The sequence below is a fragment of the Amycolatopsis sp. TNS106 genome (genome assembly GCF_019330265.1).
Taxonomy (GTDB): domain Bacteria; phylum Actinomycetota; class Actinomycetes; order Mycobacteriales; family Pseudonocardiaceae; genus Amycolatopsis; species Amycolatopsis lurida.
Genome location: NZ_CP024972.1, coordinates 7,352,826 through 7,408,597, shown reverse-complemented (window position 1 = coordinate 7,408,597; position 55,772 = coordinate 7,352,826). Strand labels below are relative to the sequence as shown.

The following is a 55,772-nucleotide window of genomic DNA, read 5'->3' as shown; positions in this document are numbered from 1 at the left end:
GCACAAACTGCTGACCGACGCGCTGTCGAGGCACGGCCATTCGGTCGGCATGACCGTTCGGGACGGAATCATCGTCGTCGATGTGCTGTTCCAAGGGCGAACCCAGGACATTCCGACGCTGGTGGCCGCTTTGGCAGTGGAGAACGAGCAGCGCGCGAACCTGCTTTCGGCCAAGGAACGCGAAATCCTGGAGAACCACCTCATCAACGAAGTGGCGGGCACGCTGCAGGAATTGATCGGCAACGCCGAGGATCAGGTTCGGTCCATCAACACCGACCTGGAGGCCCGGCCGACATCGACCGGAATGCGTCTGCGGTTGCAGTGGCGTACTTCGCGAACGGCGCCTGGCGGGCTCGACCGGGTGCGAGACCGGTTGTTACGGCAGACCGCCGACGCCTGGAGTGCGGAAGACCGGACCGCCGTCGGCGGTTTCCTGCAGGAGCAGATCAACCGCGAGCATGCCGAAGACGCCGCGGGCGGCTGGGTCGAACAACTGACTCGCGCACTGGATTACCGGTCTTGGCACGAATTCGCGATCCAGCGCTACCAGGACGGCCAGTGGCGGTCGGCGACCGGACCGGCCTCGGGCGGCGAACGGGTTCTCGCCGCGTCGGTTCCGCTCTTCGCCGCGGCCTCCTCGTTCTACTCGTCTTCGGCGAATCCCCACACCCCGCGGCTGGTCGCGCTCGACGAAGCGTTCGCCGGGGTCGACGACGACTCACGAGCCAAGTGCCTCGGTCTGCTCGCCGCGTTCGACCTCGACGTCGTGATGACCAGCGAACGCGAATGGGGTTGCTATCCGCAGGTGCCCGGTCTGGCCATCGCCCAGCTCGCCCGGCGCGACGGTATCGACGCCGTGCTGGTGACCCCTTGGCGGTGGGACGGCCGCGAGCGTGTCCAGCTGCAACGGCCGCTCCCCCGCGTCCCGACTGCCTGATGGCCGATCTTGATCGCCTTCGCAGGCTCTTGGGCGGTGAGGAGACCGCGTGGCTGCTCGATCGCCTACGCCGTCGAATGATCGCTGACAGGCCGTTGAGCGGAGTCGTCACTCTCGGCTCGGCGACGCACGACCAGCGCAGGGCAATCGAGCGATTGCTCGGCCGCCGTGCCGGTACCGGCACTTCGCTGAGCGTTTCCCTCGACGAAGTCGACGCGGTGCTCCGTCGCAGCGGCGCGGCCCCGGGTGGGCTGGCCGACGCAGCCCGGCTACTGATCGGGGCCGTGCCATCCCGTGCGGCTGAGGCCACGGCCTGGTCGGCGGCTTTCAGCCCCCTGGACGAACTGGTCGCACGACGTCCCTTGCTGGCGACGTGGCGGGCGTGGTTGGACTCCACCGGGCTGATCCGGAGGCTGGCCGCCGATCCGGAAAGTGCTTCGGCGTTGGTCACCGCGGCTGTCCGCGTCCTCGCCGAGTTGCCCTCGAAGGGCATCGCGCTTGGCAGGCTCGCGGCGGAAACCACTGGCGACGCACATGGCCTGGACGACGGGCGTCCCTTGGCGACCGTCGTGCTTTCGGCGGCGAGGGTCCTTCGTGGCAGTCCACCGGCCGGAGACGGCACAGCGGGTGAACGCCGGACTTCCTGGGCGGCGGTCGGCGTACATCGTGACGAGCTGTCCTCGTCCGTGCTGTGCCTCGGCTTGCCCGGTGGCGTGGACACGGTGACCGGCCGCATGCTGGCGCTGGCGAAGGAGTCCGGCGAACCGTTTGTCCTGACGCTACGCCAGCTGACCACCGCGCGGCTCGGCGTCGGAGCCGGGATGGTGTCGGTGTGCGAGAACCCGATCGTCCTGGCGTCGGCGGCCGACGAGCTGGGTCACGGCTGCCCTCCTCTCGTCTGCGTGAACGGCCAGCCCTCGGCCGCGGTTTGGCGTTTGCTCGATCTCCTCTTGGCGGACGGTGCCTCATTCCGATACCACGGCGACTTCGACTGGGGTGGTATCCGGATCGGAAACACCCTGCGCGACCGGATCCCGTGGATGCCCTGGCGTTTCGATGCTTCGGCGTATTCCACTACGACCGCGGCAGGCGGTCCGCTGCCGGGAAGGCCGGCGGACGCGGCCTGGGATCCGAACCTGAGGCCGGCGCTGGAGCGACGGGGAGTGCGCATCGAGGAGGAACTCGTACTTCCCGCCTTGTTGGAGGATCTCCGCTAGGCCTCATGGAAGTCATCGAGGCGATGGGCTTCGGCTGAAGATTCCGTAGCGGCCAGCCAATGCGGATAGGTGACATAGACCAGTTCCGTGTCGTCATCGGCCACGTACACCACCTCGGTCCCCGACCGCAGGTAGATCACCTCGCCGGCCCGAGCCGTCACCGAACCCGAAGGTCCCTCGACGGTGAAAACGCCCGAAGTGATGACGAGAGCTTCGTCGTAGGTCATCTTCCACGGGTTCTTCTCTCCTTTCCCGTAGCGGGCGAAGCCGACGGACATCGCCGCGCCGCTGTCCTGCGCGAGGACGTCGGCCAGGAAGATCCGTTGGTCGAGCCGCTGGAACCAGGTCGAAGCGTCATCGCTCGTGAAGTGTTCGACGGACATCCGCATCTCCTAAGTGGAAGTTCTTCCATTTAGTTAACTGGAGAAAGTTCCACTTGTCCACCGACTAAGCTCGCGGGGTGCTTCCCATCGCAGGAGCCGGCACTCCAGAGCGGGCGGACGCGGCTCGCAACCGGCAGAAGATCGTCCACGCGGCGGCCAAGCTCGTCGCCGCCAAAGGGATCGCCGGACTCGCGTTGGACGAGGTCGCGGCGGAGGCGGGCGTCGGGATCGGGACCGTGTATCGGCGATTCCCGGACAAGGGCGCGTTGGCGCAGGCGTTGCTCGACGAGAACGAGCGCGAGTTCCAGAAGGCGTTCATCAGCGGGCCGCCGCCTCTCGGACCCGGAGCGCCGGCAGCCCAAAGACTGAAGGCGTTCATGGAAGCGTACGTCGACAGGCTCGAGACTCATGGCGAGCTGCTCATGGTCGCGGAGACCGAGACGCCGATGGCGCGGTTCGAGACCGGCGCGTACCGGCTGCACCACAGTCACCTGGTCGCGCTGATCAGCGAGATCGAACCAAAGACGGACGCGCATTTCCGGGCCGACGCGCTGCTCGCGCCTCTGGCGGCGGCACAGTACGTCCATCAGCGAAGAAGCGGCATGACGACAGAACGCATCAAGCACGGCCTGAGGAATCTGTGATCGATACACCGGACAGCTGGGCATGCCCACTGATTCCGAAGAACAAGGGCCCGGTATCTACTATTTCCGCAATTACATGACATACGCACGAAGCTTGATCAACATGAAATACTCCCCGAATGGGGAACAAGCTTCCTGAACCACAGGGACAGCAGCGCGAGGTCGTCTATCTGCGAGGCAAAGGACACTGCGTCGCACTGGGAGTGGCCGGTAGCGGAAAGACGGTCATGGCCGTTCGGCGGGCTCGTTACCTGGCAACCGTACCCGGACTGGGCGGACCAACCTTGCTCATCACGTTCAACGGAGCACTGGTCACATACCTGAAGAGTCTGGTGGACGAAGAATCCGGCGTCACCGTCGAGCAGTATCACGTGTTCGCGCGTCGCGTCCTTCGCGAGTTTTTCGAGAAGAACCCGCGGATCTGCGACGCCGCTACCAGAGAAAACTTGATAGCGCACGCGTTGAAGGATGTTCGACTCAGCGCGAGCGAACGCTCTGCGGCATTCAGGAAGCCTGTGCAGTTCTTCGCGGACGAGTTCGATTGGCTCGACGGCAACGGCATCGATGACTTCAGCGACTACTTGAGCGGTGAGCTCGAACGGGTCGGACGCGGATCGAACCTCCTCAAGGCAGATCGGCTGGTCGTCTCTAAGGTCTACCGTCGTTATCAAGAGCTCCTCGCCAAGAAAGGCTTCGATCTTGACTGGTCGGGCCTGGCAAGTGAACTCTTGCGCACCTTGAACAGCGAGGTGGCCGCCCACGGCTATCGGCATGTCGTGGTGGACGAAGGGCAGGACTTCACCCCGGAGATGATCCGATCGCTGGCCGCATTGATACCCGAAGACGGCTCCCTGACCTTCTTCGGCGACTATGCACAACAGATCTACGGCAGTCGGATGTCGTGGAAATCTCTTGGGCTCAAAGTCACCGGTGGGAGGCTGGTGCGGTTCGATCGCAACTACCGCAACACGCGCCAGATAGCACAGCTCGCGAAGGCCATATCCGATTATCCGAGATTCGGCGACGGGATCGAGCTGGTGAAGCCGACCGCCCCCGTCCGCACTGGCGAACCTCCAGTTCTGGACGAAGCCAAGTCGGAGTCCGACCTGATCAGGATGGCGGCGCGCTACGCCACACACCTCTGCTTCGACCGGAACACCCAGACGAAGGACCAGCGCGTGGCAGTACTCTCCAGGGATGACGCGCTGACCGAGCGAATCGCCAGGCTGGTGGACCGGCAGCGAACGATCAGGCTGCACAAGGGCATGACGAAATGGGACCAGTCTCCAGGCGTCTACTACGGTCCATACAGAGAGGCGCGGGGGCTGGAGTTCGACACCGTCGTACTCCCTCTCCGTGCTGAGGACGAGCTGCCGCCGGAGGCGACCATCGACGCCTTCGGGCTGGAAGAAGCCAAAGTGAGGCAAGCCCGTGAACTATACGTCGCCGTGACGCGGGCACGTATCGACGTCATCCTCATCCATCACGGCCGGTTGGCAAGCGTGCTTCCCGTTGCCGAGTCCGGCATCTATGAACTGATGAGCTCATGAACGACGTCCTGAACGAAGCCAGCCAGCGAGGCATCACCAGGTTGTGTCACTTCACCAAGGCGGTGAGTCTGGCGCACATCCTCGCGAGTGGAACCTTGCGAGATGCCGAGTATCTGCGAGAGTGCGCCGACGGATACCGCCCTACCGACGAACGCAGGCTGGACGGACACCTCGGTCACATCTCCTTCAGCATCGAATACCCGAATGCCTGGTACTTCAGGGAAGCGCGCAAGCGAGACGAGCAGTTCACCGAGTGGGCAGTACTGACGGTAGATCCGGTGCTGCTGGCCACACCGGGTACCAGGTTCTGTCCACACAACGCCGCAAGACACTCCGGCAGCGGTATCCAGGACGGCCTCGGCGGCTTCAAGGCGATGTTCGCCGAGCGTGTCGGGCAACGTGTACGCGAACCTCATCACCCGGCTTGGTGGCCGACGGACGATCAAGCGGAAGTATTGGTTCCAGGTCCCATCCCCATCGCCGCTGTCCGGAGTGTGATCCTCCAGAGCGATGAACAGGCGGCGCTGGAGAGCTTTCGGCTCCGCGAACTCGGGTTGCGGGAGTACCCGCCGTTCGTCATCGCACCTGGCCTCTTTGAGACGGACAAGCTGTCGACCCAGATCAGAAGGGGTTCAAGGCCGTTCGAACTCGCACACGGAGATCTCTACGGGACCTAGCCGCAGCACGCCGTCGTCCAGCGGCACGCACCGCTTCCCGCCGCGACCCCGCAAAGCACGGAAAGTGCCCGGAGGGTAGACGACGTCCATCCAAGCGCAGGGATTCGCGGGCCGGTGGACCTCGAAGCGCACCGGGCCGTCGCCCGAGTCCAAAGCCACCACCGAACCCCGCGGCAGAGCATCGACGTCGAAACCCGAGAGCACGATGTTCCGCCGGGCCAGCAGCGGATCACCAGGCACGGACGCAGAGAAGAGCGTGACCGCGGCCGAGCGATGCGCGGGATGGTTGAAGTAGCGATCCCCGATCAGCCCCAGTCCCGCGCGCACCTCGACATGGTCGCGCGAGACCGGGGACGGATCAGGGCGCGGCCCCGAGGAGGGACGGCCCTCGTACGCATGCACCGAAGAGACGTGCAGCGCGACGATCAGCGCTCGCCGAGCTGCCATTCCGGCCGCACGTAGTGGCAGGTGTAGCCGTTCGGGATGCGCTCCAGGTAGTCCTGGTGCTCCGGTTCGGCCTCCCAGAAGTCACCGGCCTGGGTCACCTCGGTGACCACCTTGCCCGGCCACTTGCCGGAGGCGTCGACGTCCGCGATCGTCTGCTCGGCGACCTGCTTCTGCTTGTCGTCGGTGTAGAAGATCGCCGACCGGTAGCTCGTGCCGATGTCGTTGCCCTGGCGGTTGCGGGTCGTCGGGTCGTGGATCTGGAAGAAGAACTCCAGGATCTGCCGGTACGAGAGCTGCGCCGGGTCGAAGACGATCTCGATGCCTTCGGCGTGCGAGCCGTGGTTGCGGTAGGTCGCGTTCGGCACGTCGCCACCGGTGTAGCCGACCCTGGTGGAGACGACCCCGGGGTGCCGGCGGAACAGGTCCTGCATACCCCAGAAGCAGCCGCCCGCGAGAACAGCCTTTTCCGTCACTGTAGATCTCCTTCGGTCGTTGACACCCAGTACAACGTGCCGCACCGCCCCTGTCATCCCCGTCCAAGTGTGACGGAACGCTTACGTCCACCGTGCGTCTCACGGTAGGTGAAAACCCTGCTCGCGGTCCTCGCCCTCCTCCTGGCCGGCTGCGCGACGACCGCGCCGAGCCCGACGCCGGAAGACGCCTTCCGGTTCGGCGGGATCTCCATGCCCGCCAGCGGCAAGGTGCTGGAGACGCAGTACGACCGCGGCATCGACTCGCGATACGTCGTCGTCCTCACCCTGCCGGTGGAGGACGTGCCCAAGCTGCTCGAAGCGTCGAACTTCGCGCCCGGTGATCTGGAGGACGACCGGGTCATCGACGGCCGTCACGTGTACCGCAAGGTCACCGTCGAGGGGGTCACGGTGCGCCTTGAGATGTTCACGACGTGAGCACTCTGCGTGAAAAAGATGGGCCGTTCGAACTCGCCTGGGTGACCCCCTAACGTGTAGCTCCACGCACCAGCCGCCGGAGGACGCATGGATCCGATCCGTGTTCCGCCCGAGATGTTCCGTTTCACCGACGGCAGCAGATCCGGGCTCCCCTTGGCGATCCTGCACGCCTTCGGCGAGGCGAACGAGCGGCTGGAGACGGCGCTCGGGATCGACGACGTCCGCACGAGGCTGCGCGAGGTCGGCTGGCTGGAGACGCTGGCGGACGAAGACCTCGTCAAAGCGCTGGACCAGCTGCGCGACCAGGGCCACCTCGACGTCGTCCAGAGTCACGCGGGCGACTACCGGACGGCGTCGGAGTACGAGCGCCGCAATCTCCAGTACTCGCTGAGCAGGCAGGGCGAAGCGGCGTACGCGGGGGTGGTCCGCGCGAACGAGGTGCTCAACGCCTCCGGGGCGCTCCAGACGGCGACGCTCGAGGCGCTGGGTGAGCGGCTCGGCGAGCTCGCGAAGCAGCTCGAAGACGGCACGGACAGGCGTGTGTTCGGCACACTCACCGAGGTCGAGAGCCACCTCGAAGCGTTCCGCGACAACACCAAGCGCTTCAACGGCGACCTCCAGCGCCTCCTGCACGCCGAAGCCGACCTCGCGACGTTCCACGAGGTCAAGGCGGCCACGGTCACGTATCTGCAGGAGTTCCTGAACGACCTGGAGCATCACACGCACACGATCGCCACCCGGATCAAGGAGATCGACGACCACGGCATCGAGCGCGTGCACCGGCGGGCGCTCAACGGGGCGACCCTTCGCACGCCGGATCAGCGCTGGCTCGACGTCCGCAAGGCGCGCTGGGACGGCCTTCGCGCGTGGTTCCTGCCCGAAGACGGGGCGACGCCGCGGGTCGAAGACCTCCATCGTCTCGCGCGGCGGGCGATCATCACGCTTCTCCAGGTCCTGGACCGGATCACCGAATCGCGGCGGCGCGCGAGCAGCGCGGTCGCGGATTTCCGCGAGCTGGCGCGGTGGTTCACCGTCGTCCCGGCGCAGGAGGACCTGCACCGCCTGTGGTCCACGATGTTCGGGCTGAGCTCCGCGCGGCACGCGCATCTCGCCCACGCGGATCCGGAAGTGGTCAGCACGACGGCGTCGTGGCTCGACGCGCCGCCGGTCGAGGTGTCGGAACTGCTTCGCTCCGCGGGCCGCACCGAGCGGTTCACCAGGACCGGGCGGGTTCGTGATGTCAGCGCGATCAGAGCAGCACGGGTCCAGCAGGCGATCGCGGAGCGCGCCGAACTCGAAGCGGCGTGGAACATGCTCGACACCGGCGGCGTCGTGCGGCTTTCGGCATTCGAGAAGCTGGACCACAGCGTTTTCGAGCGGCTGCTCGACCTGCTGGGGCAGGCGCTGGGCAGCAGCCCCGGCACGGGCGGCACCCGGCGGAGCACGACCTCCGACGGCCAGATCGAGATCGTCCTTCGGCCGCCGCAGAACGGCGCGGTCGCGCGCCTGACCACCACGAGCGGTGTCTTCCGGGGCCCCGACTACGAAATCGAGATCAGTACGGCCGGAGGCGGTGCGTGAGCCTCACCAACCAACTGGTCATCGCGGAACGCGAAGAGGTCGCGCGCGGGATCCGGGCCCTGCTGGCCACCCCGCTGATCGGCGAACGCGGCTCCCCCGAGACCTTCGACCTCATCCGCCGCCGCCGCGAGCCCATCCGGCAGTGGTTCGACTACTACTGCGGCTGGACGCTCACCGTCGAACCGCGGCTCGGCTACGCGCGGCTGGTCAAGGTCCGCGCGGCCACCGATCCCACGCGTCCGGCGAGGCGGCTGCGCTCCGGGCGCGCCGCGTTCGACCGCCGCCGCTACGTACTGCTGTGCGTGGTGGCCGCCGAACTGCTGACCGTGCCGGTGACCACCATCGGCCTGCTCGCCGGCCGCGTCACGCAGGCGAGCGCAGCCGACGATCTCGTCACCACCTTCGACGTCGCCACCAGGGCGGAGCGTCTCGCGTTCGTGGACGTCCTCCGGCTGCTGGAGTCCTACGGCGTCCTCGAAGCCGCCGACGGGGATCCGGAGTCCTTTGTGGACGATCCGGCGGCGAAGGTGCTGTTCCGGGTCGACGCGACCCTGTTGCTGCGGCTGCTGGCCGCGCCGGTCGGGCCGTCGCAGCTGGCCGTGCCCGCCGACGACGTCGCGCTGCGGTTCGAGGAACTGCTGGAGGCGGTGTCGCACGAGCAGCGCTACGGCCTCTCATCGGGCCGCCACGAGGACACGCCTAGCGCGTCGGACGTCCAGCGGAACCTGTGGCTCCGGCACACGGTCTTCCGCCGTCTGGTCGACGACCCGGTGCTGTACTTCGCCGAGCTGACCGCGGAAGAGCGCGCGTACCTCGGCACGCCGACCGGGCGCCAGTTGCTGCGGCGGGCCGCGGAGCAGGGCGGTTTCGTCCTCGAAGAACGCGCGGAGGGGGTGCTGCTCGTCGACGTCGACGGGCTGGCCACCGACGAGCGGTTCCCGGACGACGGCAGCAACGCCAAGGTCGCCGCGCTCCTGCTGCTCGACGCGCTGGACGAGCCGAGGACCACCGATTACCTGCAGAAGGCCACCGCCAAACTGCTGAAACGCTTCCCGCGCTGGGCCAAGACGTACCGGGGCAAGGACGGTGTGCGGCGGCTGACCGTCGACGCGCTCGCCGTGCTGACCGGCTTCGGCCTGATCCGCACCGAAGCCGAACTCGTCCGGCCGCTCCCGGCCGCCGCGAGGTACACCGACCGCACCGAGGAGGCGCCGTGACCGTGACGAGGTGGATTCCCTCCCGTGCGGGCATTCTCAACATCTGGCGCTACTACGACGAGATCTTCGAGTTCCACGACGGTCGCCTGCTGTTGCGCGGGCCCAACGGGAGCGGGAAGTCGAAGGCGCTGGAGCTGCTGCTGCCGTTCCTGTTCGACGCGAGCCTGCGCGCCAACCGGCTGTCGACCTTCGGCACCAGCGAACGCAGCATGCACTGGAACCTGATGGGCGAAGGCGCTTCCGGCGCCACTCGCGTCGGGTACGTCTGGCTCGAATTCGGTATGGCGGGCGAGAAATGGTTCACCTGCGGCGCGCGGCTCCAGGCCAGCACGCACACCAGCACGGTGCACGCCGACTTCTTCACCACGGATCTGCGCGTGGGCGACGGTTTGCCGCTGGTCAACGAGGCAGGCCAGCCGTTGACCAAGAACGCGCTGGAAGAAGCCCTCGGCGACCACGGCACCGTGCACGACGGCGCGGCCGAGTACCGCGCGGCGATCCGCGGGAAACTGTTCCCCACCTTGAGCGAACAGCGGTACGACGCGCTGATCACCGCGCTGCTCCAGCTGCGGATGCCCAAGCTCTCGCAGCGGCTCGACCCGAGCCTGCTGTCCAACCTGCTCTCCCGCGCGCTTCCGCCGTTGGGGCAGCAGGAGATCGCGGATCTCGCCGAGGGGTTCGAGCGGCTCGACGCGCAGCGCGAACGGCTGGGCTCGCTGGAGACCGAGGTCGACGCGACCCGCGCGCTCGCCTCGCGGCAGAGGACCTATGCCCAGCGTGTGCTGCGCGCGGGCGCCGCGAACCTCATCACCGCGACCAGCGAACTCGACGAACTCGCCGCCGCCGCCCGCCGTTCGGCCGAGGAGTACGACGAGGTCGCCGCGAAGAAGGAAGCCGCCGAGGAACGGGCGGCGAAGCTCGAAAAGGACGTCGAGGAGACCGAAGCGCGCCTCTCCGGACTGACCGAATCCGAGTCGTACCGCAAGGGCCAGGAGCTCGACAAGCTGCGGCAACGGGCCCTGTCCACGCGCGAGAAGGCCGAGGCGCTGCGTGCGGACGCGGATCGGCTCCGCGCCGAGGCGGACGCCGACGAGGAGCGCTCGCGGGCGGCGAAGCAGGTCGCGAAACGGCAGGCCGATCTGGTGCGCTCGCTGGAGGCCGAGGTCCGTGCCGCCGCGACCCGCGCGAACCTGGCCGGGGTGCACGACGAACTCGTCGCCGGGCTGAACGAACCGGCCCGGCTCCGTCCGCTGCTGCAGGCCGCCGTCCGCGGTAAACGCGACCAGGTCGAAACGCTCGGCCGGGCGCTGGACAAGCACGAACTCGCGGTCGGACGGCGTCACCGGGCCGAGGCGGATCTCGACCGCGCGCGGTCGGATTTTTCGGCCGCGCAGGAGCGGCTGGACCTCACGACGGCGACGCGGGAACTCGCGCTGAGCGATCTGCGCACCCGGCTCGCCGAATGGGCGATCGGCTGCCGCGAGCTGCGGTTCCCCGACGTGGAAGCGGTCGTCCGGGACGCCGAGGCGGAGGTTTCGCTGCTGGGCAGGCTCGGCGTCGTCGCCGAGACCGTGCTCGAAGACATCATCCGGCGGGAGGCGGCGACCGGTGCCGCGCTGGCCACCGCGCGCACCGAACACGACGAACTCCTTGTCGAGGCCGGCGTGCTCGAAACGGAGGACGTCCTCGCGCCAGAGCCGCCGCGCACGCGCACGACGGACCGCGCCGAGATGAGCGGCGCGCCGCTGTGGCGCCTCGTCGATTTCGCGGGCTCGGTCCCGGAAAGCGCCCGAGCGGGGATCGAGGCCGCGCTCGAAGGCGCAGGCCTGCTGGACGCCTGGGTGAACTCCCACGGCGTCGTCGACGGGCACGACGTGCTCGCGGAGACCGGGACGCTGCCGGTGGCCACCGGCCGGTCACTCGCCGACGTCCTCGTACCGGAACCCGACGCGGAGCTTTCCCCGGCGAAGATCCGCCGGATCCTGGAAGTGATCGCCTTCGACGACACGCTCCCCGCCGGACCCGCCGCGATCGGCGCGGACGGTGGCTGGCGAATGGGCGGCCTGTCGGGCAGCTGGGCGAAGGACGCTCCTGCGTACATCGGCGCGTCCGCCCGCCTTCGCGCGCGGGAGCGCCGGATCGCCGAGCTGCGGGACAGGATTTCCGTCCGGGAGAAGACCATCGCCGAGCTGGAGGGCGAGCTGGCCGCGCTGCGCGGCAGGCGCGAACTGATCAAGATCGAACGCGCCGCCCGCCCCAGCCACGAAGATCTCTTTGCCGCGACGGGAGAACTGACCGCGGCCGAGGCCGAGCTGACCGCCGCCGACGCCGCTGTCCGGCATCTGGAGACCGCCGTCTCCGCGCTGGAGATCGAGGCCAAGACCGCGCTGCACGAGCTGACCGCCCAGGCTTCGGAGAACGGGCTGCCGACCGAACGCGCGCCGCTGGCCGCACTCACCCTGGCCCTGCGCACCTACTCCGACCAGGGTGAGAACTGGTTGTACGAGCACGGGAACCTGCTCACCGCGACCCAGCGGGCCGAACTGTGCGCCGAACAGGCGGACCGGTCGGAGGCGAACGCGGCCCGGCGTGAGGACGAGGCTTCCGAGGCGGAGGCCGAACGCGTCAAGCTCACGGCGATGCTCGAAGCCATCGAAGGGACCGCCGGCAGCGGGCAGCGCGAGGTGCTCGCCGAAATCGACGGGCTGCGCACGAAACTGCGTGACCTCTCCGGCGAACTCCGCGCCACGAACGCCGACGCCAAGGAGCTCGCGGTGTCGCTGGGCGCGCTCGGCGTCCGCCGCACGACCGACGCGCGGGCTCGCGAGGACGCCGCCAAGAAACAGGACGCGGCCGCGCACCGGTTCCGGAAGCTCGCGACCGGCGTCTTCCCCGCCGACGGCGGGATCGAGGATCTGCCGAAGTTCCAGGCCACCCTGTCCGCCTCCGACGGCGTGCGGTCGGCGCTCGAAACGGCGCGGCTGGTGGCCGCGGCGTGGCCGTCCGTGCCCCACGCGCCGAGCAACCTCGGCGAGGCGCTGCACCGGCTCTCCGAGGCCGTGCACACCTGCCGGAACACCCTCAGCTCGCGGGCGGAACTCGATCTGGAGACCGACGAGGACGTCCAGATCTTCACCGCCGTCGTCGACGGGCTGCGGGTCGGCGCGACCGAACTGCTGAAGATCCTTTACGCGGAAGCGGAACAGAGCAGGCACGAGATCACCGACCGGGAAAGCGACCTGTTCGACAAGACGCTGACCGGCGACACCCGCCGCCATCTCGCGGCCCGGATCCGGCAGGCCAACGAGCTCGTCGACGGCATGAACGCGCGGCTGGAACGCGTGCGGACCGCGTCCAGGGTCGCCGTCCGGCTGGTCTGGCAGGTCTCCCCCGATCTGCCGCCGGGCACCAAGACCGCGCGGGATCTGCTGCTGAAGGATCCGGATCGGCTGACCGCCGAGGATCGCGTGTCCCTGCACAAGTTCTTCCGGGAACGCGTCGAGCAGGCAAAGGCGGACGACACGGCGACCAGCTGGGAACAGCAGCTCGCGCAGGTCTTCGACTACACGTCCTGGCACCGGTTCGTGGTCAAGGTGGACCGCGCGAACGGCGCGGGCTGGCAGTTGCTGACCAAGAAGCTGCACGGCGCGCTTTCCGGTGGGGAGAAGGCGATCGCACTGCACCTGCCGTTGTTCGCCGCCGTCGCCGCGCACTACCAGGCCGCGCCCGAGGCGCCGAGGGTCATCCTGCTCGACGAGGTGTTCGTCGGCGTCGACACCACCAACCGGGGGCAGGTGTTCGGCCTGCTGTCCGAACTCGACCTGGACCTGATGCTGACGTCGGACCACGAATGGTGCACCTACGCCGAACTCGGCGGCGTCGGGATCCACCAGCTCATCACCGGCGGCGACGGCGACGACGCGGTCACCACGGCCCGGTTCACCTGGAACGGTCACGACCTCGCGCCCGCGGGGCATTAGCCTGAGCGGCCCCAAACCCGGGCGCAGCGGGGTTCTTTCCGCCGTTCGTCCTTGTGCGGCGCGGGACCGCTCGCTACGTTCCTGCCGGTGGCTGTGCGGATCCAGGTGCTGGGCTCGCTGCGCGTTTGGCTGGCCGGGCAGGAAGTCGACCTCGGCCCACCGGGTCGCCGTGCCGTCCTGGGGTTGCTGGTGCTCGCCGGTGGCGAGGCGATGTCCAAGCAGGAACTGCTGGACGCGCTGTGGGGCGAACGGCCGCCGCGCAGCGCGGTGAACGTGCTCCAGACGCACGTCAAACACCTGCGGCGGCTGCTGGAACCCGGCCGCCCGTCGCGCTCCGGGAGCGAGATCCTGCCGCATGTCGGCGGTGGCTACGCGGTGCGCTGGGACGCCGTCGAGATCGACCTGCCCCACGTGCGCGGACTTGTCGCCGAGGCGAACGACGCCCAGCGCGACGGCGAGACCGGCCGTGCCGCGGCGTTGTACGGCGAGGCCCTGCGCTGGTGGCGTGGCAGGCCGCTGGCCGATATCCCTTCGCTCTCAACGCATCCGAAGGTCATGGCGTTACTCGCGGAGCGCCGCGCGCTGCTCGCCCGCTACGGCGACGCCATGCTCGCGATCGGCGCCGCCGACGAGGTGGTGGCCGAATTGGCCGAAGCCGCGGCGGACCAGCCGCTGGACGAGCCCGCGCAGGCCAGGTTGATCCGCGCGTACCACGCCACGGGTCAGCGGGCGACGGCTTTCCGGCTCTACCAGGAGGTTCGCGAGCGGCTCGTCGAGGAACTGGGCGTCGAACCCGGACCGGAACTCGCCGCGGCGCATGCCGCGCTGCTCGAAGACGGGGAATCGCTTCCGGATCCGCGCCCGGCCGCGCGCGTTCCCCGGCAGTTGCCCGCCGAACCGTCCGGGTTCACCGGCCGGCTGCTCGAACTGTCCATTTTGGACCAACTGATGCCACGGGCCGGGAACTCCGGCGGCGCCGTGGCACTGGCGGCCGTCACCGGACCCGCGGGCGCCGGGAAGACCGCGTTGGCCGTGCACTGGGGTCACCGGGTGAAGGACCGGTTCCCGGACGGGCAGTTCTACGCGAATCTGCGCGGCCATTCCGCCGGCGCACCCGCGACGGCGCTCGAAGTGCTCACCCGGTTCCTGGCCGCGCTGGACGTCCCCGCCGAACGCCTGCCCGCGGACACCGAGACCGCGTCCGCGCTGTACCGGACGCTGATGACCGATCGGAAGGCGCTGGTGGTGCTGGACAACGCCGTGGACGTCGACCAGGTCCGGCCGCTGCTGCCCGCCGGGCCGGGATGCCTGGTGCTGGTCACCGCCAGGGACCGGATGGCCGGGCTGGTCGCCCTCCACGGCGCCCGGCGGCTCACGTTGGGCATGCTCGAACCCGGCGAGGCGCTGGAACTGCTCGCGCGTGTGCTCGGTGCCGACTGGGTCCGGGCCGAGTACGAAGCGGCCGCCGAGGTGGCCGGGCTGTGCGCGTATCTGCCGCTGGCGCTGAGGATCGCCGCGGCCAACCTCGCCGAAGACCCCGGTAGCGGCATCGAGGACTACGCCATCGAGCTGCGCAAAGGCAATCTGCTCGCCGCGCTGGCCGTGCCGGGCGACGAGCAGATCGCCGTCCGGACCGCCTTCGATCTGTCGTACGCGGCCTTGCCCACCGCGACGCGCCGGTTGTTCCGGCTGCTGAGCCTGGTGCCGGGCAACGACATCGGCGTCGAAGCGGTCGAGATCCTGAGCGGCGAGGAGCGAGCGGGCCCGATGCTGGACACGCTCGCGAGCGCGCATCTCGTCGAACAGCACGCGCCGGACCGCTATCACTTCCACGACCTGCTCCGCCGTTATGCCGCCGATCGCCTGCGGGAATCCCCGGCCGAGACCGGATCCGCCCGGCGCCGCCTGCACGAGTGGTATCTGCGTGGCGCCGACCAAGCGGCGAAAATCGTTTACCCGCACATGTTCCGTGTCCCGCTGTCCGTGCCGGACGGCCCGGTTCCCGCCGGGGCCAAGGAGAACGCGGCGGAATGGCTGGAGGCCGAACTGGGCAACCTCGTCGCCGTCGTCGAGGACGCGGCGCGGACCGGTCCGCGTCCGGTGGCTTGGCTGCTGGCCGACGCGCTGCGCGGCTACTTCTGGATGTCGTCACGGCAAGTGGAGTGGCGGGCGGCCGCCGCGGCGGCGTTGTCCGCCGCGGAGGAAGACGGCGATCTCCGCGCCCGTGTGTCCGCCCGGTTCAGCTTGGCGGACCTGGGTTTCCGCCAAGGGCGGTACCGGGAGGCCGTCCGGGAGCACACCGGCGCGCTCGTGCTCGCCCGGCGGGCCGGATGGGTGGAGGCGCAGGCCGCGGTGCTGGGCAACCTCGGCTGCGTGTACTGGCAGTCGGGGCGGCTCCCGGCCGCCGCGGTGCGGTTCTCCCGGGGTCTGGAGCTGAGCAGACGCGCCGGAAGCCCGGCCGGGGAAGCCGTCGCGCTGGGCAATCTGGGGCTCGTCCACTGGGAGATGGGCGATCTGCCCGGTGCGGCGAGGCAGTACGTCCAGGCGCTGCGCCGGTATCGCGAAATCGGCTCCCGCTACGGGGAGGCGATCAACCTGTCCAACCTCGGGCAGGCGCAGCACGCCCGAGGCCGGACCGGTGAGGCAGCGGGCCTGCTCGCCAAGGCCCTCGCGCTGCATCGAGAGGCGGGAAACCGTGCCGGGGAGGCGGAAACGCTCGGCAGGCTCGCCTCGGTGTACTGCGATCTCGGCCGTCTCACCGACGCGCTCGACCACGCGCGCGAGGGGCTGCGGCTCGCGCGGGAGACCGGTGAGCCGCGGGGTGAGGGCGAGGCGCTCGTCGCGCTCGCGGGTGTGCATCAGCGCGTGGGGCACCGGCAGGACGCCGTCCGCCGGTACCGGCAGGCGCTCGCCCTGCTGCGGGAGACCGGCGACCGGTACCCCGAGGTCGACGCGCTCATCGGGCTCGCCACCGCGACCGGCGACCTCGGACAGGCACGCCGGGCGCTCACCCTCGCCGAGCGATCGGGGTATGGCGCGTTGCGGAAACGGGCGGCGGCCGCGGTCGAGTCGATCCTTCGCGCCTAGGCGCTGTCCTGTAAGTCTGTTCGATGGGCTTCGTGATCCAGGTGGTTCCTGGCGGTGCGGGCGGATCGGCCTCGTACCGGGTCGTACTCGGCTGCGTCCGCCCGTGCCGTCAGGGGCCGCCTGGGCGCGGAGACCGCGAACAAGACTTGCAGGACACCGCCTAGGCCGCGATGTCGCTGCTGGTGTCGTACGCGCCGGCCGGATGGAACGTGACCACGACCCACGGGTTGACGCCGTGTTCCTTGCCCGCGCTGTCCCGGCAGGAGAACTCGCTCATGTCGAACGCGCTCCACGCCTTGTCGGGCAATACTTTGATCGATTCCTCGATCCGGCCGACCCAGCGACAGGCCGGGCTGTGGACCCGCGCAGTCACCGACGGCTCGGCCCAGCGGATCGTCCCGCCGTCCGCGCACCACGAAAGATCGAACGTGTAGGTCCATCTGCCCGGGTCTTCGAGCACCACCGGCTTGATGACCTTGACGCCGGAAGCGCATTCCGGGGCCGCGCCCGCCTCACCGGGCGCCGTGATCGTGAAGCCCGCGCAGAGGACCGCCGAACAGGCAAGGACTTTCTTGGCCGTCATCACTCACACTGTTCCGCCGGTGCCCGCTGCCCGCAAGCCGCCGGACGCCGCATCCAACCGACGTCCAATGCCCGTCCAGTGCCGCCGATTAGCTTGTGCTCGCACAGTTTCCGCTGAGGGGAGTACGGATGAGGGCACGACTCAAGAAGGCCATGACCGCGGCGGCCACCACGGTGGCCGTCACGGCGGCGCTCGTCGTCGGGACCGCGACCGGCAGCTCGGCGCAGGCGGCCGGGCTGCGGGCGTTCGCGATCTCGTCGGACGGCAAGCTGATGGCCACCTACTGGACCGCCCAGCCCCAGGTCCTCGACTGGGTACGGCTCGTACAGGGGCTCACCTGCGGGGAGACCCGCCTGATCGGGATCGATTTCCGCGTCCAGAACGGTTTGCTCTACGGCGTGGGCGAGAAAGGCTGTATCTACACGATCAAATTCCCGCCCGCGGCACCGGACGTCATCGTCACGAAAGTCTCGCAACTGAGCGTTCCGTTGTACGGCACGAACTTCGGCGTCGACTTCAACCCGGCCGCCGACCGGCTGCGGGTGATCAGCGACTACGGCCAGAACCTGCGGCACAACCTCGCCGACCACGTCACGGTCGAAGACACCGTCCTGACCACGCCACCCGCCGGCGGGCCGACCAGAGGCGTCACGGCCGCCGCCTACACGAACAACGACCTCAACCCCGACACCGCGACCACGCTGTTCGACATCGGCACGACCACCGACCAGGTGCTCATCCAGGCGCCGGCCAACGCCGGCCTCCTCAGCCCGACCGGCGCGCTCGGCGTCGACACCGGCCCGATCGCGGGCTTCGACATCTACAGTGACCTGACCAACGGCAAGACGACCTCGGTGAGCGCGTTCGCCGTGCTCAATCCGGCCTCCGGCCCGTCGACCTTCCACACGGTCAATCTGCTGACCGGCGCGGCGACCAAGGTCGGCGAATTCCCCTTGCCCATCGGGGATATCGCCATCGCACTCGATACCAACTGAGGCGGGGAACGCCGCTGTTCGGTGCCCGATCTTGGCCGGGCACCGAACAGCGGTGCTCGGGTTTTGCCGGGAAACGGCGATGGGCCGCTCTGGTTTTTTCGTTGCCGAAAATCGGCGATGGTGCGGGGTGGTTTGGGTAAAGTTAATCGGCTACACGCTCCTTGCTGGCTCGTTGCCGAAAATCGGTAATGCGTTGTGGTGTCCGTGGGGGCGGTTTTGTCGGTGGCGGGTCGTATGTTCGTGGGGTGGACACGTATTCCGCGCCGGTGGCGCTTCTGGAGAACCTGACCGATCCGGCTGTGCTGGCGTCGGTGAATGATGTCATGGATTCCTTGGACGACAACGATTCCGTCGCTGTCGCGCAGGCGGCGTCGGCCGGGATCGCGCGGCTGGAAGCGATCCGGTTCCGTGCTGTGGCCCGGCTCAACCGGCACCGTGAGGGCGCTCGTAGCGTCACTCAGGAAGTCGCGCTCGCACTGTCCGTTATGGACAATCATGCGGGTGCTGTGGTGGCCGCGGCCGACGCGTTGACCACCCGCCTGCCCCGCACTCTGGGCTTGATGGATGCGGGGAAGCTGGGCGGGTTCGGTGCGATGAAAGTCGCCGCCGCCACCGCGTGGCTCTCCGATGACGACGCGCGTGCTGTCGACGCGGTGCTGGAGGACCGGATCGCGGACAAGAATCCCGGCCAGATCCGCAAAGCCGCCAACCACGCGGCCAACACCATCGACCCCGACGGCGCCGCCAGGCGGGCCGAGGGGCATCGGGACGGTCGTCGTCTCAGTCTGCGTCACGGCGAGACCGGGGTCGCCTCCATCGAGGTCGAAGACGCCCCGGTGGAGAAGGCGGCCGCCGCCTACCAGCGCATCGACCGCGACGCACGCGCCCTGAAGACCGGCGATGAGACCCGCACCCTGGACCAGCTGCGGGCGGATGTCGCGCTCGACCTGCTGCTGGGCGGCCAGGGTGGCGGCGGTGAACGCAGCGAGGTGTTTCTGTACCTGGACCTGTTCACCTACCTCGGCCTGAACGACGAGCCAGCCGAGCTGGCCGGGCACGGGTCTGTTCCCGCGGGGCTCGCGCGGCGGATCGCGTCCGGCTCGGACACGGTGCTGCGGCGGATCATCACCGACCCACTCTCCGGGCAGGTCCTCGATCTCGGCCGGGACCGCTACCGTCCGACCGCGGGCCTGGACGAGTTCGTGCGGGTGCGGGACCGGGAATGCCGAAGGCCCGGCTGCCACCGCCCCGCCCAAACCTGCGACCTCGACCACTCCCTGCCCTGGCAACACGGCGGCCACACTGCCGACACCGAACTGATTGATCTTTGCCGCCGCGACCACCGGCTGAAAGACGAACCCGGCTGGACCTACCAGCTCGCGTCGGACGGCACCCTCACCATCACCACCCCCACCGGCCACACCCACACCAGCACACCACCCCCACTCCACCCACCCCGACCACCCGCCGACCAACCACCACCGTTCTAAGCCGGTCGCCGAAAAACGGCGACAGCCCCCACCGGGCGGTGAGTTCCCCAAGCGCCCAAGGCTGCCGCCACGCACCATCCCCCTGCCGGAAACCGGCGATGCCACATTCGGGCAATGGCCAGCCACCGCGTTGCCGAAAATGACAACAATCCGTCCATACGGCAGCAAGACACCCCCTAGCCAAAAACCGGCAGCGACCCCAGCCCAGGGGGCGAGTCGCAGTCCGGGCGCCAGAAGCATTGCCGGAAAACGGCAACGCCCCACCCAAACGGCAACAAGACACCCCACCCCTAGCCAAAGAACGCCAACGGCCCAGACCAGGGGCCGAGTCACAGCCCGAGCGCCAGAAGCATTGCCGGAAAACGGCGACAGCCCTGCCAGCGCGGTGACGTCTCGCCAGTGCCGGTATTGTCGCCACCCACCCCACTCCTAGCCAGCAAACGGCGACGGCCCGGTCACGCCTCAGAGGTTTCCCAGGTGCTGGGTTACACGAGCACCCACCAGCGGCAACTGCGTTGCCGAAGAACGGCAACAGCCCTGTATGCAGCGGGGAGCTCTTCAGTTGCCGAGTTGTCGCCACACCCCGCACGTAGCCGAAAAGCGGTGACAGCCCGTCCACGCCCTGATGCGACTACGGCCGAGTCACCACCGGCCTTGCCGAAAACCGGCAACAACCCACCCACGCGACAGCAGGCTCTCCAGCCGCCCCTCACCTCGCCCATAGCCGAACCCCAAGACTCCACCCACAGGTTGAGCCCGAAGACCGGACCGTGATCCGATCCGCGCCACCACCACGCGCGGCAGGCTCACCGGGTATGGAACCCGACTACGTCTTCCCCGGTCGCCGCGTCGCCGCGGTCTCGATGGTCCTCGGCCCGGTCCTGTTGCTCACCGGGACGCTGCTGCGGGCGCGCTTCGACTTCTTCTTCCCGAGCCAGCTCCGGGCGATGAGCGAGTATCCCGCACTGATGACCGCCTCCTACACGTGTTTCCTGGCGGGCAATGTCTTGCTGTGGCCCGCGATCGTCGCGCTCGCCATGAAGATCGGCCGTACCAGGCCGGCGTTGGCCGCCTGGGGCGGCCTGTTCGTCCTCTTTGGACTCTTCGGGCGGACCTTCCACGCGGGGATCGATCAGGCGGCGCTGGGGCTCGCCGGACACCGCGGCGCCGGATTCGCCGAGAGCGTGGTCAGCGAGTCGTATCAGGACCTGCATCTGTTCAGTTTTCTGTCGTTCACGATCATGTTCGGCTGGTACGTCCTCGCCTTCGCCGCTTATCGGGCGAAAGTGCTCGGTGCCGTCGGGTCGATCGGGCTGGCGACGATGGGACTTCTGCCGCTCGGCGTTCTGAAAGGCACCGAATTCGTGTCGATCATCGGCACCGCCGGGCTTTGTGTCGCGTTGGTTCCGGCCGGCATCCGCGCATTACTGGAAAGTCCCAAACCGAGCCGCCGCACGATGGTGCTCACCGCGATCGCCGTTCCGGTTCTGGGCGCGCTCGCCTTCGCGAGCACACTGGGCTGAGTCAGGCCAGCCGCGCGGACGTTTTCCCTTTTCTGTCACCGGATTCGTGTTCGCGCCCCGCCGGGAGACAGCTCATCAGCAGCACGAGACCGACCGCACCGAGAAGCATGTGCCCGGCGAGGATGCACAGCCCACAGAATCCGATCCACAATGAGATCTTCATTCTCAGAGAGTAGTGCCGTTCCCGAGGGCGGGGCCCGGACTTGGGAAAGACTTAAGGTCTCCTTTGAGCAAAGGGTCTGTCCGGAGTACGCGCGTAATACACCACCAGCGACACCGTCGCGGCGAGGAACACCACCTGCATCAAGCTCCGTGGCACGAGCTCGTCCATCGTCGAAGTCACCGGCCCGTGCAGCGCCTTGTACACGTTCGCCGGGAACATTCCCAGCAACAACAGCGTCAGCCCGGCGGACGCCCACGGCGCCGTGCGCGACCAGAGCACGCCCGCGGCACCCGCGAGCTCCAGGACACCGGTGACGGTGACCAGCAGTCCCGGGGCGGGCAGCGCGGGCGGCACCATCGCGATGAGTTCCTCGCGCATGCCGATGAAGTGCGCGAGACCGGTCGTGACGAACAGTGCCGCGACGCCACCGCGCACCGCGACGGGCCAGGGCTTCAGCCGCTGGACACCGAAGGCGCCCAGCAGGAACAACGTCGCCGTGACGGCGATCAGCATCAGTACGGGTACGAGGCCGGGATCCATGACCATGCCCTCCAAGGCAGCGGTGAATCTTTCCACTGACAAGATGCGCGATTGCGGAGCATCTTGTCAATGACTAGATTCGTCGGCATGAGTCCGTACCACCACGGCGACCTCCGCCGGGCCGTGCTCGACGCCGCCGTCGCGGCCATCACCGAACACGGCCCGGCCGGGATCAGCCTCCGCGACCTCGCCCGGCGCGCGGGGGTCTCGCACGCCGGGCCGGTGCACCACTTCGGCGACAAGGCCGGGCTGCTGACCGCGCTGGCGGCCGAGGGGTTCGACCTGCTCGCGGACGCGCTCGCGGCCGAGGGCGATCGCGGTTTCGTCGAGGTCGGGGTGGCTTACGTCCGTTTCGCGATCGAGCATCGCGCGCATTTCGAGGTGATGTTCCGCCCCGAACTCCACCGCGAGGACGACGACGCGCTGGCCGCCGCCCGTGACCGCGCGGGAGCCCTGCTGACCAGCGGCGCGTCGTCGGTGAGCGACGACGCGATGGCGGGCGTCGCCGCGTGGTCGTTGATGCACGGGTTCGCGAACCTGTGGCTCACGGGCGCACTCCGCGCCGAACTCCTCGAGGATCCGGACACCGCCGCCCGCGCGATCGCCCGGATCCTGTTCCCGTGATCAGACCTGCGCCGTGGGCATGACAGTGACCTGCTGAAGGTTCACCCGAGCCGGGAGCGAGGTCAGGAACGCCACGGTCTCGGCGATGTCTTCGGGCTTCAGCCAGGTCAGCGACTCGCGTGCGCCGTCCAGCCATTGCAGGGCGCCGGCGTCGGTGACGTGGCCCTGCAGTTCGGTCTCGACCAGGCCGGGCTCGATCGCCGCGACCCGCACGCCCTTCGGCCCGAGGTCGGCGCGAAGGTTCTTCGACAAGTGCGTCACGAATGCCTTCGAGGCGACGTACACGGCGAAGGACGGGAAGACGGCCTGCGCGCCGATGGACGAGGTGTTCACCAAGTCCGCGACGCCCTTCTCCGCTGCCGAAGCGACGAGGTGCGGGACGAACGCGCCGATCGCGTTCATCAGACCCGTTATGTTGACGTCGATCATGCGCTGCCAGTCGCCGGTGGCGAGTTCGTCGATCGGCGCGGCCAGCATCACGCCGGCGTTGTCGAACAGGAGGTCCGCGCGGCCCAGTTCCGCTTCGACCTCGGCCGCCGCGGCCCGCATCGCCTCGGCGTCGGCGACATCGGCGGCGAGCACGAGCGCGGTACCGCCGTCGGCCTCGATCTCCTTGGCCAGCGTTTCCAGCCGGTCCGCCCGGCGGGCGATCAGCGCGACCGCCGCGCCGGAGGCGGCCAGCCGCCGGGCGGCCGCCTCGCCGATTCCGCTGGACGCTCCGGTGACGACGGCGACCCTGTTCGCGTGCGAGTTCGTCATTTCTGTCTCTCCTAAGTGGACTCGTTCACGAGGTGACGAGTCCAGGAAACCGGGCCCCGCCCGCAGATGGCACGGTCTGTTCAGCCTGGGTCCGGCAGTACCAGCCAGGGCGGGCACGGAACCGTTACGCGCTCATCGCGTTCCGCGGACACGGACCGGCCAGCGTGATCGGTATGCGAATCCGATCCCTCGCGCTCGCGCTGGCCATGATGACGGCCACGGCGGCCCCCGCGTCGGCCGTCATCGGCGGCACCGAGTCCACCAGGCCCTACGACTTCATGGTCTCGCTCCAGTACGACTCGCCCCGCCCGGACGGGCACCGATGCGGGGCGGTGCTCATCGCGCCCCAATGGGCGGTCACGGCCGGGCATTGCGCCAACACCCCGACCGGTTCGACGGCCGGGGTCCCCCGCGGCTGGAAGGTCCGCGTCGGTTCGCTGGACACCATCACCGGCGGTGAGGTCACCGAGGTCGACAAGTTCTATCGGCGCCACAACTCGTACAACCCGGCCGGCGAGGACATCGCGGTCCTGCATCTGCGAAACCCGGTGCGCGCCAAGCCCATCCGGCTCGCCGGGGCCACGCCCGCCGACGGCACCCCGGTCCGCATCCTCGGCTGGGGCGCAGCCGCGACCGGCTGCGACGACTTCAAGGACCCGAAGTGCTTCCCCCGCAAGCTGCGCGAAGCGGACACCGAGGTCGTGCCGCTCGACCGGTGCTGGGACGACGACGGGCACACCCTGCCGTTGTGCGTCGGCCGCACCGATCCTCCCGTCGGACCCGGGACGACGGACTCCGGCGGACCCGCCTTGATCCGTTCGGGCGACGGCTGGGCACTGGCCGGAACGGTCATCGGCCCCGGCATCAGGGGTGCCGACTTCCCCGACATGTACACCGACGTCTCGAAGAACGCCGCTTGGATCAACGGCATCGTGACCGGCACGGACGTGCCCCCGGACTCCCCGGTCCCGAACGTGGAGGGCACGGCCGCGGTGGGCGACTGCAAGGGCGCGGTGGTGCGCGCCGCCACCGCGCGTCCCGAAGACCCGGCGCTGGCGCTGACCAACGGCCATTGCGTGCCGAGCGGCCGGCCCGCACCGGGGAAGGCCCTGATCGACCGGCCCGCCGACCTGCCGCGTCCGGTCACCATCGCCGACCGGGAGGGCTATCCGAAGACCAGCGCCCGGGCCACCCGGCTGGTCTACGCGACGATGACCGGCACCGACATCGCGCTGTACCGGCTGGACAAGACCTACGCGCAACTGGCCAAGGAGGGCGCGAAGGTCTTCCGGCTGACCACCACTCCGATGCGCGCCGGTGACCGGCTCCTCATGGCCTACTCCAGCAGCCGCCCGAGCTGCACGGTGGAGGCGGTGGTGCCGCACCTGCGCGAGGCCGGTTATCAGCAGGACGACGCGGTCCGCTACGCGCCGAGCGACACCTGCGTGAGCGGTCCCGGCTACTCCGGTTCCGTGCTGCTGTCCCGTGACGGCAACACGGTCATGGGCATCAACAACACCCACAACCGTGACGGCGAGCGCTGCACCGAGGGCAACCCCTGCGAGGTCGGCCGGGACGGGACCGTGAAGGCACTGAAGGGCCGCGGTTACGGCCAGCAAGTCCATCGGATCGCGGCCTGTCTGACCAAGGGATCCCGGATCGACCTGCGACGATGTGCCCGCGAAAAACAATTCCCACCGGCTGTCGAATCGGCAGGAGGCTCTTCGTATAGGTGGTGACAAGCCGCTCCGACTTCAGGAGGACGCCATGACCCAGTACCTGATCAGCCTCTACCAGCCCGACGGTCCCGTTCCGCCGCCGGAGTTCCTGGAGCCGATCGCGCGCAAGATCCAGGCGCTCGACGACGAGATGAAGGCCGCGGGGGTCTGGGTCTTCGCCGGCGGACTGCACCCGCCGACCACGGCGACCGTGCTGCGCGCCAAGGAGAACGGCGAGATCGCGATGACCGACGGCCCGTACGTCGAGGGCAAGGAACATCTCGGTGGTTTCACCATCATCGAGGCGCCGGACCTGGACGCCGCGCTCGAATGGGGCCGCCGCGTCACCGAGATCACCTACCTTCCGGTCGAGGTCCGGCCGTTCCAGGGCGACGAAGGTCCTTCGTGCGTGTGACCACCGAGGAAATCGGACGCGTTTTCACCGAGGAGTACGGCCGCGCGGTGGCCGTACTGGTCCGGGTCTTCGGCAGCATCGACATCGCCGAGGAAGCCGTCCAGGACGCCTTCGCCGAGGCGGTGGACCGCTGGCCGGCCGGCGGTCCACCGCCCAGCCCCGCGGGCTGGATCATCACGACCGCCCGCAACAAGGCCATCGACCGGTTGCGCCGGGAAGCCGCGCGCGACGACAAGCACGCCCAGGCCGCGCTGATCAGCGCGAGTGACGAACCGGTGGAGGAGGGTCCCGTGCGTGACGACCGGTTACGGCTGATCTTCACCTGCTGCCATCCCGCCCTGGCCATCACCGCGCAGGTCGCGCTGACGCTGAAACTGCTCGGCGGGCTGACCACCGGCGAGATCGCGCACGCGTTCTTCGTCCCCGAGACGACGATGGCGCAGCGCCTTGTCCGGGCGAAGGGCAAGATCCGCGCCGCGAAGATCCCGTACCGCGTGCCGGACGACGCCGATCTGCCCGACCGGCTGCGTTCGGTGCTCGCCGTGATCTACCTCGTCTTCAACGAGGGCTATGCGGCCACCTCGGGCGACCGGCTGGTGCGGGAGGACCTGTGCGCGGAGGCGATCCGGCTCGGCAGGTTGCTGACCGGTCTCATGCCCGACGAACCGGAGGCCACCGGGCTGCTGGCGCTGATGCTGCTCACCGAGTCCCGCCGCGCGGCCCGCACCGGCGCGGACGGCGAGGTCGTGCTGCTGGCGGAGCAGGACCGGTCGCGGTGGGACCGCGAGCTGATCACCGAAGGGCAGGCGCTGGTCCGTTCCTGCCTGCGGCGGAACCAGCCGGGGCCGTACCAGATCCAGGCGGCGATCAACGCCGTCCACAGCGACGCCGCCGACGCGGCGAGCACGGACTGGTCGCAGATCGTCCAGCTGTACGACCTGCTGCTGGCGGCGAATCCGACGCCGATCGTCGCGCTCAACCGGGCCGTCGCGGTCGCCGAGGTGGACGGCCCCGACGCGGCGCTCACCGTGATCGACGGCCTCGGCCTGGAGGAATATCACCTGTACCACGCCATCCGCGCGGATCTGCTGCATCGTCTCGGCCGCCGGGAGGAGGCGGCGCGGGCCTACGAAACGGCGATCCGGCGAGCGGAGAACGGCGCCGAACGGCGGCTGCTGGAACGGAAACTGGCCGCGGTCAGTCCGTGATCAGCCGTGCCGCGCCGGGTCCCTTGGCGGCGAGGACGTCGCCGGGGTTCACCAGCACGCACTGTTCGAAGGACAGGCAGCCGCAGCCGATGCATTCGGTGAACCGGTCCCGCATGCACTCCAGCTGCTCGATGCGCTTGTTCAGCTCGGCGCTCCAGCACTGGGAAGCCCGCTGCCAGAACGCCTGGTCCGGCGCGGCGCCCTCCGGCAGGAAATCGAGCACGCCGCCGATCACCTCCAGCGGGATGCCGAGGTGGTGCGACGCGCGGATGAACGCCACCACGCGGAGCACGCTGCGGGGGTAGCGGCGCTGGTTCCCGCTGGTCCGCCTGCTGCTGATGAGGCCCTGGCGTTCGTAGAACCGCAGGGCGGAGGTGGCGACGCCGCTGCGCCGCGACAGCTCGCCGATGGTGAGTTCGGAGGGCGGTTCGGACATGGTCACGATCCTAGCTTGACTTGAACCCTTGTTTAAGTTTCATGCTGAAGCCATGACAGCACAGGGGACCTCCGAAATGACCATCCACAACGGACATTGGCCGACACCGGACGAGGTGACGGTCGCGGTGGCGCGGGAATGGCCGGACGCCGAAGCGGCGCGCGCGGCGTTCAAAAGCCACGAAGGACTTGTCTCCTTCACCGCGTACGAGGGCATCGATCACGACGGTGCCTTCACTTACGAGCAGTGGACCAGCGAAGACGCCATCCAGGGCCTGGACGGCGCGCCCGTGTTCCGCCTCTACCGCGGGCAGCGCGGTGAGGGGGCACCCGGCTGCCTCGTGATCGTCTCGGTCGAGTTCGAGGGACCCGACGAGCGACGGCAGCGCGACTGGATCGACCTCGTCTTCGAAGCGCTCGCGTCGGAACCCGCGCGCCCCGAAGGCGGGATCTCGGGATTCTTCCACGTGAGCACCGACGGGACCAGGGTGCTGAACTACGCCGAATGGGCCAGCGCCGAAGCCCACCTCGCCGCGCTCGCGGCGCCCGGCGCCGACGGCATCGGGACGACGGACGCGTGGAAGAAGGTGCAGACCTACCCGGGGATGTCGGGCGGGTCGGTCAAGCGGTACCGCCCGGTCTTCTCGGCGGTGGCGGCATGAAGCCGGTCCTGGTCGCCGGCGCGACGGGCAACGTCGGCTCGCAAGTAGTCGGCCAATTGCGGGCGCGAGACGTCCCCGTCCGGCCGTTGAGCCGCAACCCGCCGCCGGGCGGCGTCCGCGGTGACCTGGCGGAACCGGAAACGATCGCACCGGCACTCGACGGCGTCGACACGGTGTTCCTGATGCTCTCCGGTGCCGCCGAGGCCCTGCTCCCCACGGTGTCGTTGCTCGGGGAACGGGTGAAGCGCGTGGTGTTCCTCTCCTCGGGCGCCGTCGACGATTCGCTGACGGAGCAGGACAACGCCATCGGCGCCTGGCATCGCACCGTCGAGGAGGCGATCGAAGCCGCCGGCCTGGAATGGACTTTCCTGCGGCCGCACGGATTCGCGGCCAACACCCTCGGCTGGGCACCGTCGATCCGCGCGGACGGCGTCGTCCGCGGCGCGTACGGCGAGGCGTCGCTGCCGCTGATCCACGAGAAGGACATCGCCGCGGTGGCCGTCGAAGCACTGACCGGTGACGGGCACGCGGGGGCGAAGTACAAGCTCACCGGCACCCGGCCGATGACGCAGGCCGAGCAGGTCCGGATCATCGGCGAGGCCGCGGGCCGTCCGGCGCGCTGGGAGGAGATCCCGGTCGAAGAAGCACGTGCCGTCCTGCTCACGCAGATGCCGGACTTCATCGTCGACACGATGCTGGCCGGATTCCGCGGGCTGGTGACGAACCCCGGCGAGGTCACCTCCACTGTCCAGGACGTCACCGGCAGGCCGGGCCTGGACTTCGAGGCCTGGGCGGCCGACCACGCCGCCGCGTTCCGGTAAACTCGGGTTCGTGTCGACACCGGTTCATGCCGCGGTGGTCCGCTAGCCGCCGTTCCTGACCTTGTCCCCCGACGAGCCACGCCCGCGGGGTTTCTTCGCCGCGGGCGGATCCAGGAACGGAAACCATGAACCCCCTGTCCACAAAGGACGGTGGTCGGCGCTGGCTGACCACCTTCGGCACGAAAATGCCCCGGCCCGTCGTCGCCGTCGACGATCGCATCACCGCCGGCGAGGCGTTCCGGCTCGCCGCGTCCGGCACCGGTCTCGCCTGGCACGGCGATTTCCCCGGCGCGCGGAACCTCCTCGCCGCGATGTCCCGGCGTTGCGGCACGGCCGCCGGGAAACCCTTTCGGGACCAGCGGAACCATCGGGCGCGCCGGGCGCGGATCCTCGGCAGGCTGCTGGTCCCGCTGGACCCCGGCCACGCCCTGCCGTTGCGCCGCGGGCCTGACGTGCGCGAAGCCTGCGCCGAGGTCTACGGCCCGTCCGATACCCCGTCGCTGGTTTCCTTGCGTGAGCTGCTGGGCGTCATCGGCGCGCACGAGTGGCGGGTGAAGGGCGTCGAGATTCCGGCGCTCGGTGCGAAGATCCATCCGCATCACGGGGTCTTCTCCCCCGTCCGCGGCGAGTACGTCGATCTGGTGGCGAGAACTCCGTTGCCCGCCAAGCGATTGGCGTTCGACATCGGCACCGGCACCGGGGTGCTCGCCGCGGTCCTCGCGCGTCGAGGGGTCGAGCGCGTGGTCGCGACGGACAACGAGCCGCGGGCGCTCGCCTGCGCGCGGGAGAACTTCGCGCGTCTCGGTTTCGGCGGGATCGAAACCCGCCACGCGGACGTGTTCCCGCCGGGCCGCGCGCCGCTGGTCGTCTGCAATCCGCCGTGGCTGCCCGTCCGCGCGCACACCCCGCTCGAACGCGCCGTCTACGACCCGGGAAGCCGGATGCTCAAGGCTTTCCTCGACCGGCTTCCCCGGCACCTCGAACCCGGCGGGGAGGCGTGGCTGATCCTGTCCGACCTCGCGGAACTGCTGGGTCTGCGCACGCGCGAAGAACTCCTCGGCGGGTTCGAGCGGTCCGGCCTCGAAGTCCGGGGCCGGGAGGACATCCGCCCGCGGCATCCGCGAGCCGACGCGAAGGAGGTCACATCGCTGTGGCGGCTCACAACCCGAGCAGCGCCCGTGCCTGACTGATGAACACGCGGGCGGCGGGGCTGACCGGCCCCTCCGTCCGCCAGGCCAGCGCGAGTTTCGCGCGTAACCCGGCGGGCCGCGTGATCTCCATGGCGTGCAGTTCCGTGTAGTGCGTCGCCAGCGACATCGGCACCACGGCGACGCCGAGCCCGCGCCCGACCAGTTCGGCGACGACGTTCGGGTCGCCCGCCTCCAGGGTCACCCTCGGCTGGGCGCTGTCGGCGAGGAACGCGGCGTCGACGATCGCGCGCATGCCGGTGCCCTTCGGCAGGCTCACCAGCGAACGGCCTTCCAGCTCCGACAGGGTGATCGTGGCCTGCCCGGTGAGCGGATCCTCCGGCCCGGAGATGGCGACGAGCGGCTCGTCGAGGACGACCTCCAGGCCGATCCCCGGCGGCGGTTCGCCGGAGACCCCGATCAGCGCGACGTCGAACCGGCCGTCGGCGACCCCCGCGAGCAGGATGTCGGAGGTCGCCTCGGCGAGCGTGATGTCGACCGCCGGGTGACGCTCGTGGAACCGCGCGAGCAGATCCGGCAGGTTGACCGGGCCACGCGAGGACACCATGCCCATCGCGACCTGGCCGCGGACCAGCCCGGTGAGATCGTCGACCGCCTGCCGCACGCCGGCGATGGCGGCGAGCGCGGCCCGAGCGTGCGGGAGCGCGGCGGCGCCGACCTCGGTCAGCCGCACCGCCCTGGCCGACCGGTCGAGCAACGGCTGCCCGAGTTCGCGTTCGAGGCGGCGGATCTGGGCGCTGACGCCGGGTTGCGCGACGTGCAGCCGCTCGGCGGCTCGGGTGAAGTTCGCTTCCTCGGCCACCGCGACGAAGTATTCGAGCTGGCGAAGTTCCATAACCGATGATTCTAGTTACCAGACAAACCAGATCTTGGACTTCTGACCGAATCGGGATCAAGCTGGAAACATGACCACGATGCTCCGCTCCGGCGACCCGGATTACGACAACGAACTCGCCGGTTTCCAGACCGCAGTGCCCCGCCGTCCCGACGTCATCGTGCCCGCCGCTTCGGCCGCCGATGTCGTCGAGGCCGTCCGTCACGCCGTCGAGCACGACCTTCCGATCGCCGTCCACTCCACGGGACACGGCGTGGGCGTCCCCTTCGACGGCGGCGTCCTCGTCACCACCCACCGCATGACCGGGATCCGGATCGACGACGGGATCGCACGGGTCGAAGCGGGCGTGCGCTGGGGTGCGGTCATCGAAGCGGCCGCGGAGCACGGGCTCGCGCCGCTGAGCGGCTCCTTCCCCGGCGTCGGCGTCGTCGGCTACACCCTCGGCGGCGGGTTCAGCCTGCTCGGCCGCAAGTACGGCCTGGCCGCGGACCAGGTGACCGCGATCGAGGTGGTGACCTCCGACGGTGAGCTCCGCCGCGCCACCCCGGACACCGAAAGCGACCTGTTCTGGGCGCTGCGCGGCGGCCGCGACAACTTCGGGATCGTCACCGCGCTGGAGTTCCGGCTCGTCCCGGTCACCCGGCTGTACGGCGGCAGCCTGCAATTCGGCACCGAATCGCTGTCCGCGGTGCTTCACGCCTGGCGCGACTGGGCGGCGGGAATGCCGCGCGAGATGACGTCGTCGCTGGGCATGGTCCCGATGCCGGATCTGCCGATGGTGCCCGAACCGCTGCGCGGGCAGCACGTCGCGCAGATCCGGGTCGCTTACCTTGGCGACGCAGCCGAGGGCGAGCGTCTCGTCGCCCCGCTGCGCGCCGCCGCCCCCGTTCTGGGTGACACGCTCGCCGAGATCCCGTTCACCGCGTCGGGCAAGATCGCGAACGAGCCGCCCTTCCCGCACGGCTACCGCGCCGACAACGCCACGGTGTCCGAACTCAACGACGCGATGCTCGACGCGATCCTCGAACACGCCGGTCCGGATGCCCCGGTGCCGACCGTCGTCCTGCTGGATCTGCTCGGTGGCGCGCTGTCCGACGTACCCGAGCACCCAGGCGTGGGCTGGGACCGTGAGGCGAGCTTCACCGTCCGCGCGCTGTCCGTGGTGGACCACGCTTCGATCACCGAGATCCGGAGCGCGCACGCGAAGCTGTTCGACGCGCTGAAGCCCTGGTCGACCGGCAAGCTGCTGACCTTCGTCTACGGCGAGAGCGCGGCAGGCGAGGAAGCGGCCAAGGTGTACTCCCCGGCCGATCTGCGGCGGCTGGCCGAGATCAAGGCGGCCGTCGACCCGGCGAACCGGCTCCGGCTGACCCATAACGTCGCACCGGCGCGTGACGCGGGGTGATCCTCCCGCGTTTCGTCCTCTGGACGCGGTGGTCGCGGACGCGAGTACCGCGTCCAGAGGACTGAATGCGGGAGTTCAGCGGGAGATCGTGACGATCGGGATCACCCGATCGGTCTTCTTCTCGTAGTCGGCGAAGCCCGGCATCAGGCTGACCATCTTGGCGTAGAGCCGGTCACGCTCGGCGCGGTCTTCGAGTACGACGGTCGCGGTCGCCTCGAACTTCTCCGTGCCGACCTCGACGGTGACCTTCGGGTTCACCAGGATGTTGTGGTACCAGGCCGGGTTCTTGTCCGCCCCGGCGTACGACGCGGCGACGACGTACTTGCCGTCCTCCTCCGCGTACGCGAGCGGCGACGTGCGAGGCTCGCCACTCTTCGCCCCGGTGGTGGTGAGGAGCAGCAGCGAACCGCCCTCGAACTGGCCGCCCACCTTCCCCTCGTTCTCGCGGAACTCCTTGATGATGTTCTTGTTCCAGTCGAGTATTTCGGACAACTTTTCCTCCAGTGTCGATCTTCTCGATACCGAGGCTACTCAGCCTTCACGGGCCTTGCGGCGTTGTTCTTCGGCGCGCTCCCGGCACTTGCGCAGGAATTCTTCGTCGTCCTCGGCGCTCGTCGCGGCGAAGCGGCCCGGCCGGTCGTACTCCGGGAACGACAGCGTCTCACGCTCGAAGCGGCCGCGCGGGGCGCGGGCGGCGTGCTGCGGACGACCGGCGACCAGCCAGACGATCGAGCCGATCAACGGGACGAGCAGCACCAGCAGCAGCCACATCCCCTTCGGCATGTTGCGGCACGATCCCTCGTCGGTGGTGATCACGTCGACGATGCAGAAGATCCACAGGCCGAGCGTGAGAACGCCGAAGAAACCATTGAAATACAGCATCGAAAGACTCCCCAGTTCCAGATGACCGGGGTAAGTCTTAGCACAGGAGCGCGTCGAGAACCCCCGCGGCCACTCGCCGCGCCTCCGTTTCCCCGGGGCACCGCTTGGGCCCTGCTCCGAACGGACGTTTCGTCAGGTCCACTTCGACCACCTCGCCGCCGATCCACCGCCGGGTGACGCGGACCGGCGGATCCTCACGCAGGACCCGGTCGAGCAGATCTTCGACGGCCTCGCCGGGCCGGTGGGCGGCCAGCGCCTTGCCGAGCAGCCTGGCCGTCGCGTCACAGGCCTGCACCAGGAGCCCGATCCGCGCGGCCGTCCGCTCGTCGGCGCCACCACAGGTTTCGACCAGCCGCCGTATGGCCGCTTCGGCGCCGGCCCCGATTTCCGTGTGCGGATGGTAAGCGCCGGAAACCTTCGCGATGTCGTCGGAAACGTCCGGCAGGCCGAGCTCGGCGGCGAGCACGGCCACCGGGACCGTCCACACGGTCCGCTCCGCCGGCTCGTCCCGCATTTCCCTGGCGAGCGCGAAAGCCTTGTCCCGCAGGGACTCCATCGGCGCGAGCTCGGCGAGCACCAGCGCCCGCCGCCGCGCGTGGTCCTCCGGCCCGCTGAACCGGGCGACGTTCGCCCGCAGCCACCGGACTCCACCCGGCTCGACGTCCTGGGGCACTGGCGGGACAGGGGCTTCGATCAGCGGATTCTCCATACCGTGACGCTAAGTGCGGAACACTTCGGTCACGGCCGAAACAGGGGCACGGCGTCGTTGTTATGGTGACCGGGTGACGGCCGTGTCGGAGGCAACCGAAGTCGACGGCGCGGGGCGGACGGCGCAACCGCGCCAGCTGATCGTGACCGTGTACGGCCTCTATTCCCGCGGCGAGGGCGGCTGGCTCTCCGTCCGGTCCCTGATCGACCTCCTGGCGGGTGTGGACGTCGAGGAACCGGCCGTCCGGTCGTCGATCTCCCGGCTGAAACGGCGCGGGATCCTTTCCGCGGTACGCCGGAACGGGGCCGCGGGTTACGAGCTGTCGGAAACCGCGCTGGCGATCCTGCGTGAAGGCGACGAGCGCATCTTCCGCCGCGAACGCGCCACCCCCGGCGACGGCTGGCTGCTCGCGGTGTTCTCCGTCCCGGAGGCCGAACGGCACAAAAGGCACCTTCTTCGCACGCAGCTCGCCCGGCTCGGCTTCGGGACGGCGTCGTCCGGGGTCTGGATCGCGCCCGCGCATCTGCGCGACGCGACCTCCGACATGCTGCGACGGCTCGAACTCGAGGGCTACGCCGATCTCTTCCATGCCGAGCACCTCGCGTTCGGCGACGTGCGGGAGAAGATCCGCGAGTGGTGGGACCTCGATCAGCTCGAGTCGCTGTACACCGCGTTCCTCGACGAGCACGCGGCCGCGCTGCGGCGGTGGCAGCGGCGCAAGACCACGGACGAGGCCGAAGCGTTCGCCGACTACGTCCGCGTGCTGACCGACTGGCGCCGGCTGCCCTATCTCGACCCCGGCCTGCCCGCCGAACTGCTGCCGCCGGGCTGGGCGGGGATCCGCGCGGCGGACCTGTTCTTCACGCTGCACGCGAGGCTGGGCGAGGCCGCGGCCGCGCACGTCTCACGCACCCTTCCTTAGACGACCGCGAAGCCCTGCACCTCCACCAGCGCCTCCGCGTCCCACAACCGGCTGACGCCGATTCCCGCCATGGCGGGGTACTCGCTCCCGGCCAGGCGTTTCCACACCGCGCCGATCTCGCGCGCGTGGGCGCGGTAGTCGTCCATGTCGACGATGTAGACGGTCACGCTGCACAGGTCCGACGGCGTCCCGCCCGCCGCGCGCAACGCCGTGAGCAGGTTGGACAGCGCGCGTTCGAACTGCTCGACCACGCCTTCGCCGACGATGCGGTTCTCCTCGTCCAACGCCGTCTGACCGGCGAGGAAGACGAATCTCCCGGTCGCGGCGACGGCGTGCGAGAAGCCGGAGGGACGGCCGAGTTCGGGCGGGTTGATGCGCTCCATACGGGTCAGCATATCCCGTATCGTTGACGATCGTACATACCGCGACATACCCTGAGCGACGTGCGTATCGCGGTGTTAGGCGGCGGCCCGGCGGGGCTCTACTTCGCCACGCTGGCGAAACAGCTCCATCCCGATCACGAGATCACCGTCTGGGAGCGCAACGCGCCCGACGACACCTTCGGGTTCGGGGTGGTGTTCTCCGACGAGACGCTCGGCGGGATCGAACACGCCGACCCGGTGATCCACGCCGCCATGCGCCGCGAGTTCGCGCGCTGGGACGACATCGACGTCCACTTCCGCGGCACGGTGCACACTTCGGGCGGGCACGGCTTCGCCGCGATGAGCCGCAGACGGCTGCTCGGCATCCTCCAGGAACGCTGCGCGGAGCTCGGCGTGGACCTGCGTTTCCGCACCGAGGCGCCGAGCGCGGCCGCGGCGAGCGCCGAGTACGACCTCGTCGTCGCGGCGGACGGAGTCAACTCCCCGACCCGCAACGCCCTGGCCGAAAGCTTCAGGCCGAGCCTTCAGACCCGGCGCTGCAAGTACATCTGGCTCGGCACGGATCTCGTGTTCGACGCCTTCAAGTTCTACGTCCTCGAAACCCCGCACGGGATCATGCAGATCCACGGCTATCCGTACAGCGACACCGGGAGCACGTTCATCCTCGAACTGCACGAGGACGTCTGGGAGCGCGCGTTCGGTGAGATCGCCGCGACGTCGCTGGCGCCGGGCGAAAGCGACGAGAAGTCCATCGAGGTCATCCGCGAACTGTGCGCGGACGTGCTCGGCGGCCATCAGGTGTTCGCCAACAACTCGAAGTGGACCGCGTTCGCCACCGTGCGCTGCGCGAGCTGGCGGCACGAGAACGTCGTCCTGCTCGGCGACGCCGCCCATACGGCGCATTTCTCCATCGGCTCCGGCACGAAGCTCGCCATGGAGGACGCGCTCGCGCTCGCCGCCTGCCTGCACGAGCAGTCCGATATGGACAGTGCGCTGGAAGCCTATGAAGCCGAGCGCCGCCCGGTCGTCAACTCCACTCAGCGCGCCGCCCAAGCGAGCCTCGAATGGTTCGAGAACATGGGTCAGTACACCCACCAGGATCCGGCGCAGTTCGCGTTCAACATCCTCACCCGCAGCCGCCGCGTCACCTACGACAACCTCCGGCTGCGCGATCCCGAATTCGCCGACGAGCTGGACACCTGGTTCGCATCCACTTTGAACTCGAACGTCCGCCCGCCGATGTTCCAGCCGTTCCGAATCGGGAACCTCGACCTGCCGAATCGCGTCGTCGTCTCGCCGATGGACATGTACTCGTCCGAAGACGGCGTCCCGACCGATTTCCACCTGGTGCACCTGGGAAGCAAGGCACTCGGTGGCGCCGGGCTGGTGATGACGGAGATGGTCTGCGTCTCCGAAACCGGCCGCATCACGCCGGGTTGCGGCGGCCTGTACACCGAAGAGCAGGAGCGCGCTTGGGCGCGAGTCACGGACTTCGTCCACGGCCACACTCCCGCGCGCATCGGCGTCCAGCTGGGGCATTCGGGGCGCAAGGGCTCCACGAAACTGATGTGGGACGGCATCGACCAGCCGCTGCCCGAGGGCAACTGGGAGATCTGCGCCCCGTCCGCGATCCCGTACAGCGAAGCGAATCAGACCCCACGCGAACTCACGAAAGCCGAGCTGGCCGAGATCCGTGACCAGTTCGCGCACTCCGCCGTCGCCGCCGCGCGCGCCGGGTTCGACCTCCTCGAACTGCACTGCGCACACGGCTATCTCCTGTCTTCTTTCCTGTCGCCGCTGACCAACCGGCGCACCGACGAGTACGGCGGTTCACTGGCGAACAGGCTGCGTTTCCCGCTCGAAGTCTTCGACGCCGTCCGCGCGGCGTGGCCCGCCGGACGGCCGATGACGGTCCGCATCTCGGCGACCGACTGGCACGAGGGCGGAATCGACGTCGACGACGCCGTCGAGATCGCCCGCGCGTTCGCCGAGCACGGGGCGGACGGTATCGACGTGTCGACCGGTCAGGTGGTCAGCGAGGAGAAACCCGCGTACGGCCGCAGTTACCAGACGCCCTACGCCGACCGGATCCGCAACGAGATCGGGCGCGAGTACGGGATCGCGGTGATCGCCGTCGGCGCGATCTCGTCCTACGACGACGTCAATTCGCTGATCCTGGCCGGCCGGGCGGATCTGTGCGCGCTCGGCAGGACACATCTCTACGATCCACAGTGGACCCTGCACGCGGCCGCCGAACAGGGCTATCCGATGCCGTGGCCGAAGCAGTTCGCGGCGGGCAGCCGGAAACCGCAGGGTGGCCGGACCGACGGGCCGAAACCCCGGCTGGAACTGTTGCGCTCCGGCGAAACCGGCACCGCGCACGCCCGCTGGCGACCTGGGAGCGATCGATGACCGCCTTCGCACTGAGCCCCGAGCAGCAGGCCTTCGCCGCGGAGGTCCGGCGGCTGGGCGCCGAAAAGCTCCGCCCGATGGCCGAATCCGGCACCGAAGGCGCGGTGAACCGGCCGCTGCTCAAGGAAATGGGCGCGCTCGGCCTGCTCTCCCGGCTGTTCCCCGGTGTCGAGGGCGGCAGCCCGAGCCGGGAGGCCGCCGCGACGGATCTCTGCATCCTGCGCGAATCCCTGGCCAGCCAGAGCACCGAAGCCGAGACGGCGTTGGCGCTCCAGGGGCTGGGCACGTATCCGGTGTTGCAGTCCGGGCAGGACTCACAGGTCTCGAAATGGGTTCCCGCCGTGGCCGCGGGTGACGCCGTCGCCGCCTTCGCGCTCACCGAGCCGAACGCGGGCTCGGACGCGGCGGCACTGGAGCTCGCAGCCGAGCCCGACGGCGACGGCTGGCGCCTCACCGGCGAGAAGATGTGGATCTCCAACGCTCCCGAGGCCGATTTCTACAGCGTTTTCGCCCGCACCACCCCGGGCGCGGGCTCTCGCGGCGTGTCCGCGTTCGTCGTCCCGGCCGACCGCGGCGGGCTGTCGGGCGAGCACCTCGACCTGGTCAGCCCGCATCCCATCGGCACCCTGGTCTTCGACGGCGTCCGTGTCGAACGGGACGAACTGCTCGGCGAGCAGAACCGCGGTTTCGGTGTGGCGATGCGGACCCTGGATCTGTTCCGGCCGAGTGTCGGCGCGTTCGCCGTCGGGATGGCGCAGGCCGCGCTCGACGCCGCCGTCGCCCACGCCCAGAGCCGGGTCGCGTTCGGCGGGCCGTTGCTGAAGCAGCAGACCGTGGCGCACACCCTCGCCGAAATGGCGACCCGCACGGAGGCGTCCCGCTTGCTGGTCTACGCCGCGGCCGCCGCCTACGACGCGGGTGAGCGGAACCTCGCCGGCCGCGCCGCGATGGCGAAACTGTTCGCCACCGAGACCGCGCAGTACGTCGTCGACTCGGCCGTGCAGATCCACGGCGCGCGGGCGCTGCGGCGAGGGCATCTGCTCGAACATCTCTACCGCGAGGTCCGCGCGCCGCGGATCTATGAAGGCGCGTCCGAAGTGCAGCGGACGATCATCGCGCGATCGCTGGCTTCTTCCTAGCCGGACGATGGTCGAGGTACCACTGCGTGGCGAGGATGACCAGTGTCGGACTCAGCCAGGCGGTGATCCCGGCGACCGAGTGGGTCAAGGCGAGTTCGCTGCCGCCGAACGTGGTCTCCAGCTGCGGTTGCAGCGTGATCGTCGTGATCGGTCCGACCACCCTGCTGACGATGATCGACATGGTCAGCGCGAAACTGCGGATCATCCAACGGCGGTGATCGCCGAACCGGCGCTGCCTTGCCGCACGCCAGCCTGCGAACGTGCACGCCAGCCAGAGCACCCCGGCCAGGACGTTGGCCACCCGCGTCGTCGGGCCGAACGGGCTCATCGCACCGACGGTCAGCGCCAGCAGCCCGGCCGGGAGCACCCCGGCGAAGACGTACACCCGGCCGATCTTCCGGTGCACCGCCGGGTATTTCGCCCGGAACCACGGCCAGATCTGGAGCAGCGCGCCGGCCATCGCGATCGAGCCGAACAGCACGTGCGCCGTCAGGAACCAGTAGTGCGAGGTGAACCCGGGCGGCTGCGGCACGCGGGACAGCGACGGGTCCATCGCCAGGTACGGCGGCATCGAAAAGGCCAAGAAGACCACCACGACGACCGCCATGGGGCCTACCCACGGCCTTCGCCACCACGATTTCCGCGGCGCCGACTCCCCACGGTCCCGTTGCTCGAGCCTGACGGTCATCACTGTCCCCCACGTTCCGGTAGCGGTAAACACCTTTCGGCTGCCGAACCTAGGACCCGGAGTGACCGGGAAGAATGGAGCGGACCGCCGGTTCGAGGGTGGAGCAGGCCCTACCGCCGTCCGCCTCGCACCCGCTGCACGAGATCCCGGTAGACCAGCCCGCTCTGTTTGATCGTCCGCGCCTGCGTCTCGCGGTCGACCCGCACCAGGCCGAGCCGTTTCGCATAGCCGTACGCCCATTCGAAACTGTCCAAAAAGGACCAGGCGAAATAGCCGCGGACGTCCGCGCCCGCCTGCCGCGCGGCGGCCGTGGCGGCGATATGCGCGGACAGGTAGCCGGCGCGGTCATCGTCGCGGACGAAGCCGGTCTCGTCGGGGACGTCGGCGAACGCGGCTCCGTTCTCCGTCACGTAGAGCGGCAGACCGGGATAGTCCCGGCTGATCCGGACGAGCAGTTCGGTGAGCTTGTGCGGCAGGATCTCCCAGCCCAGCACCGTCGACGGGGCCCCGAACGGGACCTTGCGGAACGCGGGCATCCCGAAATGCTCCACCGCGTCCCCGTTCTCCTCCACCCCGGAGTACCGCGTGCCGAAGTAGTAGTCGACCCCGAGGAAATCGAGCGGGGCCGCGATGATCGACGGATCCCACGGCTCGGACGGCAGGCGGATGCCCTGCCGTGCGAGGGTTTCGAGGACGTCGTCGGGGTACCGGCCGTGGACGAGCGCGTCGAGGTAGAACCTCGTCCCGAGCCCGTCCTCGAAGCGGGCGGCGGCCCGGTCGGCCTCGCTCGAAGTGGCCGGGTCGGCGGTGCTCAGGTTGAGCGTGATCCCGAACTTCGTCCCGGCCGGCGCGAGTTCCCGCATCCGCCGCACGGCGAGACCGTGGCCGAGCAGGAGGTGATGCGCCGCCGCCATCCCCGCCTTCGCGTCCCGGCGACCGGGCGCCATCACCCCGTGGACGTACCCGTGCATGGCCGTGCACCACGGCTCGCTCAGCGTGGTCCAGTGGCGGACCCGATCGCTGAGGCGCTCGAACACGAGCATCGCGTAGTCGGCGAACCGGACGGCGGTGTCGCGCGCCGGCCAGCCGCCCGCGTCTTCGAGGTGCTGCGGCAGATCCCAGTGGTACAGCGTCAGCCAGGGATCGATGCCGTTGTTGAGCAGTTCGTCGACCAGCCGGTCGTAGAAGGCGATCCCGGCGGGGTTGACGCCGCCGCGCCCACGCGGCTGCACGCGGGGCCACGAAACGGAGAAGCGGTAGGTGTCGACACCGAGTTCCTTGAGCAGCGCGACGTCGGCGGGCATGCGGTGGTAGTGATCGCAGGCGACCTCGCCGGTGTCGCCGTTGTCGACCGACCAAGGGGACCGAGCCCAGGTGTCCCAAATGGACGGTGTTCTTCCGTCTTCGGCGACCGCGCCTTCGACCTGGTACGCCGAGCTGCCGACACCCCACCGGAAGTCCGGCGGCAAGGTGCCGATGAGTTCGTCGTCCCCGGTCATGGCCCCCTCTTCCCCCTTATTTCACCAGTTGATACATGGCGGAGGCTAAGGTCGTGGGGCATCCTGGAAAGGTCCGCCGCCACAAGATGGGTATCCGCATGCCTGCCAAGCGCACCACCGTCCGTGACCTGCGGCGGCACAACCGTTCCCTCCTGCTGTCGAAACTCTACTTCGACGGCCCGCTCAGCCGCCACGAATTGAGCGGTCTGACCGGCTTGAGCGCCGCGACCGTCAGCAACGTGACCGCCGAACTCGGCGAAGAACGCCTCATCATCGAGGCCGGACTGGTCGAGTCCGACGGTGGCAGGCCGCGCGTCCTGCTCCGCGTCGACCCGGCGTACGGGCATGTCGCGGGCGTGGACATCGGCGAGACCGGCGTGAAGGTCGAACTGTTCGACCTCACCATGAACCGGCTCGCCACCGTCGAGCATCCCCTCGCCTCGCGACGGCCGGACGCGGCCGCGGCGGTGACCCAGGTGGCGTCCGGGCTCCGGGAAGTGATCACGGAGGCGGGCATCGACGAAGCGACCGTGCTCGGTGTCGGTGTGGGCGTCCCGGGCACCGTCGAGCAGGGCGAGGCGCTGCGCGTGCACGCGCCCACCATCGGCTGGCAGGGGGTCCCGCTCACCGACCTCCTGCGCGCGGAGGGCGTCGAGCTGCCCCTGTTCGTGGACAACGGCGCGAAAACCCAGGGCCAGGGCGAAATGTGGTTCGGCGCCGGCCGCGGCGCGCGGCACGCGGTGATCGCCCTGATCGGGTCCGGCGTCGGCGCGGCCGTGGTCGCCGACGGCACCACCTACCGGGGCTCCACCAGCAGTGCGGGCGAATGGGGTCACACGACGATCGTCTACGGCGGGCAGGAATGCCGCTGCGGATCCCGCGGGTGCCTGGAGTCCTACGTCGGCGCGGAGGGCGTCCTCGCCCGCTATCGCAAGGCGCGCGGTGGAAAAGCGTCGGACGAGGACGAGCAGACGCAGTTCGCCGCACTGCTGGACTCGGCGGGCAAATCCAAGACCGCGGCCAAGGTACTGGAAGAGACCGCGGGCTATCTCGGTGCGGGCATCGGCGATCTGATCAACCTGTTCAACCCGGAGCGGATCGTGCTGGGCGGCTGGGCCGGGCTGGCACTCGGCGAGAAGTACCTGCCCCAGATCCGCCGCGTGGCGGGCGAGCACGCGCTGGCGCACGTGTTCGACCAGACGGAGATCGAACTGGGACAGCTCGGCCCGGACGCCGTCGCCATAGGAGCCGCCACCCTTCCGGTCGCCGCCCTCCTGGAGCAGGGCGCGGACCCGCGCACGGCCGGATCGAAGCGGGGCACGGCCGCCTGACCTTAATTCGAGGTCGAAAAATACGCCTTGTCGCCGTGGTGGAGACCATGCATACTTTGTTGTCAGGCACAACAAAGTGGTTTTCTGCCTGCGAAGAGAGGCGACAACGATGTCCATCTCCTCCCGCTTTCGCTGGGCGGCGCTCCTCGCCGCCGGCGTCCTCCTCGGCTCACTCCCCGCCACGGCCCAGGCTCCGGCCTCCGAGGCCGCGGTCATGGCCGCGACCTTCACCGACGACTTCAACGGCCCCGCCGGCGCGGGTATCGACACCTCGAAGTGGCATTTCGAGACCGGCGACAACGTCAACAACCACGAGCGGCAGTGGTACACGTCCGGGACGAACAACGCCGCGCTCGACGGCCAGGGCAACCTCGTCATCACCGCGAAGAAGGAGAACCCGGGCAACTACAACTGCTGGTACGGGCGCTGCGAGTACACCTCGGCGCGACTGTCCACGCAGGGTCAGTTCACCCAGACCTACGGCCGGTTCGAAGCGCGGATGAAACTGCCGCGCGGACAAGGGATGTGGCCCGCCTTCTGGATGCTCGGCGCCGACATCGGCAACGTCGGCTGGCCCAACAGCGGCGAGATCGACATCATGGAGAACGTCGGCTTCGAGCCGAACACGGTGCACGGCACCCTCCACGGCCCCGGCTACTCCGGCGCGGGCGGGATCGGCGCGGCCTACAACGGACCGAACTTCTCCGACGACTTCCATACCTACGCCGTCGACTGGGCGCCGAACCAGATCAGGTGGTACGTGGACGGGAACCTCTACCAGACCCGCACCCCCGCCGACCTCAACGGCAACCGCTGGGTCTTCGACCACCCCTTCTACCTGATCCTGAACCTCGCCGTCGGCGGCTACTGGCCCGGTGACCCGAACTCCAGCACGGTCTTCCCGCAGCGTCTCGTCGTCGACTACGTGCACGTCAATTCCAGCGACACGGCGGGGAGGACCGGGCGGATCACCGGCCTCGGCGGAAAGTGCGTCGACGTGGCGGGCGCGAACACCGCCAACGGCACGCCGATCCAGATCACCGACTGCAACGGCAACGCCGCGCAGAATTGGACCATCGGCGGCGACGGCACGATCCGCGCGCTCGGCAAGTGCATGGACGTCTCCGGCGGCGGGACCGCGGACGGCACGGCCGTGCAGCTGTGGGACTGCAACGGATCCGGCGCGCAGAAGTGGGCGATCAGCGGCGCACGCGACATCGTGAACCCGCAGGCGAACAAATGCCTGGACGCCACGGGGAACAGCTCCGCGAACGGGACGAGACTCCAGATCTGGACCTGCGGTGGCGGCGCGAACCAGAAGTGGACGACGCCGTGAGCAACGGCGCCCACAACCCCCTTACTGTCCACAAAGGACACTTCTCGGGATGAAGGTGCCCGCTTCAGGCGACTAGCGCGGTTCCGCCAGGGGGTCCGACGTCGCGTGAAGGCCCCCTTCCCTCGGCTGAGCTGAGGGAAGGGGGCCTTCACGCGCTCCGGACCCGCTGGCGGACTACCGCATCCAGGTGACTAATTGCGTCAAGGGGAACGCTCGGCGTAGGCCTCGACGAGCTGGCTTTCGGCGTCGTTGAGGTACTGCACGAGAAGCTTTTCGGCGCCGAGGCCGTCGCCGGCTTCGATGCGCTCGAGGATCTCCGCGTTGCGTTTGAGGTACGGCTCGTGGAAGCGCCGCGGGTCGGCCATCATGTGGAACACCAGCCGCAGCTCGGCGAGGATGCCGCGCATCAGCTCGTCGATCCGTTCGCTGCCGCTCAGCTCGGCGATCGCCGAGTGGAACCGGATGTTCGCGGTGCCGAGGTCCTGCCAGCGCTCGCTCCGCTCGGCGATCCTGCCGTCCTCGACCAGCCGCGCGAGCTTCGCGAACGTCGGGGGCTTCTCCGTCACCGCCCGCACCGCGGAGCACTCGACGACCTTGCGCACCTTGTAGAGGTCGACGACGTCCTCGACGGGCAGCACCCGCACGAAGACACCGCGGTTGAGCTCGTGGGTCAGCAGGCGCTCGTGCGTGAGCAGGCGGAACGCCTCGCGCAGCGTGTTGCGGGAGACGCCGAGCGCCGAGCCGATGTCCTGCTCCGACAGCCGGACGCCGGGCAGGAAGAAGCCTTCCGCGATACGCGTGCGAAGCACACCCGCGACCCTTTCGGCCGTGCTGGTGCGGCTGATCATGCCGCGATCCGCCTCGAGTCCTTCCACCGAGGCAGGACCACCCTCCGCGATCGTCACGTGATCGATCCTACCTAGGCACGAGAGACTCAGCCAAGGATCCTCTTGTGGAATTGTTGAACAATACCTACAGTTGCTAGCCATGTGACCCGTGCCACCCTGAGATTCACCCTCTGGAGGTGCCGATGAACGCGACAGCCACTACCGAAGACACACGCCCCTTCGCCTGGTTCCGCACGCTCGGTTCGCGAGGCCGCCGGGCCTTCGTCGGCGCGTTCGGCGGATACGGGCTCGATTCGTTCGACTACCAGACCCTGCCGCTGGGCCTGGCCGCGATCACCGCCTACTACGGCCTCTCCGGCGGCGAGGCGGGCCTGCTCGGCACCACCACGCTGGTGGTTTCGGCGATCGGCGGGATCGGCGCGGGCATCCTGGCCGACCGCATCGGCCGGGTCCGCACCCTCCAGCTCACCATCGCGATGTACACGATCTTCACCGTGCTCTGCGGGTTCGCGCCGAACTTCGAGACGCTCCTGGTCTTCCGCGCCCTGCAGGGCCTGGGCTTCGGTGGCGAATGGGCCGCCGGCGCCGCACTGGTGGCGGAGTACTCGCAGGCGAAGTACCGCGGCCGCACGGTCGCCTTCGTGCAAAGTGCGTGGGCGGTCGGGTGGGCGCTCTCGGTCGTCGTCTACACCGTCGTCTTCAGTATCTGGAGCCCGGACATCGCGTGGCGCGTCATGTTCTGGACCGGCGTCATCCCGGCGTTGCTCGTGCTGTGGGTCCGCCGCAACGTCCAGGACGCGCCGGTCGCCGAAGCGGCCCGCGCCACGAAGAAGGAACGCGGTTCGCTGGCGGGCATCTTCAAGCCGGACCTGCTGCGCACGACGTTCTTCGCCGCGCTGCTGGCCACCGGCGTCCAGGGCGGTTACTACACGCTCGCGACCTGGCTGCCGAGCTACCTGAAGACCACCCGCGGCCTGACCGTCATCGGGACCGGCGGCTATCTCGCGTTCCTGATCTCCGGCGCCTTCATCGGGTACGTCACCGGCGGCTATCTGACGGATCTCCTGGGCCGGAAGAAGACGTTCCTGCTGTTCTCGGTGCTGTCGGCGGGTCTCATCGTCGCCTACACGCAGATTCCGGCGGGCGCGAACACGCTCGTGCTGTTCCTCGGCTTCCCGCTCGGGTTCTCGATGTCCGCGATCTTCAGCGGGTTCGGCGCGTTCCTCGCCGAGCTGTACCCGTCGGCGCTGCGCGGGACCGGGCAGGGCTTCACGTACAACCTCGGCCGGGCCATCGGCGCCACGTTCCCCGCCGTGGTCGGTTTCCTCGGCGCGGGCGGCGCGATGGTGTTCGGCGCGGTCGGCTACGGCATCGCCGTGCTGGCGCTGCTCGGCCTGCCCGAGACTCGCGGCCGCGAACTGCTGTGACCACAATCGGAAGAGGAGGCACCGCGATGACCACCTTCGAAGAACCGGCGACGTTGTCCCCCGGCGAGGCCCGCGCCCTGTTCCGCGCGGGCACGGCCCGCCCGACCACCGGCTGGGCGAACGGGTTCACCCAGACCAACCTGATCGCCGTCCCCGAGGACTGGGCCTACGACGTCCTGCTGTTCTGCCAGCGGAACCCGCAACCCTGTCCGGTGCTCGACGTCAGCGACCCCGGCGACCCGTCGACCCGGCTGGCGCCCGGCGCGGATCTGCGCACCGACCTGCCGCGGTACCGCGTCTGGCAGAACGGCGCGCTGTCCGGCGAGCTCACGGACGCGAGCGGGCTGTGGCGCAGCGACATGGTCGCGTTCTCGATCGGGTGCAGTTTCACCTTCGAATCGGCACTGGCCGCGGAGGGCATCCCGCTGCGGCACATCGACCAGGGCCGCAACGTGGCGATGTACGTGACGAACCGCAAGTGCGTCCCGGCCGGGCGCCTGCACGGGCCCATGGTCGTTTCGATGCGGCAGATCCCCGAAGACCGCGTCGACGACGCCGTGCGCATCACCCGCGGGATGCCCGCCGTGCACGGTGCGCCGGTGCACATCGGCGACCCGGCCGCGCTCGGCATCACCGATCTCGGCCAACCCGATTTCGGTGACCCGGTCGACGCGGAACCCGGTGACGTGCCGGTGTTCTGGGCGTGCGGCGTGACCCCGCAGGCGGCCTTGATGGCCTCGCGGCCGCCGTTCGCGATCACGCACGCGCCGGGCTACATGTTCGTGACCGACAAGCTCGACAGTGAGTTCAGGGTGGCCTGATGGACCTCAACAGTGATCTCGGCGAGGGTTTCGGCGCCTGGAAGATGGGCGACGACGACGCCATGCTCGACATCGTCACCAGCGCGAACGTCGCCTGCGGCTTCCACGCCGGCGACCCGTCGGTGATGCGGCGCGTCTGCGAGCGCGCGGCGGAGCGCGGTGTCGTCATCGGCGCCCACGTCGCCTACCGCGATCTCGCCGGATTCGGGCGGCGGGCGATGGACGTCGCCCCCGCCGATCTGGCCGACGACGTGCTCTACCAGATCGGCGCGCTGGACGCGTTCGCCCGCGCGGCGGGCTCGCGGGTGCGGTACGTCAAACCGCACGGGGCGTTGTACAACACGGCCGCGGTGGATCCGGAGCAAGCGGCCGCCGTGGTCGAAGGGATCCGGCGGTTCCACCCCGGGCTCGCGCTCCTGTGCCCGCCGGGGTCGGAAATGGCCAAGCAAGCCGAAAAGGCAGGTTTCCCCGCGTACGCGGAGGCGTTCGCGGACCGCGCATACACGCCGGAAGGCCTTCTGGTCTCCCGGAAACTGCCCGGCGCCGTCCTCCACGACGCCGACGAGGTGGCCACGCGGGCGGTCGCGATGGCGACCACCGGCAAGGTCGTCGCCGCCGACGGGACCGAGCTGGCTCTTCAGCCGCATTCGCTGTGCGTGCACGGCGACACGCCCGGCGCCGTCGAACTGGCGCGGCGGATCCGTGCGGGCCTCGACGGCGCCGGTGTCCACATCGGACCCTTCATCGAGGCCGCCTGATGCGAGTGCTGCCCTATGGGACGCGTGCGGCCATGGTCGACTTCGACGATCCGTCGGAGGTGCTCGGGCTGCACGCGTCACTGGAGCAGGATCCGCCGGACGGCGTCGTCGAGCTGGTCCCCGCCGCGCGGACCCTGCTCATCCGCTTCGATCCGGGCCGGACCCACCACGACCGGCTCGCCGGCGACGTCCTCGACCGGTCCACAGTGGACGTCGAACCGCGCGAGGCCGCCGAGATCGTCGTGCCGGTGCGCTACGACGGCCCGGACCTCGCCGACGTCGCGGCCGCGACGGGCATGTCGGCGGAATCGGTCGTCCGGCGGCACGAGGACGGGACGTACGTCTCGGCGTTCTGCGGCTTCGCTCCCGGATTCGCCTACCTGACCGGGCTCGACCCCGCGCTGCACCTGCCGCGCCGGACGAGCCCGCGCACGCGGGTCCCCGCCGGTTCGGTCGCGATCGCGGGCGAATACACGGCGGTGTACCCGAACGCCTCGCCCGGCGGCTGGCAGCTCATCGGGCGGACCTCGCTGCCGGTATGGGACGTCGAGCGGGAGCCGCCGAACCTGCTGGCACCCGGCACCCGGATCCGGTTCACTTCATGACCGGGAAGATCGAAGTGATCCACCCCGGCGTCTTCACCACCGTGCAGGATCTCGGACGGCCGGGGCTGGCCGCGATCGGCGTCGGCCGGTCCGGCGCCGCCGACCGCGGTTCGCTGCGGCTGGCGAACCGGCTGGTCGGGAACCCCGAAAGCCACGCGGCCCTGGAGTGTGTTCTCGGCGGCCTCGTCCTGCGGTTTTCCGCTCCGGCGACCGTCGCCGTCACCGGCGCGCCCTGCTCGATCACCGCCGGCGGGCGGGCATTCGGCCCCGGCTCGCCGATCCCGGTCGGCCTCGGCGATGAACTCTTGCTGGGGACGGCTTCTCACGGTTTGCGTTGCTATGTCGCGGTCCGCGGCGGCATCGACGTCCCTCCGGTGCTGGGCGCGCGGGCGACCGACACCCTGGGCAGCCTCGGCCCGCCCGTGCTTTCGGCCGGGATGACCTTGCCGGTGGGCCAGGAGGTGCTTCCCCATCCCGGGGTGGATCTGGCCCCTCGCGCGCCGTTGCCCGAGGTCCCGGTTCTGCGGGTCAGCGCCGGTCCTCGGGTTTCCTGGTTCACGCCGGACGCACTGTCCACTTTGGTCTCTTCCGGGTATGTCGCCACGTCCGACGTCGATCGGGTGGGGGTACGGCTCGACGGCCCTGTGCTGTCGCGGGCGCGGGACGGCGAGCTGCCGCCCGAAGCCGCCGTGCCGGGCGCGTTGCAGGTCCCTCCTTCGGGGCAGCCGATCTTGTTCCTGGCCGACCATCCGGTGACCGGGGGCTACCCGGTGATCGCGGTCGTGGAAGAGGCCGATCTGGATCTGGCCGCGCAGGTGCGGCCGGGGCAACGGGTGCTTTTCCGCCTCTCGTGAGCGGTAAGGACGGTTCTCTGTCCGTGAAGGCCTCCTTGAGGGACTCTGGGTCCCTCAAGGAGGCCTTCACGGACCGCCCTGATCACTCCCAAGTCCCGAGACCCGCAAAGTGATGTTCAGCCGCCCCACCAGCCCCAGCGCCGGGTCGGCGGTCCCCGGCAAGATCCGAGGCACCCCGTGGAAGGCCAGCCGCGACTCCCCGCCGAACACGAACAGGTCTCCCGACCGGAGATCCACGTCCGTGTACGGCCGCCCGCGATCGACCGTGTTCCCGAACCGGAAAACGCACGCGTCCCCCAGGCTCAGCGACACGACAGGCTCCAGCGAGGCCTCGTCCTTGTCCTGGTGCAAACCCATCTTCGCCGCGGAGTCGTAGAAGTTCACCAGCGCGATGTCCGGCTCGTACGAGCGCGGGCCATAGGCGGACGAGACCGCCCGCCGTCCCAGGTCGCCCAGCCACGAAGGGAACGGCAGTACCGGCGAGCCGTCCGCGGTCACCTTCGAATACCGGTACGGGTGCCAATGCCAGCCGAGACAGACCGTCCGCACCGACATGACGCCGCCGTTCGGCAGCCGCGTCCGCCGATAGCCACGCCAGCCACGGCAGGCCTCGACCAGACGGCGTTGCTCGTCGAAGCCGAGCCAGCCGGGAACATGCACCGCACCGGGCGCGACTTCGTTACGCGGGCGAGGGATCAGCGCGTCCACGCGTCGAGTTTGCCAGGGCGCGCGCCGACGATCCGGTGGCCCCGCACCAGGACACCCGCCGCGACGAACCAGCGCAGCACGGACCGGCCGAACCGCGGCCGGGACGGAGCACCCATGACTGTCACGGCCAAGGAAGCTGCCACAAAGTGGCGGCGGAAGCCACCTTTCGGACTACTCCGATCGGCCGGTTGACCGTAGGGCGTTCACCCGGTCACCGTCCGAATTCGACCACCGTCACCCCGGCCAGCGCGGGCACCGGGTCGTTCATCTCCGCGAGTACCGCGGGGACGTCGTCGAGGCCGACCCGCCTGCCGATCATGCCTTCGAGGTCGATTCCGGCCGTCTCCACCACCCGCAGCATCTCGGGGTACTCGTGCGCTTGCAGCCCGTGGATGCCGACGATCTCCAGCTCCCCGCCGATCACCCGGTGCATCGGGATCGGCGCGACGCCCTGCGCCGGCGGCATCAACCCGGCTTGGACGTGCCGCCCCCGTTTCCGGAGGCTGCCGATCGAGGCTGCGCAGGTGGTCGGCGAACCGAGGCAGTCGAGGGAGACGTGCGCGCCGCCGCCGGTCAACTCCCGGACATGAGAAGCGACGGCTTCGTGGCCCTCGAACGCGGACGGGTCGACGACCGAAGAAGCCCCCATCCGCACGGCCAGGGCCCTGGCCTGCGGGGACGGATCGACGGCGACGACCGACGCGCCGGCCGCGACGGCCAGCAGGATCGCCGAGACGCCGACCCCACCGCAGCCGTAGACCGCGACCCGCTGCCCCGGCCGGACCCCGCCCTGCCGCAGCACGGCCCGGAACGCCGTCCCGAACCGGCAGCCCAGCGCCGCCGCTTCGGCCGCGGAGAGCGTGTCCGGCAGGGCCACGAGGTTGACCTCGGCGTTTTCGATGGCGACGTACTCGGCGAACGAGCCCCAATGGGTCGCGCCCGGCTGGAACTCGCGGTCGCAGATCTGCTGGTCACCGGCCGCGCACTGGGCGCAGGTGCCGCAGGCGCAGACGAACGGCACCGTCACCCGGTCGCCTGCCGACCAGCCTCGGACGCCCTCGCCGAGCGACGCGATCCGGCCGGCGAGTTCGTGCCCGGCGACGTGCGGCAGCTTCACCGACGTGTCGTGCCCCTGCCAGGAATGCCAGTCGCTGCGGCACACCCCGGTCGCCTCGACGGCGATCACCACCCCGCCCGGCGGTGCGACCGGATCCGGCACCTCGCGTACCTCGGGCGGTATCCCGAACTCCTCGAAGACGACCGCCCGCACCCGCGCTCCCTACGTGTCCCGGCCTCGCTGCATCACGATGCCCTCGCCGGGCACCGTACACCGGGCCGCCCGCCCTCGCGGCGGTCCCAGAAGCCGCGACAGGGACTCCGGCGGTACCCCGAGGATCTCCTCGAGATTCTTGAGCACCAACAGGGATTCCGGCCGTTCCGGACGGCAGCGGCCGGACTGCCAGTGACTCAGCGTCGCAAGACTGACCGAGCACCCCCGCCCTCTGAGCCGGTACCGGATCCGATCGAGACCGAGCCCCCTCGCCCTGATCGCCGCCCTGAGGGCGTTCGCGAACGGCCCCGTCTCCAGCAGCCGCCTGAGTTCACGTCCTTCCGCCACCCCCCGGTCGATGGTGTGTGTCCGCTGACCGGTCATCGTCATCGCCTTCGCACGCTCGCTAGCCACCCGGAATAGCGCAGCCTAGGCGCGGGACCACATGATCGGAAGGGTCTTCGATCACCTATCGGCGCGGCAGGCGGGTGACGTAATTATGCAGAGACGTAGGGAAAATTCCCACCACGCGCCCCGGCCGATACGCGTCCACAGTGGACTTGCCGGGGCTCAGCGCAGCGCGACCGACAGCGCCTGCGCGATCTCCTTGCCGATCGCGTGGGTCGCCGCGTCCGGCGGCGAGCCGACCTTGACCACCATCGGGCCGCCGAACGGCTGGCGCTCGACGACCTCGATCCGCTCGCCGAGGCCGATGGAGTGCTCGGTGAGGTAGCGCAGGAGCTCGGGATCGGTGTCCCAGACGCGGACGATCTCACCGACCGCGCCGGGCGGGAGGTCGTCGAGGATGCGCATCGGCATCTCCTCGACGCTGCCGTCGGGCGCGGGGATGGGGTCGCCGTGCGGGTCGCGCACCGGGTTGCCGAGCTTCGCGGCGATCCGTTCGACGAGCCTGTCCGACACGGCGTGTTCGAGCGCGTCGGCCTCGGAGTGGACCTCGTCCCAGGTGTAGCCGAGTTCGGACACCAGGTAGGTCTCGATCAGGCGGTGGCGGCGGAGCACCGAGCGGGCGAGCAGCCTGCCGTCGGTGGTCAGCTCGATCCCCCGGTACGGGACGTGCGCGACCAGCCCGAGCTGGGACAGTTTGGTGACCATGCCGGACGCCGACGACGGGCTGACCTCCAGTCGTCCGGCCAGCGACGTGTTGGTGACGGCCTCACCGCGTTCCACCAGCCCGTAGATCACCCGGACGTAGTCCTCCACGGACGACGACCTGCGGCTTGCCCCTTCACCCATGGGTGCGAGTTTACGGCTTGCCGCTCCCGTGCGACTCACCCAGCGTGCGGTCGCCAGCGGTACCGGATCCAGCCGGGGACGGGTTCGGCGCCGAGCTGGGCGTAGAACGCCTCGCCCTTCTCGTTGCCCTCCTGCATGTCCCATTCGACCCGGCCGGGCGACCGCGCGGCCAGTTCGTCGAGCAGCTCCCGTCCGAGGCCGAAGCGGCGGTGTTCCGGGCGCACGAAGAGGTCGTCGAGCCAGATCCCCGGCCTGGCCTCCCAGGTGGAGAAGTTCCAGCTGCAGAAGGCGAAGCCCGCGACCTTGCCCGGCTCACCCGGAGGGGTGGCCAGCAGCACCCAGGCCTTCGGGCCGGGTCCGAAGAGGAACCCGGCCATCTCCTGCCTGTCGAGCTTCAGATCGTGTTTGTCCTCGTAGACCGCGTGCTCCTCGATGAGCGCGCAGATCTCCTCGATGTCGTCCGCGACCGCGTCCCGCACCGGCATGGGGTCTCAGCTCCGTTCGTAGACGATGTCGCCGCCGACGGCGGTGGCGACGACGTGGATCGAATCCCAAGTGGACTCGTCGGTCGGGTCGGCCGAGAGGACGGCGAAGTCGGCGAGCTTGCCGATCTCCAGCGTGCCCAGGTCCTTCTCGGCGAAAGCGGCGTACGCGGATCCGTACGTGTACGCGCGCAGCGCTTCGGCAGGGGTGAGCCGCTCATCGGGCCCCAGTACGACGCCGGACGCGGTCTTCCGTCGCACCATGTCGGCCAGCGCGAGCAGCGGCGCGCCCTCGACGACCGGGCGGTCCGAGCTGGCCGGGAGCACGCATCCGGCGTCGAGCAGGCTCTTGAGGCGGTAGCACCACGGCTCGCGCTCGGGGCCCAGCGCGGCCTGCATGCCGTCGCCGATCTCGTTGACGAACCGGCCCTGCGGCGACGCGATCAGCCCCAGCGACGCCAGCCGCTTCAGCTCCGCCGGCCGCAGCACCGCGCAGTGCTCGATGCGGTGCCGGTGGTCGGGCCGCGGGTCGGCGTTGAGCGCGGCCTCGTAGGCGTCGAGGACGACGGTGATCGCGCGATCACCGATGGCGTGCGTCGCGATCTGCCAGCCCGCCTTGTGCGCGGCGGCGATCGTCCGCGCGATCTCGTCCTCGGGCACCTGGAAGTAGCCGACGTTGTCCGGCTCGCCCGCGAACGGCTCGTGCATCGCGCAGGTCCGGCCGATCAGCGATCCGTCGGCGAACAGCTTCATCGCGCCGATCCGCAGCCATTCGTCACCGAACCCGGTGCGCATCCCCAGGTCGAGACCGTAGCCGGCCCCCGCGTCGAGGTCGTGGAGCACGCTCGCCGCGACCATCACCGTGCTCCGCACGCGCAGCACCCCGCGCTCGCGGGCCAGCTGGTACGCGGCGAGTTCGGCGGGGGTCTCCCCCACGAGGCCCCCGCCGATCCCGGCCTCCTGGACACTCGTGATTCCCTCGGCCAGGTACCGCTCACTCGCCCTGTCCAGCCCGCGGACGACCCGCTCCACCGGCGTCGGGTAGGTCAGCGGCCGCAGCATGAGCTGGGCCTGTTCGCGCAGGAGCCCGGTCGGCGAACCGTCCTCGTCGCGGACGACGTCGCCGCCCACCGGCACGTTCTCCAGGTCCAGGCGCTCCAGCACCGCGGAGTTGACCACGGTCATATGCCCGGACGTGTGCTTGAGCCGCACGAGGTGCCCCGGAGCGGCGCGATCCAGCCCCTGCCTGGTCGGATGGCCGCCCACAAGCTTGTTCTGGTCGTAGCCGCTGCCGATGATCCAGCCACCCGGCGGGGTTTCGGCCGCGCGCCGCGCGACGGCGTCGTACACCTCGTCGACACTGCGGCAATCCGAGAGGGCGACGTCGTCGAGCGCCATGCCGAACCAGGCCATGTGGTTGTGCGCGTCGTGGAAGCCGGGCACCACCACCGACCCACCGAGGTCCACGCGACGTTTGGCGGAAAGGGCGGCGGCATCGTCGTCCAACGCGACGATTCGTCCGTTCAGCACCGCAAGCGCCACGGATTCCTCTGTTCCAGTGAGGAACCGGGCGTTCTCGTAGACCGTGTCGACCCGCATGGATTCGACCCTATCGATCGATCGATCGGTCGTCTAGGCTCGGCGTCATGAGCACCGTGGACTACGCACTCGACGACGGCATCGCCGTGATCTGGCTGAACCGCCCGGAGCGGCTCAACGCGGTGGTCGCCGAACTGGTCGACGACCTGTTGGAGGCGCTCGACGCGGCCGCCAAGTCGGACGCGCGCGCCGTCGTGCTGGCCGGGCGGGGACGGGCTTTCTGCGCCGGTCACGATCTCAAGGAACCCACCCCGTCCGGAGACGCAGCTGATTCCAGGGCGCGCCTCGACCGGCTCCAGGACGTGACCCGCCGTCTTCGCGGGCTGCGTCAGCCCGTCATCGCCGCGGTCCACGGCTACGCGATCGGCGCGGGCGCCGAGTTCGCGATGGGCTGCGACCTGATTCTCGCCGCCGAGGACGCCGTGTTCGCCTTCCCCGAGGTCTCCTTGGGCCTGAGCGTCACGGGCGCGGCGTCGCGGTTGCTGCCGCTGCTGGTCGGCCCGTTGAAGGCCAAGGAACTCCTGCTGCTGGGAGAACGCGTGAGCGGCACCGAGGCGGCCGGACTCGGCCTGGTCAACGCCGCCCTGCCCGTCGACGACCTGATGGACACCGCCCTCGCCTGGGCGGCCAAGATCGCCGCGCATCCGGCGGCCGCGGCCACGATGGCCAAACGCGCCCTCGATTCCGGCATCGACAGCTCCCTCGACGCCGCCCTCGAACTCGAAGTCAGCCACGCGCTGATCACCGAGCACTCCGCGGAGGTCGCCGCCTCGGCCGAGGCGTTCCGGAGCCGGTCGTGACGTCGCTCGCCGGGATCGACACCCTCCTCGGCCTGACCACCAGGGCCGCCGCGCTCTGGCCGGACAAGACGGCGTGGATCTTCGACTCCACCGGGGAGAGCTTCACGTTCGCCGACGTCGACGCGCGCAGCACCGAGTTCGCCCGCGCGTTGCTGGAGCTCGGCGTGGAACCGGGCGACCGGGTCGCGGTGATGCTGCGCAACCAGCCCGAGTTCCCGTTGCTGTGGCTGGCACTGGCCAAGATCGGCGGGGTGCTCGTCCCGGTCAACACCGGGTACCGCGAGTTCGACGGCGCCCACGTGCTCCGGCATTCCGGCGCCAGGTTCGCCGTGACCGCCGAGGAATTCCTGGAGCTGCTGAACAAGATCGCACCGGAGACCTCGCTGGAGCACGTGCTCACACCCGGTGAACTCACCGGATCCGGCGCCGCCCCGGTCTTCGCGACCGAAACCGAGCGTCCGGTCAACATCCAGTACACCTCGGGGACCACGGGCGCGCCCAAGGGCTGCGTACTGCCGAACCGGTACTGGACGACCCTCGCGATCGGCCTGGCCTCGGACTACCCGTCGGTCGGCACGGACGACGTCATCCTGACCGCGCAGCCGTTCCACTACATCGATCCACAGTGGAACGTCGCGCTGGGGCTCGCGGGCGGCGCGACCCTGGTGGTGCTCGACCGGTTCCACCCATCGACGTTCTGGGACAAGGTCCGCGAACACGGCGTCACCTGGTTCTACTGCCTCGGCCTGATGCCCACCCTTCTGCTGCGCCAGCCGGAAAGCGAGCTGGACAAGGCGCACCAGGTCCGCGCGATCTGCGCTTCGGCCATCCCGCGGGACCTGCACGCCGCGCTCGAAGCACGCTGGGGCGCGCCGTGGTACGAGGCCTTCGGCATGACCGAGACCGGCGGCGACATCCGGATGTACCCGGCGGATCACGACGAGACCGTCGGGACCGGCTGCCTCGGCAGGCCGACACCCGCCCGCGAGGTGGTGATCGCCGGCGAGGACGGGAAACCGCTGCCGCGCGGGGA

General features: G+C 69.5%; 56 protein-coding genes (2 of these 56 cut by a window edge). 33 read left to right on the top strand and 23 right to left on the bottom strand.

Annotated elements, in window-relative coordinates; translation table 11 throughout:
* On the top strand, positions 1-937 hold the 3' portion of the coding sequence (locus CVV72_RS34240) for a TIGR02680 family protein (RefSeq protein WP_219148147.1). 3,101 nt of this gene lie to the left of the window's left edge; only the last 937 of its 4,038 coding nucleotides appear in the window; the start codon falls outside the window, past its left edge; its stop codon occupies positions 935-937.
* Between the two features lie 77 nt (positions 938-1,014).
* Complete coding sequence (locus tag CVV72_RS34235) at positions 1,015-2,154, top strand: TIGR02679 family protein (protein ID WP_219148146.1); 1,140 nt, start codon at positions 1,015-1,017, stop codon at positions 2,152-2,154.
* Here CVV72_RS34235 and CVV72_RS34230 read toward each other — a convergent pair.
* Positions 2,151-2,537, bottom strand: a complete 387-nt coding sequence (locus CVV72_RS34230) for a cupin (protein ID WP_219148145.1) — start codon at positions 2,535-2,537, stop codon at positions 2,151-2,153. The two genes, CVV72_RS34235 and CVV72_RS34230, sit on opposite strands and share 4 nt — an antisense overlap.
* 77 nt (positions 2,538-2,614) lie before the next feature.
* Between CVV72_RS34230 and CVV72_RS34225 the strand changes: the two genes are divergently transcribed.
* The 3 genes from CVV72_RS34225 (at position 2,615) to CVV72_RS34215 (ending at position 5,408) form a co-directional block, all read left to right on the top strand.
* A complete protein-coding gene (locus tag CVV72_RS34225) occupies positions 2,615-3,181 on the top strand; it encodes a TetR/AcrR family transcriptional regulator (RefSeq protein ID WP_219148144.1) in 567 nt (188 codons plus the stop codon).
* Positions 3,182-3,300: 119 nt separating this feature from the next.
* Entirely contained in the window at positions 3,301-4,731 is a 1,431-nt protein-coding gene (locus CVV72_RS34220; RefSeq protein WP_219148143.1) for a UvrD-helicase domain-containing protein, read from the top strand.
* Positions 4,728-5,408: a DarT ssDNA thymidine ADP-ribosyltransferase family protein gene (locus CVV72_RS34215; RefSeq protein WP_219148141.1), complete on the top strand. Its 681-nt coding sequence runs from the start codon at positions 4,728-4,730 to the stop codon at positions 5,406-5,408. Before CVV72_RS34220 ends, CVV72_RS34215 begins: the two co-directional genes overlap by 4 nt.
* Here the strand turns inward: CVV72_RS34215 and CVV72_RS34210 are convergent.
* Positions 5,364-5,855, bottom strand: a complete 492-nt coding sequence (locus tag CVV72_RS34210) for a molybdenum cofactor biosysynthesis protein (protein ID WP_219148139.1) — start codon at positions 5,853-5,855, stop codon at positions 5,364-5,366. The genes CVV72_RS34215 and CVV72_RS34210 overlap by 45 nt on opposite strands.
* A complete protein-coding gene (msrA, locus tag CVV72_RS34205; RefSeq protein ID WP_034305803.1) occupies positions 5,834-6,328 on the bottom strand; it encodes a peptide-methionine (S)-S-oxide reductase MsrA in 495 nt (164 codons plus the stop codon). The genes CVV72_RS34210 and msrA overlap by 22 nt, the downstream gene beginning before the upstream one ends.
* Positions 6,329-6,436: 108 nt before the next feature.
* On the opposite strand from msrA, the gene CVV72_RS34200 reads away from it, so the two are divergent.
* The 5 genes from CVV72_RS34200 (at position 6,437) to CVV72_RS34180 (ending at position 16,628) form a co-directional block, all read left to right on the top strand.
* Positions 6,437-6,763 carry a hypothetical protein gene (locus CVV72_RS34200; RefSeq protein WP_219148137.1) on the top strand — a complete coding sequence of 109 codons (327 nt, stop codon included), beginning with the start codon at positions 6,437-6,439 and terminating at the stop codon, positions 6,761-6,763.
* 87 nt (positions 6,764-6,850) lie between these two features.
* Positions 6,851-8,344: a TIGR02677 family protein gene (locus tag CVV72_RS34195; RefSeq protein WP_219148135.1), complete on the top strand. Its 1,494-nt coding sequence runs from the start codon at positions 6,851-6,853 to the stop codon at positions 8,342-8,344.
* Positions 8,341-9,561, top strand: coding sequence for a TIGR02678 family protein (locus tag CVV72_RS34190; RefSeq protein ID WP_219148133.1), 1,221 nt, complete (start codon positions 8,341-8,343; stop codon positions 9,559-9,561). The genes CVV72_RS34195 and CVV72_RS34190 overlap by 4 nt, the downstream gene beginning before the upstream one ends.
* On the top strand, positions 9,558-13,541 hold the full coding sequence (locus CVV72_RS34185; RefSeq protein WP_219148131.1) for a TIGR02680 family protein: 3,984 nt from the start codon (positions 9,558-9,560) through the stop codon (positions 13,539-13,541). The genes CVV72_RS34190 and CVV72_RS34185 overlap by 4 nt, the downstream gene beginning before the upstream one ends.
* 87 nt (positions 13,542-13,628) lie before the next feature.
* Entirely contained in the window at positions 13,629-16,628 is a 3,000-nt protein-coding gene (locus CVV72_RS34180; protein WP_255632353.1) for a BTAD domain-containing putative transcriptional regulator, read from the top strand.
* 160 nt (positions 16,629-16,788) lie between these two features.
* Here CVV72_RS34180 and CVV72_RS34175 read toward each other — a convergent pair whose 3' ends face one another.
* A complete protein-coding gene (locus CVV72_RS34175; RefSeq protein ID WP_219148129.1) occupies positions 16,789-17,211 on the bottom strand; it encodes a hypothetical protein in 423 nt (140 codons plus the stop codon).
* A gap of 128 nt (positions 17,212-17,339) precedes the next feature.
* Here CVV72_RS34175 and CVV72_RS34170 point away from each other — a divergent pair, with 128 nt between their 5' ends.
* The 3 genes from CVV72_RS34170 (at position 17,340) to CVV72_RS34160 (ending at position 21,219) form a co-directional block, all read left to right on the top strand.
* Positions 17,340-18,206, top strand: a complete 867-nt coding sequence (locus CVV72_RS34170) for a DUF4394 domain-containing protein (protein WP_219148127.1) — start codon at positions 17,340-17,342, stop codon at positions 18,204-18,206.
* A 266-nt stretch (positions 18,207-18,472) separates the two neighbouring features.
* The gene (locus CVV72_RS34165; protein ID WP_370641981.1) at positions 18,473-19,696 is read left to right on the top strand and encodes a DUF222 domain-containing protein; all 1,224 of its coding nucleotides are present in this window, start codon (positions 18,473-18,475) and stop codon (positions 19,694-19,696) included.
* Between the two features lie 815 nt (positions 19,697-20,511).
* Positions 20,512-21,219 carry a hypothetical protein gene (locus CVV72_RS34160; protein ID WP_219148125.1) on the top strand — a complete coding sequence of 236 codons (708 nt, stop codon included), beginning with the start codon at positions 20,512-20,514 and terminating at the stop codon, positions 21,217-21,219.
* 1 nt (position 21,220) lies between these two features.
* Here CVV72_RS34160 and CVV72_RS34155 read toward each other — a convergent pair whose 3' ends face one another.
* Together CVV72_RS34155 and CVV72_RS34150 are read right to left on the bottom strand one after the other, a co-directional pair.
* Entirely contained in the window at positions 21,221-21,382 is a 162-nt protein-coding gene (locus CVV72_RS34155) for a hypothetical protein (RefSeq protein ID WP_158005348.1), read from the bottom strand.
* Between the two features lie 51 nt (positions 21,383-21,433).
* Positions 21,434-21,928, bottom strand: a complete 495-nt coding sequence (locus tag CVV72_RS34150; protein WP_304511317.1) for a hypothetical protein — start codon at positions 21,926-21,928, stop codon at positions 21,434-21,436.
* Positions 21,929-22,009: 81 nt separating this feature from the next.
* On the opposite strand from CVV72_RS34150, the gene CVV72_RS34145 reads away from it, so the two are divergent.
* Positions 22,010-22,546 carry a TetR/AcrR family transcriptional regulator gene (locus CVV72_RS34145; RefSeq protein WP_219148123.1) on the top strand — a complete coding sequence of 179 codons (537 nt, stop codon included), beginning with the start codon at positions 22,010-22,012 and terminating at the stop codon, positions 22,544-22,546.
* Here CVV72_RS34145 and CVV72_RS34140 read toward each other — a convergent pair whose 3' ends face one another.
* Positions 22,547-23,305 carry an SDR family oxidoreductase gene (locus CVV72_RS34140; RefSeq protein ID WP_219148122.1) on the bottom strand — a complete coding sequence of 253 codons (759 nt, stop codon included), beginning with the start codon at positions 23,303-23,305 and terminating at the stop codon, positions 22,547-22,549. It abuts the gene before it with no gap.
* A 173-nt stretch (positions 23,306-23,478) separates the two neighbouring features.
* Between CVV72_RS34140 and CVV72_RS34135 the strand changes: the two genes are divergently transcribed.
* From CVV72_RS34135 to CVV72_RS34125, 3 genes are read left to right on the top strand one after another with little or no spacing between them, the layout of a single operon-like run.
* Positions 23,479-25,044 (top strand): trypsin-like serine protease, encoded by a 1,566-nt coding sequence (locus tag CVV72_RS34135; RefSeq protein ID WP_255632352.1) that lies wholly within the window; start codon positions 23,479-23,481, stop codon positions 25,042-25,044.
* Positions 25,045-25,072: 28 nt separating this feature from the next.
* Positions 25,073-25,438, top strand: a complete 366-nt coding sequence (locus CVV72_RS34130; RefSeq protein ID WP_034305837.1) for a YciI family protein — start codon at positions 25,073-25,075, stop codon at positions 25,436-25,438.
* Positions 25,429-26,646, top strand: coding sequence for an RNA polymerase sigma factor (locus tag CVV72_RS34125; protein ID WP_255632351.1), 1,218 nt, complete (start codon positions 25,429-25,431; stop codon positions 26,644-26,646). The genes CVV72_RS34130 and CVV72_RS34125 overlap by 10 nt, the downstream gene beginning before the upstream one ends.
* On the opposite strand, the gene soxR is transcribed toward CVV72_RS34125, so the two are convergent.
* Entirely contained in the window at positions 26,636-27,082 is a 447-nt protein-coding gene (soxR, locus tag CVV72_RS34120; protein ID WP_219148117.1) for a redox-sensitive transcriptional activator SoxR, read from the bottom strand. The two genes, CVV72_RS34125 and soxR, sit on opposite strands and share 11 nt — an antisense overlap.
* A gap of 52 nt (positions 27,083-27,134) precedes the next feature.
* Between soxR and CVV72_RS34115 the strand changes: the two genes are divergently transcribed.
* The 3 genes from CVV72_RS34115 to CVV72_RS34105 all read left to right on the top strand — a co-directional run bounded on the left by CVV72_RS34115 (position 27,135) and on the right by CVV72_RS34105 (position 29,754).
* Positions 27,135-27,743: an antibiotic biosynthesis monooxygenase gene (locus tag CVV72_RS34115; protein ID WP_255632350.1), complete on the top strand. Its 609-nt coding sequence runs from the start codon at positions 27,135-27,137 to the stop codon at positions 27,741-27,743.
* The gene (locus tag CVV72_RS34110; RefSeq protein ID WP_219148115.1) at positions 27,740-28,564 is read left to right on the top strand and encodes an NAD(P)H-binding protein; all 825 of its coding nucleotides are present in this window, start codon (positions 27,740-27,742) and stop codon (positions 28,562-28,564) included. The genes CVV72_RS34115 and CVV72_RS34110 overlap by 4 nt, the downstream gene beginning before the upstream one ends.
* 125 nt (positions 28,565-28,689) lie before the next feature.
* Entirely contained in the window at positions 28,690-29,754 is a 1,065-nt protein-coding gene (locus CVV72_RS34105) for a class I SAM-dependent methyltransferase (protein ID WP_219148113.1), read from the top strand.
* Here the strand turns inward: CVV72_RS34105 and CVV72_RS34100 are convergent.
* The gene (locus CVV72_RS34100) at positions 29,723-30,607 is read right to left on the bottom strand and encodes a LysR substrate-binding domain-containing protein (RefSeq protein WP_219148111.1); all 885 of its coding nucleotides are present in this window, start codon (positions 30,605-30,607) and stop codon (positions 29,723-29,725) included. The genes CVV72_RS34105 and CVV72_RS34100 overlap by 32 nt on opposite strands.
* Before the next feature lie 70 nt (positions 30,608-30,677).
* On the opposite strand from CVV72_RS34100, the gene CVV72_RS34095 reads away from it, so the two are divergent.
* Positions 30,678-32,012 carry an FAD-binding oxidoreductase gene (locus CVV72_RS34095; RefSeq protein ID WP_219148109.1) on the top strand — a complete coding sequence of 445 codons (1,335 nt, stop codon included), beginning with the start codon at positions 30,678-30,680 and terminating at the stop codon, positions 32,010-32,012.
* A gap of 75 nt (positions 32,013-32,087) precedes the next feature.
* Here CVV72_RS34095 and CVV72_RS34090 read toward each other — a convergent pair whose 3' ends face one another.
* The 3 genes from CVV72_RS34090 to CVV72_RS34080 are packed head-to-tail and all read right to left on the bottom strand — an operon-like array spanning position 32,088 to position 33,603.
* Positions 32,088-32,504 carry a nitroreductase family deazaflavin-dependent oxidoreductase gene (locus tag CVV72_RS34090; RefSeq protein WP_219148107.1) on the bottom strand — a complete coding sequence of 139 codons (417 nt, stop codon included), beginning with the start codon at positions 32,502-32,504 and terminating at the stop codon, positions 32,088-32,090.
* 39 nt (positions 32,505-32,543) lie between these two features.
* Positions 32,544-32,894, bottom strand: a complete 351-nt coding sequence (locus tag CVV72_RS34085; protein ID WP_219148105.1) for a PLDc N-terminal domain-containing protein — start codon at positions 32,892-32,894, stop codon at positions 32,544-32,546.
* Between the two features lie 37 nt (positions 32,895-32,931).
* The gene (locus CVV72_RS34080) at positions 32,932-33,603 is read right to left on the bottom strand and encodes an oxidoreductase (RefSeq protein WP_219148104.1); all 672 of its coding nucleotides are present in this window, start codon (positions 33,601-33,603) and stop codon (positions 32,932-32,934) included.
* A gap of 73 nt (positions 33,604-33,676) precedes the next feature.
* Between CVV72_RS34080 and CVV72_RS34075 the strand changes: the two genes are divergently transcribed.
* Complete coding sequence (locus tag CVV72_RS34075) at positions 33,677-34,525, top strand: PaaX family transcriptional regulator C-terminal domain-containing protein (protein ID WP_219148102.1); 849 nt, start codon at positions 33,677-33,679, stop codon at positions 34,523-34,525.
* Here CVV72_RS34075 and CVV72_RS34070 read toward each other — a convergent pair.
* Positions 34,522-34,920, bottom strand: coding sequence for a RidA family protein (locus CVV72_RS34070; protein ID WP_219148100.1), 399 nt, complete (start codon positions 34,918-34,920; stop codon positions 34,522-34,524). The genes CVV72_RS34075 and CVV72_RS34070 overlap by 4 nt on opposite strands.
* Positions 34,921-34,968: 48 nt before the next feature.
* Between CVV72_RS34070 and CVV72_RS34065 the strand changes: the two genes are divergently transcribed.
* Together CVV72_RS34065 and CVV72_RS34060 are read left to right on the top strand one after the other, a co-directional pair.
* Complete coding sequence (locus CVV72_RS34065; RefSeq protein ID WP_219148099.1) at positions 34,969-37,320, top strand: bifunctional salicylyl-CoA 5-hydroxylase/oxidoreductase; 2,352 nt, start codon at positions 34,969-34,971, stop codon at positions 37,318-37,320.
* Positions 37,317-38,459: an acyl-CoA dehydrogenase family protein gene (locus CVV72_RS34060; protein ID WP_219148097.1), complete on the top strand. Its 1,143-nt coding sequence runs from the start codon at positions 37,317-37,319 to the stop codon at positions 38,457-38,459. The genes CVV72_RS34065 and CVV72_RS34060 overlap by 4 nt, the downstream gene beginning before the upstream one ends.
* Here CVV72_RS34060 and CVV72_RS34055 read toward each other — a convergent pair.
* The gene (locus tag CVV72_RS34055; RefSeq protein WP_219148095.1) at positions 38,431-39,066 is read right to left on the bottom strand and encodes a DUF2306 domain-containing protein; all 636 of its coding nucleotides are present in this window, start codon (positions 39,064-39,066) and stop codon (positions 38,431-38,433) included. The genes CVV72_RS34060 and CVV72_RS34055 overlap by 29 nt on opposite strands.
* A gap of 191 nt (positions 39,067-39,257) precedes the next feature.
* On the bottom strand, positions 39,258-40,646 hold the full coding sequence (locus tag CVV72_RS34050; protein WP_219148093.1) for a GH1 family beta-glucosidase: 1,389 nt from the start codon (positions 40,644-40,646) through the stop codon (positions 39,258-39,260).
* An 86-nt stretch (positions 40,647-40,732) separates the two neighbouring features.
* Here CVV72_RS34050 and CVV72_RS34045 point away from each other — a divergent pair, with 86 nt between their 5' ends.
* Complete coding sequence (locus CVV72_RS34045; protein WP_219154306.1) at positions 40,733-41,977, top strand: ROK family protein; 1,245 nt, start codon at positions 40,733-40,735, stop codon at positions 41,975-41,977.
* A 109-nt stretch (positions 41,978-42,086) separates the two neighbouring features.
* Entirely contained in the window at positions 42,087-43,313 is a 1,227-nt protein-coding gene (locus tag CVV72_RS34040; protein ID WP_219148092.1) for a glycoside hydrolase family 16 protein, read from the top strand.
* Positions 43,314-43,513: 200 nt separating this feature from the next.
* Here CVV72_RS34040 and CVV72_RS34035 read toward each other — a convergent pair whose 3' ends face one another.
* Complete coding sequence (locus tag CVV72_RS34035; protein WP_219154304.1) at positions 43,514-44,161, bottom strand: GntR family transcriptional regulator; 648 nt, start codon at positions 44,159-44,161, stop codon at positions 43,514-43,516.
* Between the two features lie 182 nt (positions 44,162-44,343).
* Here CVV72_RS34035 and CVV72_RS34030 point away from each other — a divergent pair, with 182 nt between their 5' ends.
* From CVV72_RS34030 to CVV72_RS34010, 5 genes are read left to right on the top strand one after another with little or no spacing between them, the layout of a single operon-like run.
* Entirely contained in the window at positions 44,344-45,588 is a 1,245-nt protein-coding gene (locus CVV72_RS34030) for an MFS transporter (protein WP_126730590.1), read from the top strand.
* A gap of 26 nt (positions 45,589-45,614) precedes the next feature.
* On the top strand, positions 45,615-46,409 hold the full coding sequence (locus tag CVV72_RS34025) for a putative hydro-lyase (RefSeq protein ID WP_219148090.1): 795 nt from the start codon (positions 45,615-45,617) through the stop codon (positions 46,407-46,409).
* Positions 46,409-47,167 (top strand): LamB/YcsF family protein, encoded by a 759-nt coding sequence (locus CVV72_RS34020; RefSeq protein ID WP_219148088.1) that lies wholly within the window; start codon positions 46,409-46,411, stop codon positions 47,165-47,167. Before CVV72_RS34025 ends, CVV72_RS34020 begins: the two co-directional genes overlap by 1 nt.
* On the top strand, positions 47,167-47,772 hold the full coding sequence (locus CVV72_RS34015) for an allophanate hydrolase subunit 1 (RefSeq protein WP_219148086.1): 606 nt from the start codon (positions 47,167-47,169) through the stop codon (positions 47,770-47,772). The genes CVV72_RS34020 and CVV72_RS34015 overlap by 1 nt, the downstream gene beginning before the upstream one ends.
* Positions 47,769-48,626, top strand: a complete 858-nt coding sequence (locus CVV72_RS34010) for a biotin-dependent carboxyltransferase family protein (protein ID WP_219148084.1) — start codon at positions 47,769-47,771, stop codon at positions 48,624-48,626. Before CVV72_RS34015 ends, CVV72_RS34010 begins: the two co-directional genes overlap by 4 nt.
* A gap of 66 nt (positions 48,627-48,692) precedes the next feature.
* Here CVV72_RS34010 and CVV72_RS34005 read toward each other — a convergent pair whose 3' ends face one another.
* From CVV72_RS34005 to CVV72_RS33975, 7 genes are all read right to left on the bottom strand, one after another.
* On the bottom strand, positions 48,693-49,334 hold the full coding sequence (locus tag CVV72_RS34005) for an alpha-ketoglutarate-dependent dioxygenase AlkB (RefSeq protein WP_219148081.1): 642 nt from the start codon (positions 49,332-49,334) through the stop codon (positions 48,693-48,695).
* On the bottom strand, positions 49,322-49,459 hold the full coding sequence (locus tag CVV72_RS34000; RefSeq protein ID WP_219148079.1) for a hypothetical protein: 138 nt from the start codon (positions 49,457-49,459) through the stop codon (positions 49,322-49,324). Before CVV72_RS34000 ends, CVV72_RS34005 begins: the two co-directional genes overlap by 13 nt.
* 86 nt (positions 49,460-49,545) lie before the next feature.
* Complete coding sequence (locus CVV72_RS33995) at positions 49,546-50,604, bottom strand: zinc-dependent alcohol dehydrogenase family protein (RefSeq protein ID WP_219148077.1); 1,059 nt, start codon at positions 50,602-50,604, stop codon at positions 49,546-49,548.
* A 9-nt stretch (positions 50,605-50,613) separates the two neighbouring features.
* Complete coding sequence (locus tag CVV72_RS33990; RefSeq protein WP_219154302.1) at positions 50,614-50,994, bottom strand: transcriptional regulator; 381 nt, start codon at positions 50,992-50,994, stop codon at positions 50,614-50,616.
* Between the two features lie 180 nt (positions 50,995-51,174).
* A complete protein-coding gene (locus CVV72_RS33985) occupies positions 51,175-51,858 on the bottom strand; it encodes a metal-dependent transcriptional regulator (RefSeq protein ID WP_034308648.1) in 684 nt (227 codons plus the stop codon).
* 35 nt (positions 51,859-51,893) lie between these two features.
* Positions 51,894-52,343, bottom strand: a complete 450-nt coding sequence (locus CVV72_RS33980) for a GNAT family N-acetyltransferase (RefSeq protein WP_219148075.1) — start codon at positions 52,341-52,343, stop codon at positions 51,894-51,896.
* A 6-nt stretch (positions 52,344-52,349) separates the two neighbouring features.
* The gene (locus CVV72_RS33975; RefSeq protein ID WP_219148073.1) at positions 52,350-53,939 is read right to left on the bottom strand and encodes an amidohydrolase; all 1,590 of its coding nucleotides are present in this window, start codon (positions 53,937-53,939) and stop codon (positions 52,350-52,352) included.
* A 47-nt stretch (positions 53,940-53,986) separates the two neighbouring features.
* Between CVV72_RS33975 and CVV72_RS33970 the strand changes: the two genes are divergently transcribed.
* Together CVV72_RS33970 and CVV72_RS33965 are read left to right on the top strand one after the other, a co-directional pair.
* Positions 53,987-54,739: an enoyl-CoA hydratase/isomerase family protein gene (locus CVV72_RS33970; RefSeq protein ID WP_219148071.1), complete on the top strand. Its 753-nt coding sequence runs from the start codon at positions 53,987-53,989 to the stop codon at positions 54,737-54,739.
* Positions 54,736-55,772: the 5' portion of an AMP-binding protein gene (locus tag CVV72_RS33965; protein WP_219148069.1), read on the top strand. 508 nt of this gene lie beyond the right edge of the window; the window shows 1,037 of its 1,545 coding nt (coding positions 1-1,037); it begins with the start codon at positions 54,736-54,738; its stop codon lies off the right edge, out of view. The genes CVV72_RS33970 and CVV72_RS33965 overlap by 4 nt, the downstream gene beginning before the upstream one ends.

Bases quoted from the DNA above. Each gene is read 5' to 3' on its own strand.
- CVV72_RS34150 (WP_304511317.1), bottom strand. From the start codon at position 21,928: ATGGTCATGGATCCCGGCCTCGTACCCGTACTGATGCTGATCGCCGTC.
- CVV72_RS34015 (WP_219148086.1), top strand. From the start codon at position 47,167: ATGCGAGTGCTGCCCTATGGGACGCGTGCGGCCATGGTCGACTTCGAC.
- CVV72_RS34155 (WP_158005348.1), bottom strand. From the start codon at position 21,382: ATGAAGATCTCATTGTGGATCGGATTCTGTGGGCTGTGCATCCTCGCC.
- CVV72_RS34160 (WP_219148125.1), top strand. From the start codon at position 20,512: ATGGAACCCGACTACGTCTTCCCCGGTCGCCGCGTCGCCGCGGTCTCG.
- CVV72_RS34030 (WP_126730590.1), top strand. From the start codon at position 44,344: ATGAACGCGACAGCCACTACCGAAGACACACGCCCCTTCGCCTGGTTC.
- CVV72_RS34085 (WP_219148105.1), bottom strand. From the start codon at position 32,894: ATGCTGTATTTCAATGGTTTCTTCGGCGTTCTCACGCTCGGCCTGTGG.
- CVV72_RS34195 (WP_219148135.1), top strand. From the start codon at position 6,851: ATGGATCCGATCCGTGTTCCGCCCGAGATGTTCCGTTTCACCGACGGC.
- CVV72_RS34035 (WP_219154304.1), bottom strand. From the start codon at position 44,161: ATGATCAGCCGCACCAGCACGGCCGAAAGGGTCGCGGGTGTGCTTCGC.
- CVV72_RS34210 (WP_219148139.1), bottom strand. From the start codon at position 5,855: ATGGCAGCTCGGCGAGCGCTGATCGTCGCGCTGCACGTCTCTTCGGTG.
- CVV72_RS33985 (WP_034308648.1), bottom strand. From the start codon at position 51,858: ATGGGTGAAGGGGCAAGCCGCAGGTCGTCGTCCGTGGAGGACTACGTC.
- CVV72_RS34010 (WP_219148084.1), top strand. From the start codon at position 47,769: ATGACCGGGAAGATCGAAGTGATCCACCCCGGCGTCTTCACCACCGTG.
- CVV72_RS34130 (WP_034305837.1), top strand. From the start codon at position 25,073: ATGACCCAGTACCTGATCAGCCTCTACCAGCCCGACGGTCCCGTTCCG.
- CVV72_RS34115 (WP_255632350.1), top strand. From the start codon at position 27,135: ATGACAGCACAGGGGACCTCCGAAATGACCATCCACAACGGACATTGG.
- CVV72_RS34040 (WP_219148092.1), top strand. From the start codon at position 42,087: ATGTCCATCTCCTCCCGCTTTCGCTGGGCGGCGCTCCTCGCCGCCGGC.
- CVV72_RS34060 (WP_219148097.1), top strand. From the start codon at position 37,317: ATGACCGCCTTCGCACTGAGCCCCGAGCAGCAGGCCTTCGCCGCGGAG.
- CVV72_RS33975 (WP_219148073.1), bottom strand. From the start codon at position 53,939: ATGCGGGTCGACACGGTCTACGAGAACGCCCGGTTCCTCACTGGAACA.
- CVV72_RS33970 (WP_219148071.1), top strand. From the start codon at position 53,987: ATGAGCACCGTGGACTACGCACTCGACGACGGCATCGCCGTGATCTGG.
- CVV72_RS34140 (WP_219148122.1), bottom strand. From the start codon at position 23,305: ATGACGAACTCGCACGCGAACAGGGTCGCCGTCGTCACCGGAGCGTCC.
- CVV72_RS33990 (WP_219154302.1), bottom strand. From the start codon at position 50,994: ATGACGATGACCGGTCAGCGGACACACACCATCGACCGGGGGGTGGCG.
- CVV72_RS34145 (WP_219148123.1), top strand. From the start codon at position 22,010: ATGAGTCCGTACCACCACGGCGACCTCCGCCGGGCCGTGCTCGACGCC.
- CVV72_RS34175 (WP_219148129.1), bottom strand. From the start codon at position 17,211: ATGACGGCCAAGAAAGTCCTTGCCTGTTCGGCGGTCCTCTGCGCGGGC.
- CVV72_RS34110 (WP_219148115.1), top strand. From the start codon at position 27,740: ATGAAGCCGGTCCTGGTCGCCGGCGCGACGGGCAACGTCGGCTCGCAA.
- CVV72_RS34050 (WP_219148093.1), bottom strand. From the start codon at position 40,646: ATGACCGGGGACGACGAACTCATCGGCACCTTGCCGCCGGACTTCCGG.
- CVV72_RS34080 (WP_219148104.1), bottom strand. From the start codon at position 33,603: ATGGAGAATCCGCTGATCGAAGCCCCTGTCCCGCCAGTGCCCCAGGAC.
- CVV72_RS34215 (WP_219148141.1), top strand. From the start codon at position 4,728: ATGAACGACGTCCTGAACGAAGCCAGCCAGCGAGGCATCACCAGGTTG.
- CVV72_RS34095 (WP_219148109.1), top strand. From the start codon at position 30,678: ATGACCACGATGCTCCGCTCCGGCGACCCGGATTACGACAACGAACTC.
- CVV72_RS34220 (WP_219148143.1), top strand. From the start codon at position 3,301: ATGGGGAACAAGCTTCCTGAACCACAGGGACAGCAGCGCGAGGTCGTC.
- CVV72_RS34170 (WP_219148127.1), top strand. From the start codon at position 17,340: ATGAGGGCACGACTCAAGAAGGCCATGACCGCGGCGGCCACCACGGTG.
- CVV72_RS34230 (WP_219148145.1), bottom strand. From the start codon at position 2,537: ATGTCCGTCGAACACTTCACGAGCGATGACGCTTCGACCTGGTTCCAG.
- CVV72_RS34020 (WP_219148088.1), top strand. From the start codon at position 46,409: ATGGACCTCAACAGTGATCTCGGCGAGGGTTTCGGCGCCTGGAAGATG.
- CVV72_RS33980 (WP_219148075.1), bottom strand. From the start codon at position 52,343: ATGCCGGTGCGGGACGCGGTCGCGGACGACATCGAGGAGATCTGCGCG.
- CVV72_RS34100 (WP_219148111.1), bottom strand. From the start codon at position 30,607: ATGGAACTTCGCCAGCTCGAATACTTCGTCGCGGTGGCCGAGGAAGCG.
- CVV72_RS34025 (WP_219148090.1), top strand. From the start codon at position 45,615: ATGACCACCTTCGAAGAACCGGCGACGTTGTCCCCCGGCGAGGCCCGC.
- CVV72_RS34070 (WP_219148100.1), bottom strand. From the start codon at position 34,920: ATGCTGACCCGTATGGAGCGCATCAACCCGCCCGAACTCGGCCGTCCC.
- CVV72_RS34045 (WP_219154306.1), top strand. From the start codon at position 40,733: ATGGGTATCCGCATGCCTGCCAAGCGCACCACCGTCCGTGACCTGCGG.
- CVV72_RS34135 (WP_255632352.1), top strand. From the start codon at position 23,479: ATGCGAATCCGATCCCTCGCGCTCGCGCTGGCCATGATGACGGCCACG.
- soxR (WP_219148117.1), bottom strand. From the start codon at position 27,082: ATGTCCGAACCGCCCTCCGAACTCACCATCGGCGAGCTGTCGCGGCGC.
- CVV72_RS34055 (WP_219148095.1), bottom strand. From the start codon at position 39,066: ATGGCGGTCGTCGTGGTGGTCTTCTTGGCCTTTTCGATGCCGCCGTAC.
- CVV72_RS34105 (WP_219148113.1), top strand. From the start codon at position 28,690: ATGAACCCCCTGTCCACAAAGGACGGTGGTCGGCGCTGGCTGACCACC.
- CVV72_RS34235 (WP_219148146.1), top strand. From the start codon at position 1,015: ATGATCGCTGACAGGCCGTTGAGCGGAGTCGTCACTCTCGGCTCGGCG.